This is a genomic window from Chryseosolibacter histidinae (assembly GCF_018598225.1).
In the GTDB taxonomy this organism is placed as follows: domain Bacteria; phylum Bacteroidota; class Bacteroidia; order Cytophagales; family Cyclobacteriaceae; genus Chryseosolibacter; species Chryseosolibacter histidini.
Genome location: NZ_JAHESF010000022.1, coordinates 1 through 57,671 on the forward strand (window position 1 = coordinate 1; position 57,671 = coordinate 57,671).

21 protein-coding genes (1 of these 21 running past the window's edge) are annotated in these 57,671 nt (G+C 52.1%); 3 read left to right on the top strand and 18 right to left on the bottom strand.

The window, feature by feature from the left end; genetic code table 11:
• Positions 1-720: ThuA domain-containing protein (locus tag KK083_RS19945; RefSeq protein WP_254166838.1), on the bottom strand; the 720-nt coding region annotated here is incomplete at its 3' end.
• Between the two features lie 337 nt (positions 721-1,057).
• On the opposite strand from KK083_RS19945, the gene KK083_RS19950 reads away from it, so the two are divergent.
• Entirely contained in the window at positions 1,058-1,936 is an 879-nt protein-coding gene (locus KK083_RS19950; protein WP_254166840.1) for an AraC family transcriptional regulator, read from the top strand.
• Between the two features lie 97 nt (positions 1,937-2,033).
• Here KK083_RS19950 and KK083_RS19955 read toward each other — a convergent pair whose 3' ends face one another.
• From KK083_RS19955 to KK083_RS20025, 15 genes are all read right to left on the bottom strand, one after another.
• Positions 2,034-2,504: an OmpH/Skp family outer membrane protein gene (locus KK083_RS19955; RefSeq protein WP_254166842.1), complete on the bottom strand. Its 471-nt coding sequence runs from the start codon at positions 2,502-2,504 to the stop codon at positions 2,034-2,036.
• Between the two features lie 174 nt (positions 2,505-2,678).
• Positions 2,679-3,461, bottom strand: coding sequence for a hypothetical protein (locus KK083_RS19960; RefSeq protein ID WP_254166844.1), 783 nt, complete (start codon positions 3,459-3,461; stop codon positions 2,679-2,681).
• A gap of 9 nt (positions 3,462-3,470) precedes the next feature.
• Entirely contained in the window at positions 3,471-5,270 is a 1,800-nt protein-coding gene (locus KK083_RS19965; RefSeq protein WP_254166846.1) for a hypothetical protein, read from the bottom strand.
• A 114-nt stretch (positions 5,271-5,384) separates the two neighbouring features.
• Positions 5,385-6,587, bottom strand: a complete 1,203-nt coding sequence (locus KK083_RS19970; protein WP_254166848.1) for a hypothetical protein — start codon at positions 6,585-6,587, stop codon at positions 5,385-5,387.
• A gap of 66 nt (positions 6,588-6,653) precedes the next feature.
• On the bottom strand, positions 6,654-6,977 hold the full coding sequence (locus tag KK083_RS19975) for a hypothetical protein (protein ID WP_254166850.1): 324 nt from the start codon (positions 6,975-6,977) through the stop codon (positions 6,654-6,656).
• The gene (locus KK083_RS19980) at positions 6,958-30,603 is read right to left on the bottom strand and encodes a leucine-rich repeat domain-containing protein (RefSeq protein WP_254166854.1); all 23,646 of its coding nucleotides are present in this window, start codon (positions 30,601-30,603) and stop codon (positions 6,958-6,960) included. The genes KK083_RS19975 and KK083_RS19980 overlap by 20 nt, the downstream gene beginning before the upstream one ends.
• A gap of 14 nt (positions 30,604-30,617) precedes the next feature.
• Entirely contained in the window at positions 30,618-31,385 is a 768-nt protein-coding gene (locus KK083_RS19985) for a LolA3 family protein (protein WP_254166855.1), read from the bottom strand.
• A gap of 25 nt (positions 31,386-31,410) precedes the next feature.
• A complete protein-coding gene (locus KK083_RS19990; protein ID WP_254166856.1) occupies positions 31,411-37,443 on the bottom strand; it encodes a PKD domain-containing protein in 6,033 nt (2,010 codons plus the stop codon).
• Positions 37,427-37,846, bottom strand: coding sequence for a hypothetical protein (locus tag KK083_RS19995; protein ID WP_254166857.1), 420 nt, complete (start codon positions 37,844-37,846; stop codon positions 37,427-37,429). Before KK083_RS19995 ends, KK083_RS19990 begins: the two co-directional genes overlap by 17 nt.
• 20 nt (positions 37,847-37,866) lie before the next feature.
• Positions 37,867-42,744, bottom strand: coding sequence for a hypothetical protein (locus KK083_RS20000; RefSeq protein WP_254166859.1), 4,878 nt, complete (start codon positions 42,742-42,744; stop codon positions 37,867-37,869).
• On the bottom strand, positions 42,741-43,388 hold the full coding sequence (locus KK083_RS20005; RefSeq protein WP_254166861.1) for a hypothetical protein: 648 nt from the start codon (positions 43,386-43,388) through the stop codon (positions 42,741-42,743). Before KK083_RS20005 ends, KK083_RS20000 begins: the two co-directional genes overlap by 4 nt.
• Positions 43,389-43,984: 596 nt before the next feature.
• Entirely contained in the window at positions 43,985-45,355 is a 1,371-nt protein-coding gene (locus KK083_RS20010; protein ID WP_254166863.1) for a T9SS type A sorting domain-containing protein, read from the bottom strand.
• Positions 45,356-45,659: 304 nt separating this feature from the next.
• A complete protein-coding gene (locus KK083_RS20015) occupies positions 45,660-45,971 on the bottom strand; it encodes a GNAT family N-acetyltransferase (RefSeq protein WP_254166871.1) in 312 nt (103 codons plus the stop codon).
• 189 nt (positions 45,972-46,160) lie between these two features.
• Entirely contained in the window at positions 46,161-51,536 is a 5,376-nt protein-coding gene (locus KK083_RS20020; protein WP_254166879.1) for a DUF6443 domain-containing protein, read from the bottom strand.
• 42 nt (positions 51,537-51,578) lie between these two features.
• Entirely contained in the window at positions 51,579-55,154 is a 3,576-nt protein-coding gene (locus KK083_RS20025; protein WP_254166881.1) for an RHS repeat domain-containing protein, read from the bottom strand.
• 274 nt (positions 55,155-55,428) lie between these two features.
• Between KK083_RS20025 and KK083_RS20030 the strand changes: the two genes are divergently transcribed.
• Together KK083_RS20030 and KK083_RS20035 are read left to right on the top strand one after the other, a co-directional pair.
• The gene (locus KK083_RS20030) at positions 55,429-55,854 is read left to right on the top strand and encodes an SRPBCC family protein (RefSeq protein ID WP_254166883.1); all 426 of its coding nucleotides are present in this window, start codon (positions 55,429-55,431) and stop codon (positions 55,852-55,854) included.
• Positions 55,855-55,937: 83 nt separating this feature from the next.
• Positions 55,938-56,921 carry a bile acid:sodium symporter family protein gene (locus KK083_RS20035; RefSeq protein ID WP_254166885.1) on the top strand — a complete coding sequence of 328 codons (984 nt, stop codon included), beginning with the start codon at positions 55,938-55,940 and terminating at the stop codon, positions 56,919-56,921.
• Between the two features lie 50 nt (positions 56,922-56,971).
• Here KK083_RS20035 and KK083_RS20040 read toward each other — a convergent pair whose 3' ends face one another.
• Both KK083_RS20040 and KK083_RS20045 read right to left on the bottom strand, forming a co-directional pair.
• On the bottom strand, positions 56,972-57,577 hold the full coding sequence (locus tag KK083_RS20040; protein WP_254166887.1) for a hypothetical protein: 606 nt from the start codon (positions 57,575-57,577) through the stop codon (positions 56,972-56,974).
• Between the two features lie 69 nt (positions 57,578-57,646).
• Positions 57,647-57,671: the 3' portion of a hypothetical protein gene (locus KK083_RS20045; RefSeq protein WP_254166889.1), read on the bottom strand. Its footprint extends 353 nt past the window's final position; 25 of the gene's 378 nt are visible here — the last part of the coding sequence; the start codon falls outside the window, past its right edge; it ends in the stop codon at positions 57,647-57,649.

The window sequence follows — 57,671 nt, forward strand, 5'->3', positions numbered from 1 at the left end:
AGAGGTGGATAAGAGACAGTCTTTCATCAGCTGGTGAAACCCGGGATTATTCCAGGTACGATCGTCGTGTCCGTAAGCCGTGTAGAACACTCTTCCCTTGCCATGTTCTTTTACCCACGTCCAGGGCTCGCGATGATCTCCTTCCACACGTTCCATCAGCACGGTCCTGTCGTCAGTGAGCTTGTCGTGCACATAGGTTTCATCCCATGTGGTGAACTCCCTGAGCGACTTAGCAAGCGGATGCTCCTTGTTGACTATCGGCACAGTGAATGTATCGGTCTTGTGCTTGAGGAATTGTCCGCCCACAAGCTTGATGTACTCCGGTGAATTCTGAAAACAGAAGCTGGCGCAATGCACAGGAATGAATCCCTTGCCTGCTGCCACATAATCCATCAATGCTTTTTCCTGCTCCGGCGTGATCTTCTCATGGTTGGCGTAGATCATCAGTCCGTCATATTTCGAGAGTGTTTCCGCGTTCAGCACGTCTGGCTGATCGCTGTACGTAAAGTTGATGCCTTCTTTCGACAGCACAGAAGCCAGCATGGGCAGGTTCATTGCTGAGTTGTGATGTTCACTGGCGTGTCCGAGGAACAGGATCTCGATCTTTCGCGGTCCCGTGCCCAGGCTGGTAGCGCGTGGATTCTCACAGGAATAAAACAGGCAACCTGCGATCATGATCAGCAGGGTGGCGCACGAAACGCTTGTAATCTTCGTCTTCATAAACCTTCGGCATTGATATCATGAAATTCGATCTAAAAAATTGCAATCGATTCCTGAATTTTATCAGCTTTTGACTGTATTTTAGCATGCAATGGGGATGGGGGTCGATTTTTAAGATAAATGAGTACCATATGATAGCCCCGGTTATGGAAGCCGGGCAGATTGGTCCACAGTCCACGGTCGACGGTCCACAACCCTTTGAGGGCTTTTCAAGAGGCAGTCTATTATTTAAGTTCATATGCACCTGCATAACCCTCAAAGGGTTGCTCCCCGACTATCGACTGTGACCGTGGACTCCAACACAATTTGACTTTGCCAAGACAACACTATATTATATATGAAAGCCGCGCTTCAGAAGTCGCCGATATCGCATGAGCATGCATTTGAGGTTAAATTCCTGCGGGCGCCGCATTTTGATCCTAACTGGCATTTTCATCCGGAGTATCAGCTCTTCATTGTGCTGAAGGGCACGGGTACGCGTTTCATCGGCGATCATGTGAGTCCATTTAAGAAAGGAGACCTTGTATTCACGGGGCCTGACCTGCCGCACCTGTGGCGAAGCGATCCGGAGTACTTTGAAGGCGATGAGCACCTGTGGACAGAAGGCATTGTGGTATACTTCCACGAACATTTTTTAGGAAATGAGTTTCTCCAGAAAAAAGAAGCATATCGCATCCGGCAACTTTTTACAAAAGCGCAACGTGGTATGGAGATCGTTGGAGACACGGCAGACAAAGCAGCGGCCCTGATGACGGAGCTGGTCACGGCCAGTGATTTTGAAAGTGTGCTCATGCTGCTCAACCTGTTGAACCTGCTGGCGAATGGCTCATCACACAACCTTTTATCCAGCGCGGGGTACACCAACTCATTGAAGGAGTCAGATACGGAAAGGATGAACAGGGTGCACGCCTATGTGATGAAAAATTTCAGGGAGAAGATCACGCTGGAAGAAGTGGCCGCCATCGCGAACATGACACCGACATCGTTCAGCCGGTATTTCAAAACACACGCCAACAAAACGTTCTCTGATTTTCTTACCGAGATCCGCATCGGGTATTCGTGCAAGCTGCTGATCGAGAAAAAAATGAATATCTCGCAGGTGTGCTACGACAGTGGGTTCAATACGCTTTCCAATTTCAACAGACAATTCAAAACGGTGACCCATTATAATCCGCTGGAATATCGGAAGAAGTATGCGGAGACGGAGTATCCTTAAAATCAGAAGCCAGGAGTCAGGAGTCAGAAGGGGGAGTAAGAATTAAGGAGTAAGAAGAATGAAAACTGTCATCCGGCAACTGGCAACCGGCAACTAATTACACGCCTTTCTTATACCGCTCGTTCAAATAAACAATCACTTCTTCCGTGATATTATTCCCCTCTTCAGCGTACATGAGGCTGCCATCGCCGGAGGCTCCGAGGATGAAGTCGTAGCCGTTCTCTTTGCCGTAGTCGGCTACGTGCTGGTTGATGCGTTTCCAGATGTCGGCGGTGTATTGTTCGGTGGTCTGCTCCTGCTCGATGCGGAAGTGTTGCGCGTATTGCTGATACAATAACAGTTTCGGATCGTCTTTGCTGTTGCCGATCAACGCCCCCACTGAATCCAGCACGTGCTGGTGGCGGGCTTTCACATCGTTAAGCTTCTTTTCAAGCTCCTTCTTTCCTTCAAAAGCGTTGAAGACCTGCTGGTTGAGGATGAAAGCGGTTTTCTTGCCGGGTTTGGCGATGACGTAGATGCCGAGACCGATGATCAGGAGGAAATTGAGCGTGAGGAGGATGTTTTTCAAGGGATAACGTTTTGGTTAACGGACTTCACCTGCAAATATGGGATTTATTTTGTTATGTTCAGCTCGGGGTGTGGGCATTGGGTGTGTGAGAGCTTGTTGGTGAAGAACACCAACAAGGGCGTGGGGCGGCGAGAGAGCGTGTTGGTGAAGAACACCAACACGGGCGTCAGGGCGTCAGTTGCCTGTTAGCGGTCGGGTGAGCGGTCTGCCGAGCTGCTCTACAAAGATGGTATTGATCTTCTTGCGCTTATCTTCACAGACAAGCTGAACGATGCTCTGCTCTTCGTTGCCACAAGCATCTTTCACATAGAGCACCACATAGTAGTCGGGTGTTTTGTCGACGGTGATGACGGGCGTTTTTCCGGAAGCTTCCAGGATCTGCTCCCGGGGCTGGTACAGGAAATCAGTGCGTTCGTTGTTCAGCACATACCAGTTCACCTGGTAAGGGGCCTTGCCGCCCTTGATATCGCCATAGAATTTTACAACGCTGAACGACAGCTCGTCACAGCTCATCTGCTCCGGGCTTACCACAATGCTCACCGCCGGGCCCGGTTTCTCAGGGGCCTCCACCAGCCTGAAGGGCAGCTCGTATATTTTACCCTGCTCATCTTTCAGCGTGCAGAAGTAAGTGTGATCGTTCTTCCAGTCACTGTAAATATCTTTTAGCGCCACCACAAAACTATTCAGTCCGTAAACCTTGCCGAGGCTTACCGTGGCAACCGGCTTGTCTTCTGCATCCGTGATCTTCAATGGGATCTCCGGCCAGCGCCCGTAAGCATCAGTGTATTGCAGGGCGAGGGTCTCGTCTGTGACCTCGTACGTTCTGGCGCCATCGGAGGCATTCAGGTTTATATAGTACGGTGTTTTTTTCAACCCCTGCCCTACTGCCGACAAACTGCTCAATACAACGATCAGGGCAACGGCAAATGCTGAATGGTTCATTATTTTATAGCTCATGATGCGTGGTTATTTTTTTGGCTTTTTCATTGAACTGAGGCCTATCCTGAAAACCCAGGGAGACTTGTCAGGATTACCGGCCAGCTTGTTGACCCGGTACAATATCTGGAAGTTAATACCGATCGATTTGCTGATGGGCAGCAATGCGCCACCCCCTGCCAGCACTTCGTGAACGATCTTATTCTTCGAGATCTCCCGGTCGAGCTTCGAAGGTTTTACGTTGTCCTCCACCTGGAGGTAAGCACGTTGCTTCCAGACCTCTCCTTTCACAAACGACCTGAACCCGGTCTCCACGTTCAGCTTCTTTTCCCGGAGCTGTACCAGGAAACTTGGGCCGAGGCCGGCAGAGAGAAAATCTGTAAAATGATAACCGAATGAAGGCGACACCTGGATGACGTTCACGGCAGTGTCGCCGTTGAAGAACCCGATGATGCCTTCAAAATAGCTCTTGTTCATAAAGGAAGGTTTCTTCTTCAGCGCAGACCGCTTCAGCTCTTCCGTGATCTTCTCATCTTCCATCAAATAACCTTTGGCTTTCAGCGTAACCTCACGCATGCTGTCTACCAGGGGCAGGTACTTCGAGTCGAGCGCCGTGCCCGAGAGTGGCGGCAACTCCGAAAGCACTGACTGTGGTAACTTCAGGTCGGAGATATTACCCTTCTTCAGCGATGAAAGGTCAGTGCCGGCAAAGTCTTTCTCGAGGGTGTTCAGCTTGTCCTCGTCCTTCATGCCGATACCCTTCTCTGGATCGTAGCTGGCTCCATCCACGGATTTGCCTGAGATGGAGCTGTTGATACGTTTCAGCAATTCGTCTTTGGGCGTTTCGGTCTTTGCAAAAGCAGAAGCTACTTTAAGAATACTGTCTGCCTTCGCCGCCCCCAGCGAATCATAGATCTTTTTAATGTACTTATCAGAATATACTCTTTTGGCGCCCAGCAGACTCTGCTTCAGGTTATCGGCGTCGATCTTATTGCCCAGGCCGGCGATGCTGTCCTGGAGATTGGACAATTTTGCCGGTCTCAGCTTTTTGCTCGCTGCCTCTTTTATATCGGGGGTTTTGCCATCGGGCGCACCGGGTACCTTCAGGTTCTTGAGCTTGTCTTCATAAACGTCGGCTTTCCCCTCTGCAGACGGTAGCTTGTCTTTCGACAGTGAGGGTGCCTCCAGGTCGCCGAGGTCTTTGAGGTCATCTTTGCTGAACATCTTTTTCTTCCACGGGGCATTCTCGGGATCGTCAGAGCTGTACTGCATCTGCGACATTTTTTCATCCAGCATTTTACGGTGCATGCCCTGCGAGAGCTTCTTAAGGTCCGTGCTGTCGGGTTTACTGTCTTTCAGCGCTTCTGCTTCGCGCCTGGCTTCGTCCTTCAGGTTTTCGCCTTCATCTCTTAAGCCATTCCCCTCGTTCTTCAGGTCATCGTCGATCTTCCTGACCTCACCGATGCCTGTGTCCGCCACGGATTCGTCAACCATCGCATCCACCTTCTTCTCCCCTTCGGCCTTCAACGCTTCGGGATCTTTCACTGCCGGCGGCTCCGGCTTTTTTGATAAGGTGCTCCTGTTCGATCTCACAATATCTTTCGTCTGCTGCACGGTGCCCGTCACTTTTTGCTTCAGGTCGTTGACATCCTTTTTGATTTCTTTTACGATACCATTCTGCTTTTTAACGGTGTCTGCTTTCGTGGTATCGCGTTTAACGATCTGCTGAACCCTCGCCGCGGTCTCCTTTCCCTGCTGCTCAATAGGCTGCTGGGCATGTGTTGTGAACACCGCCAGGCAGACCAGGAACAGGGGGATCAGGTTCTTCATTTCAGTTGTCGCCAGGTTTCCCGCGGATCACGCAGATTTACGCTGATGTGTCGATGATAGTATCTGCGCCTTTCTGCGATCCCGATAGGTATCGGGACTGCGGGAACTGTATTTTTATTTTTTCTCCAATTGTTGCTTCAACGCATCGATCTGTTTTTGTTGCTCGATGATGTAGAGGGTCAGCTCTTCCACTTTCTTCAGCAGCACCGCGTCCATGTCACCGAGGCTATGACCGTTCTTCTCAACCTCTTCTGCGGAAGGAACATCCTGCAGGTGATGGTTTGCCTGGATATATTTTTCCACTTCGCTGAGGGATGGCAGCCTGTACGATGTAGCGAACACGTAATCGGGCCAGGCAGCGCTGCTTCTTTCGATCTTCACGTCTTTTGCACCAATTTTACCGTTCACGGCAAGCTCATAGGTGTTGGTAAGCGGTGTGCCCACGGAGATCTTTCCTTTCACGATGAGATCGTTCTGGCCGGGAGCGGCGTAATCAAAGTTATCCGCGATCAGAATGCCGCCGGTTTTCAGTCCCGAAGGGTTGGCACGTTCGGTTGAGTTTGCAATACGAAGGTAATGGTGGTGGTCTGCATCACCGGCGCCGGTAAAGAGTGTAGGTGTGCCGTTGTCGAGAACAATATTACCGCCATTGATGTGCAGCATCTGTGCAGGGCTGGCGATGCCGATGCCCACAAAGCCGTTACTGTTCAGCACCGACAGGCGGGCGCTGCCATTGGTGGCGAGTGACAGGTTGCCACTGCTGTTGAAGAGTCCATTCGCAGCCGTGTACTGAGTCGACAACACATCTCCGTTTACATGCAGCATTGCTGATGGCGACGTTGCGCCCAGGCCAATACCCACAAAACCATTGGAGCCGAGCACCGAGAGCCGCGGCGTGCCGTTGGTGAGGAATGAAAAGTTGCCCGCGCTGCTGAAATTACCGGTGGATGCGGAAAAATCCGTTGCAGAGATCGTAGCTGCCGACGCGATGTTGCCGGAAGACGTAACACTACCGGAGGTCGAGAAGCTTCCTGTTGCCAGGATGTTGCCGTTCACGTGCAGCATCTCCGTGGGCGACGTTGCACCGAGGCCGATGCCCACGAAGCCTGTGGTGTTCAGGATGGTGAGACGTTGATTTGTACCGGTGAACAGCTTCAGATCGGAAGGTGCAACAGCGGTGAAGGTACCGTCTGTGGAGGGTACCTGCGCGAGGGCTGCTGTGGTGAGGAAGCTCGTGAGCAGAAGCAGTAATGAGGTTTTGTTGGTAAAGGTCTTGCTGGTGAAGAGCACCAACAAGGGCTTGAGCATTTTTTTCATATAGTAAGTTAATTCGTTCTTTAGTATATTCTGTTTCAGCAATATTACATGGAGTCGATGCGAACCTTAGTCCGGTTTAATGCTTTTATCATTTTCGGCTTCCAGGCGTTTTAAAATCTCCGCTATTTCTTTTTGACTCAGTTTATTAAATTCAAAAACAGTATCATGCTTTGTAAAAAGTCCTGTTATAACTCTACTACTATCATATCGCGCAAGCGTAGGCCATTTCGCTATTCCACTGATACTATCTCCTCTCAGTATATGACATTGGTTGCACTTACTGCTAACATTATATTGTTGCTCTTTATCTGCCTGACGCTTATTATCGGACAACGTGCAGGAGATCATGATAACATAGACGATAATAAAACTACCTTTTAAGGTTTTCATATTTGGTCTTATTAAATATGATCTTAGGCGAACCACTTTGGTGATCATCAATCGCCTTGATCAATTCATTCTTAGTATCAAGACTGGGTGTTACAAATGAAGTCTGATTGTTAAAGTAAACACCAGTATTTGGCAGCATTGTGTCAAAAAGCTGCGTTATCTGCTCATTGGTCAGGTTGGACCCGCTTTGTCCGTCCAGATGATACATCAGATTGTCTTTTAACTTAGGATCTTCAATGTCGCCCAATCCCATTTGATGAAATAATTCATGAGAGGGCGTGTTTCCTTTGAATTCACTTAAAGGTATAAATGATATCGGACCGCCTGTTTCGGTAGCGAAGCCTCCATAGCCATGCTGACCACCTTTTTCATCTTTCCACTTACCCTCAATGTCATCAACGACCACCATTACAATATCGTTAGGCTTAATCTGTGACATCGATGTAACCTGCTCAAAAACCACACTGCTGACATTGAATTGTCTTTCTATGGTAATTTTAGCGTTTTTCTGCGGGTTGAATTTTCCGGTTTTCGCATCAAATAAATAGAAGAACGCATCTTTTTGAACATCCGACTTTGACATCTGAGATTTAACAAAAGTCGCAACCTTTTGAACAGCCGCAGAACTCGTATTAATAAAACCGCTTGAAGTAAGGTCCAGCAATTTAATTTTAACGGTCACATCTCCGGTAAGCTTTACGGAAGTCGCCGAAGTGGCAGTTATTTTTAAATTACTTGCAACGACGGCTTCCAGGCCATCCAAATCAATGGCTAAGATAGGAGTATTTGAAGCAAACTGATATGGTGTAAGTTCAGGATACTCCTTGGTCAGCGGGTCCACACTCAAAAATCTTCCTACTCTTGGATTGTAAATTCTGAACCCATAGTCATAATGTGTACCGCCAAACTCACCATTCTGATCCTTCTCTTTTCCATTGAACCCATAACGATAGGTGGTATCACTAAAGGTCCTGCCATCCATCGCCAATCCAAATGGATAGTAATCACTGGCACTGATGATGTTTGTCCAGGCACTATCGGCATTCATGTAAATATTATCGGAAATAACAGTGAGTACGTTACCAAGATGATTGCTGAACTCGTAGCGCCGGGATCCCAACGTACGATGCCCTGCTGTCCTTCCTCCGTGATACAATCCCAACCTATCGCTGCCATAGATTGAGTGTTCAATCAGAACACTATCACGGTACACTGCCATTACGTCACCGTTGGCATCGCGAACGTATCGGGTTGTAGTAGTTCTATCAGGGCGCACAACCTGCTTCTCGATCCTGTTACCCAGGCCATCATAGCGAAAACGCACGATGGTGGTGTCACCTTTCATTATCGTGCGGATCTTACCATTTGCGTTCCAACTGATCTTCACGCCTTCCTCCTGGTCCCATACCAGGTTCCCAATGGCATCATACAAGAAAACACCTTCTTCTTCGGGAAGCACATAAGCATGGAAGTTAGCGTCATCGGCCACATCAAAATCATTGTGAACCATAATGCTGTCAGTTGCTTTTAATACTACATCGCTCCCTGCCGGCACATAAGCCGTTCCATTGATCGTTATATTCCTGTATACTTTATGATTGGAAGTAATGGCGCCTCCCTCATAGGTAGTATCTCTGAGAACCGGTATTAGCTGTCTTAGTTTATTGGTATTCCGATAGTAGCTGTAATTGAAATCGTCTTCCACAGAAGCCTGCTCATTCAATCGACGAAGGGTAAGCAAATTGCCATTAGCATCGTAGCTGTAATCTTCATCGTATGCTTGCGGATCAGCCGTGCGGGATGTAAACTCTCCTGTCACACCGTCACGCTGGGTCAAGCTCCGGCTCTGTATGATGCGATGAAGCTGGTCATATCTGTAAAGCATGGCCTGAGCACCGAATTGGCGATTGCCTTTGATATCACCGATTTTTTTCAAGTCTGTCGCCATCCATGAAATGTTACCATTATAGAGCCCTTGGTTGCCCATTAACTGCGTGTAGGCCTGCATCGGTTGGTGAAATACATTGCTGGCCGCACCCAATCCGATGGCTGTATAATCACCATGGTAATACCCAAGGTTATAGGCGAACACGTCGGCAGGCACGGGAACAGTTCCATTCTCTCCGGGATCATATCCTAATCCGTTTACACCCTTGATCCATCCCTGCAGCGTGTAATAATGATCAAGCCCCTGAAGGTGGTATTCACCAATTCTTGTGTGGGCTAGCATTCCATGGTGATAGTAACTATAACTTGCATCACTGTCCCAGATAAAGCCATCAGACGAAGTGCCTACTTCACGGATGCGATTATCTGCATCATAGGTATAATGGTGAATGAACTCGTCGGATTTTCCATATTGATACATTAGGTAGTTCACTTTACCATTGATGAGATCATACACATAGTCGGTACGCTTGAAACCAAGGCCCGGCAGCTGCTGCAGCAGTGATTTCACGTTGCCGTGCGGATCATAGCTGTAGTACGTGACAACTGTGTCCGTTATGTCTTTCGTGATTGCTTCAACACTGGTTATCCGGCCACGAAGGAAGGTTTGGGTAAATCCTGCATCCGCCATCAACACAGGGTCGGCAATGTCGTAGCGTGTGCGCGTAACATCATTGAGAGCATAGTCTTCAGCACGCGGAAAGCTAAGGGTCTCCAGTGAGTCATACAGCGCAACAACACTAGTTGTCGTGTGCATTTCCCCCACTTCCACGATACGACTGTGTTCGTCATATTTAATATAGGAATAGTTATTTTCCTTGCGCTGCTGGGCATTCTGCGAAAGCCTGGGCTGTGATTTTTCATTGTACCAGGATTGTGATACTCCGGCATCCGGTGTCTGTTTCCATACTACCTGATTAAGTGAATTGTACTTATACTGTGTGATCAGACTATGCGAATTATTAGCGACACCCCCACTCATGACAACGCTTATCTGATTCTGATCCAGTAACCTTACTCCCTGCGGCGGTACTGTCTGCACAAGGTTGCCAGCCTGGTCATAGTAGTGAAGCGTATAATGATGCTCGATATTCCTGTAAGAATACTTCAGGTTCTCGCTTGCACGTTCGAAACAATTTGTTCTGAATTTGTTGTAGAACGTGCTCATCTCCTCCTCGATCAGCTTTTCAACGGCATATTGCTGGAGGATCTCCTGCTCAAGCCGGGCGTTCTTGATACAGTTGGCCATCACCGAATCCCAGCTCACTTTGAATGTGAACAGGTCGATGGTCTTGTTGTTCTGATCGAATTCCGTACAGAGCGAGATCGTTTTGGGTTTGATGACGGTCAATCGCTGGAGGTCACTATACAAGGTAAGTCCGGGTGCTCCTGCAGGGTTGATGATCCTGTAGAAGTACGTGTTACCGTCGTCGGCCTCGGCAATGTTATTGATCGCCACCACGGGGCCTGGTGTTCCGACCGCCACTGCGCCATTATACCCACCGTTGACGGACTTGTACCACTGGAAGGTGCTTGGCGGATTGGTATTCCTGTCGACATCAGCAATAAGGGTCAGGCTTTGGGTCACTTTTGCCGTCAGGCTCTTCGGAACATCGACGGTATCCTGCGGCGAATAGTTGAGCTGCGAATGCCACTCCAGTGAATCATATGATCTCTTGATATCAATGATGTCCGAGAATGTAAACTTGTTGTTGTTAAAGTTGACATTCGGCGTATACTGATCGATACGACGATGCGGTATGTGACCACTGAGCTGGTTATCATCAAACCGTATCGAACCGAACCTGATGCGGTTCCAGGATGCCGGAACCCTGCCTTTTAACTTGTTATGATGAAGGTCAAGCTGCGTGAGACTGGGGGAAACATAACCCAGGCTGTCCGGAAGTTTTTCCAGCAGGTTATCATATCCAATAAAGTACTGAAGCGAGCCGAGCTTACCGAAAGATTCAGGAATTGCCCCCTTGATCTTATTCGTGTAAAAGTAGAAGAACGTCAGCGAAGTCATCTTTCCCAGCGACTTCGGAAGACGTCCGCCTAACTTGTTATTTTGGATATAGAAATACTGGAGTGACCTCAGGTTGCCGAACGTTTCCGGGATGCTATCCTTCAACCGGTTATCACTCAGATATAAAGTGTTAAGGCTGGTCGCATACCCCAACGAATCCGGAATGTCTGTGAAGCGGTTATTTTGAAGGTACAGGTACGTGAGCGATTTCAGTTTGCCTATGGATTCCGGGATCACCGTAAGGTTGTTACCCGACAGGAACAGGCGGCTAAGATACCTGATCTCTCCAATGCTTTTTGGAATTGGTCCCCTGATGCTGTCACCGCTCAAATCAAGCTCATAAAGATTCTTTAAGCCTTTTATGGCAGAAGGAATGGTGTCATTGACAAAAGGGTTATACGACAGGCTCAGGGTGCTGAGCATGTCGAGTCGCCACAACGAATCCGGAAGCGGTTTCACCAGCTTGCAATTGCTCATGTGAAGCTGGCGCAAGGTCTTCAACCTGCCAATGGTCATGGGGATGGTATCGTTGAAAGGATTGCCCGACAGGTTCAGGTACCATATGGACTTCAGCTTTCCAATCGAATGGGGTATTGTATCCTTCAGATTGTTATTATTCAAATACAAAAGTTGCAGGGCCGGCAAAGTCCACAACGACTCCGGTATTGGGTTTTGCAGCTGGGCGCTGGAAATGTACAGGGACTGAAGTTTCCTGAGCTTCGTTCCAATCACATAAGGGATCGAGTCATTGAAAGGATTATTGCTCAGATTCAGCGACCGCAGGTTCGTAAGCTTTCCAACGTCCCTGGGAATAGAGTCCCTCAGCTTATTGTTGTTCAGCGCCAGGTACTCCATTGTATTAATGGTCCACAGGCTGTCAGGTATCGGGTTCACGAGCTGGCAGGAGCCCAGGTTCAAATCATTGAGCAGCACCAGCTTTCCGATGGAATGGGGAATGGTGTCGCTGATCAGGGGATTGCTCTGCAACCACAAATGTGTCAGCTTATTGAAGTTGCCAATATCTCTGGTAAAAGGCCCCCTGACGCCGCAACCGGTCAGGTCCAGAAAATCCAGGTCTTTGCTTTTAGAGATCGCATCCGTGATATACTTCAACACTCCGTCGGTTGAACCGAGCGCCCCTGCTGAGTAAAGATCGAGCCTCTTGAGCTTGGTAAGCTTGTCAAGTACAGCGGGAAATCCCGTAATCCTGTTGTATGAATACGAGTTGCAATAAGAACGGCAATTGCTCAGGCTCAGCTCGTCGAGCTCTATAAGTTTGTTGAGCTCAGGGGGGATCGGCCCGTTCAAGCGATTGTCTGGTAGCCTGATCTTGGTGACGTGCCCGGTTGTCGGATCCACGGTAATGCCATACCAGGTATGTACGAACCGTGTTGTTTTATCCGGATCATTGGCGGCATCTTCCCACCCATAACGGTACGACCATTGTGGTCCCTGCGTCGAAGTATAAAATGCCAGCAGCGCGTTATACTCGTCCTGGGTTGGAGGTACTGTAGGCACCGCGAGCGTGCTCATCAGACTGGCGGCGACCCTCGCTTCCGACTTCGGAGCTTCCTCGCCAACCGATACGGTATCATCTTCCGGTTGCATCACCACGGTTTGCTCGCTGAAGAACGGTGCGCTTCCCTGATCATCGGGCGACGTTGCCGATGCCATGGTAAATGTATTTTCACCATCGTCAATAATGGGCTCAGGCACGTAGATCAATGTATCCTTCGCACATTCCATCGGATCATCCAGCGCAAGGCTGTCTATGTTGCAACCGTATTTGTTCAGCACCGACTGAATGGCATTCAGGTGCGGGTTGTTCGACAGCCGGTCGCGCTTCAGAATAAGCCTGAAGAAGTTCTTCTTACTGCTCTTGAAGTATAATTTCAAATGCGCTTTCAGCAACGCAGTGTCTGCCGGCGTGAATTCCGCTTTACAACCCATCTTCAGGCTGATAATGCTGGACTCGATCTGGTCAGGGGTAGCGTCATCGCCGATCACCGCATAATGCTTGTCTCCCCATTCGGGCATTTCCTCTTCTGTAGATGGCATGTCGGCCACCTGCTCGAGCTCTTTCTTCGCCGAATCGCATTCCAGGTAAGCCGTCAGGGTCAGCTTCAGCTGGCGTTTGGCTTCGGTGTAAAATCCGCGGTACAATGCCCAGCGCGCATGGCTGATCTCTGCCTGGTACACCGACTCGCTGATCATGCCCTGCTCCCTCTTGCCCATCAGGTCAAGGTACAGCACGTGCCTTCCGTCGGAGTCCTGGAAACCATTCGCGTCTACATAATAATCTGTATTGGCCGGGTCGGTGACTTCGCCGATCGGGCCGGAATACGTATGGCCACGGATATTGGCAACGTAAATATTATTCAGCAGCTCCTGCATATCGTTCTTCGGATCTCCATAGCCTGACAGGTTGGGATCGTTGAAGAAGGGATCCACTGCCAGCAGGTTGGCATAACCCAATGAATCAGCAGCCCTCCAGTTAGCAGCACGGGCGATCTGCTTTTCGAAAACAGCACTTGGCTTATCTTTCACGCATAGCTCATACTGGCAGTACATCGGATGTTTCCGGATGAGGCTGTCAGGAACGACATAGATCTCTTCACTGGTCGAATCCGGATAGGTTTGTGCAAACCAGTCTTCATAATCCTGCTGAAGCTCATTTTCGATCTGGCGCCAAATGTTATCGCAATCCTGCTCGGCAATCTCCTCGATCGCCTCGTTGATCACCTGCTCTGCCTCGGGGCAGGCCTGTGTGCAGATCTCGCAGTTACCTTCATCCACTACAACGCTGTTCTCGACCTGCTCGATCTTTTCCTGTACTGTTTCGTTCTGCCGCAGCAGCGTGTTCATCTCCTCGAAGCTGCGGTCGTACGCCGACAACGTTTTGGTGATGGTGTAATTGCCGATCTCCGTGAACAATACCGCAAACTGCACATCGTTGACCACTGTCGGGTCGCTGCAACTCGCGGCCGTGATGTTCCGGCGCAGATAATCCTTTGTGGTGTTAGAAGGATCGCTTCCTGCAAAATCTGAAAGATCAATCTGCTTTCCATCAGGATCTGTGAGCGAGATCTTCAGCTCGAATGTGCAGGTCTTGCAGCCGAAGCCAGTGGTATCTGAACCGAAAGCAGACAGATCATACCTAAAAGTATGCTGCGTATTCTGCTTCACATTCATGATCTTGTGACTGATGGTGCTTACGCCGTCACCCCTCTTGTTCTTAGCTCCCAGGCTTATGGTGATCGGCGTCGGATCGAGAGCTTTATAGCTGTCCAGCGATTCCACATTGGCGGGACTTTCTCCGGCCAGGGCTGTGGCGATCACACGGTCTTCCTGGTCGATATAAGAGATGCTTACCTGACCGTTTGCGTCAATCACTGCGTTCTTCTTATAGTGTTCGGCTTTGCCCACATTGCTACCAAACAGGCGGATCAGTTCTTCCGGCGCTGCCTCCGCATAGCCATAACGTGTGGTGTGAGGGCCATCCATCCTGAACTCCTCCCCTACACCTGATTGCCTCGCCGTGCGGCCCGTGCCATCGTTGAGGTATTCCGTTTGTGAATAAACATATCCCTTACCGTCCGGGATATAACTTTTATGAACACTGTCAACGGCGTTATTTGCCGAATAGTATTGTCCTGCTCCACTATCATCCGAGATCTTGCTGTTCTCAACCTTGTAGTTGTCATAGTGGAACTTGTGACGGAACATGCTTGTATTTGCTGTGATAACAGGGTCGGCATTCTCGAATACAGTGAACCCGGATTTATATACCAGGGAATTGTCGGTAGCCGGCACCGCGAGCACATTCACCGCGCTCCGTCCTTCGAAATCATATAACGTCTCCCCAACTAGCGTCACTTTCTCGGTGCTCAGATTGGTCTGCACCTGGCGCTGCCTCAGACTTCCGTCGAAGTAGTTCATCACTATCTTATTCTTACCTTCTTCGGCAAACACGGTCTGCTCCTGCCAGTTCATATCAGGTTGGTGGTTGTCAATCGGTGTAGGACCGCATGACGGGTAGAACCATTTGCCAGGAATACGGTGAGCAGGGTACTGGGGGTTATAACCCACTGCCCGAACACGGTACCAGATCTTTCCGTCAGGATAGTAAGCCTGGTGCAGATACTTCCGGTATGGGGTGGTAATGCGCACGGGCTCCTTGAACTTAAAGGGCGCGTCTGGCTGAGCAGGTTGCTCCGTAAAGTTTTCATGGGCTTCAATGAACACCCATTCAAGGTCATATTCTATGGTTCCCCTGCCGGAATGATCCCAACGGATCTCTTTTTCACGTCCTGCGGGAGGACAATACACAGTCATGGAACCATTCACATCGAATGGATCTGTATCGCCTCTAAAGAGCAGCGTTTTCAGGTAGATGTTATCATCGGGCACGTTGCCTTCGAGGTTCTTGAAGTCGATGTGATAGAAATAGTTGCCATCACAAGAGATGGTGGTATCGTAGAACGCCGTGGCGACAAAGGTCTGGTCGATCATCTTCAGGCGCAATGGCCTTGTCCACAGCGAGTCTTCGTTGTGGAACATGGTGATCTGTACAAAAGCAGACCAGTCTTCCGTAGTGTTCCGGTCTCCGAGATCATAGAGCAACTGGAAGCCTACATAATAATTTCCGGTAGGACAGCCGGGGAACACAGGTTTTGTTTCTCCCGCTGTGATCTCACTGAGGTAGCGGTCGGGTGGTCCTGCGGCGGCTACGGGCAACCTGCCGTCGCGGGTGATCTTCACACCTTTCGGGATCTTGTAGGTGACGGTTGTCTCGTCTATCGGTGTGACGGTACGCTCGTTGGAAGGGACGGATGTTTGTACCAGGCTGATCCTGCCACCGTAGATCGCCGTTTTGACGATCATCTCTTTGGAGGGGTCCGTTGCCACAGTATGCATGGCTGTTCCATTCCTGTAATAGGTTACCTGGTTACCCACGCGTGCGATCTTGTAAACATCGCCGATCTCCCAGCTGCCCATGCTGAAGCCGGTCCAGTTGCTTTCTGTGGCGATCACGGGCTCACCGGGTTTTACGGTGAGTGAATGATCGATGGCAGCCGTGTTGAACACACCACTGTATGTTGCAAAACCGATGCTCACGTGACTGATGCTGTTATCAACCGTGAACTGCACCCACCCGTCTTCGTTGGGCTTGAGCACGTTCACGCCGTTGGCGCCGGCGATGGATCCGTCCGTGGTTGTCTTGGACAACACAAAACCATTCTCTGCAGCATTAACAAGATCTGTCCACAGTATTTTATATCCCAGGGCATAAGGCCTGGTGATGGTACGCGCGTCTGCGTCGGTCACTGTTACAGTGTAAGTGCCAAGGCCTTTGTCTGTGATGGTCTGCGCGGTTTCGCCACTCGACCAGCTGTAGGTGAAAGGTGGTGTGCCTGTTACGGGAACAATGGAGATGCCACCCGCGAGGCCATAACTTTTCAACGGTGTAAAGTTCGCCTGGAGGATCAACGGAACATCGAACGACACGGTGGTCGATGGAGCCGTGCCACTGTAGACAAGTGCCTTTACGCGCAACGCCTTGCCGCCATCGGTAGCTACCGAGCGCAGCTCAATGCCATTGCGGTAATACTTCACGGTGTTGCCGGTACGCGCGATCTTGAGCACATCGCCGGGTTGCCAGCTGCTCAACGGAACGCCTATCGTACTTTTTTCATAGGCGGCGATCTTCTGCCCTGCCAGCACGGCCAAACCATGGTCCAAACGCTCCTGCTCGAATCCCACACCACCACTGGAGAAGCCGATGATGTAGTTGCCCGGCACGGTGCCGATCACAAACTCGACCCATCCATTCTCGCCTTCGTGAAGCACGTTGTAAGCATTGGCGCCGCCGTTCCAGGCTTCGCCCGTGGTTCTTGTGAGCGCACCGTTGTTGTTGGATGCGTTCGTCACGTCTGTCCATGAAGCCCTGAATCCCAGGGTATAAGGAACGGTGCGGGTAAGTCCTTTCGAGTCGTTGACGGTAACTGAGTACACACCTGTGCTCTTGCCGGAAATGCCGGGAGTAGTTTCACCGCTTGACCAACTGTAAGTATAAGGTGACTTGCCATGGATCGGCAGCACAGAAACGCCACCACCTGTACCATTTGCCTTCACCGGTGTAATGGTGCTGGCGGTTACAAGCAGGTAAGGATTGAACGAGGCGAACACCGCCGGGCTGTTGCCCGTATGGAGCACTGCGCGCACCCTCAGCTCGGTTGCCGCATCGGTGGCCACTGTTCTGATCGATTGTCCATTTTTGTAATAGGTGATCTGCGCGCCGACACGTTCTATTTTGAGCGTATCGCCAATGGCCCAGGGCATCAGTGCAACTCCCTGGCTGCTGTTCTCCCATACAGATAAAGAGTCGCCGGGAACAACTTCCAGTCCATAGTTAACGGTTGTCTCGTTGTAAGGTCCTGAATAGGTTGTGAACCCGATCAGGTACCGGCTCGTGTTGCTGAATGTGACATACTGAAGCCATCCGTCTTCGTTGGCATGCAACAGGTTGGCGGAGTTGGCGCCGTCTGTCCAGCCAGTGCTTCCCTGTTTGGTAAGGATGCCGTTTGCATCGGATACGCCTGACAGATCGACCCACTGCACTTTATTGCCACTCATCTGCGAAGACGAGCCTTCGAAAGATGCAAAGATACGTGGTGATCTGCCGGAGTGAATGGCCGACTTGACGCGGAGAGTCAATGAAGGATCGACCGTTATTGTCCTGAGTGATATGCCATTTCTGTAATAGCTCATCTGGTTGCCGGTACGCACCAAACGGAATACATCGCCAGGCATCTTCGAACCTATCTGCGTATAAGTATTCGATTCGATCACGTATACGAGATTCTCGCCTGTTACATGAAAACCATGCGTAACATGCTCGTAGCTGAAGTTCAATGTGTCGGTACTAAATCCCAATGAATAGTATCCGGCAGTAGTATCGGCTACGTAGGAAATCCATCCGTTCTCATTGGGCAGTAAAAGATTGGTTGAATTGGCACCGGCATTACCCCATCCCTCACCAGCGGTTTTTACCAATGCGCCGTTGATCTCGTTCACATTCTTGTGGTTCTTCCATCCTACCCTGTAGCCGATATCATAAGGGCGGATAACTGTTCTTCCAGACGCATCGGTGGCCGTTACCGGATAAGTGCCCATGAGCTGGTTCGAAAGCGTTGCACCCGTTGTGCCGCCAGACCATTGATACGTGTAAGGAGAATCTCCGCCCGAGGCTGCCACGGTAACAGCGCCTCCTGTACCGGTAGTACCGATCGGCGTGATGGTAGCGGCGAGCCATGGCTTCACATCAAAGGATGCAAACACCCGCGGGCTTGTGCCCAAATAGATCGAAGTTTTAACACTGAGGGAAAGTGCAGGGTCTGTGGTTGTAGTTCGTAACACCGCGCCGTTGCGATAGTATACTACCTGGTTGCCATTTCTGACGATCCTGTACACATCACCCGGTACTTTGGCACCTACCAGTGTAATGGCACCGGTCTCAGCCGTGTAGAGCAGGTTATCAGGCGCAATGTAAATACCATGCTTTACATGCTGATAGCCGAAGTGACGATCATCCGTGGCGAAGCCCACGACATAACTACCCACGGTTGTATCCGCGATAAAAGAGATCCAGCCATCTGTGTTATTAGCCAGGTAGTTGAATGAGCCTGCGCCGCCATTGTCCCATCCATCCACGGCCGTTTTTTTCACCACGCCATTGACCTCGCTGGCATTTCTCATATAGCTCCACCTTATTTTGTGGCCAAGATCATAAGGCTTCGTCAGTACCCTTCCGGCTCCGTCTGTAACGGTAGCCATATACGTTCCTACAGGCTGGTTTGCCAGGGTCGCTCCGGTTGCGCCTGTAGACCATTGATAGGTATATGGCGTTTGGGTCGCAGATGCGGTGATGGTGATGCCTCCCCCGGTTCCGCCCGCATTCACAGGTGTTATGGCTGCGGTCAGCAATGGCTTCGCATCGAACGATGCCAGTAGCCGGGGGGTCTGTCCTTTGTTGATAGACGCCTTCACGCCGAGCGTAACTACTGACTCAGTCGCTGAGGTCTTCACCACATTTCCATTGCGGTAGTATATCACCTGGTTGCCGATGCGGGCGATCCTGAAGACGTCACCCGCAGCTTTCGCTCCCGCCAGTGTGATGGCACCGGACTCGGCAATGTAAAACCGCCCGTCACGTGTCAGGTATATGCCATGCTTGATGTACTGGTAGCTGAAATGACGGTCATCGGTGTCAAACCCGAGAATGTATTCGTCAGGGGTGGCGCCGGCGATAAAAGAGATCCAGCCGTCTTCGTTGCTCTTCAGATAGTTCGATGACATGGCCCCGCCATTACCCCAGCCTTCTACTGCGGTCTTTAACAGCGCGCCGTTATCTTCACTGGCGTTTCTGATGTCAGCCCATCTTACCTGATAGCCCAGATCGTAAGGCCTCGAGATCACGTGACCAGAAGCATCTGTCACCGTTGCCGTATAAGTGCCAACGGGCTGGTTAGACAATGTGGCACCGTTGACGCCTGTAGACCACTGGTATGCATAAGGCACATCTCCTGCTGAGGCCTCCAGGGTTATGGCACCGCCCACACCACTGGCGGGCACCGGTGTGATCACCGCATGAAGCACAGGGTCAAGATCGAAGGACGCCAGCACCTGCGGGCTTCGTCCCTCACGGACGATTGATTTTATACCCAGTGTAAGTACCGAGTCTACTGTGATCGTTCTCAACACCTGTCCATTCCTGTAATAGGTGAGCTCATTTCCTGTACGTGCGATGCGGAACACGTCACCCGCTACCTTGGAACCCAGCGGCCCCACCGTACCTCCTCCCTCCATCATGTAGATGTAATTGTTGGCATCGATGTAAAAGGCATTGACCACATTCTGAAAACCGAAGCTCCTGTCATCGGTAGCCAGCCCGAGAATGTAAGCACTTGTTGTTGTATCTGCCACGAAAGACATCCATCCGTCTTCCTTGCCCTGCAGCACGTTCACCGAATTGGCTCCTGCCGTTCCCCATTCGCCGGCACCTGGTCTAACCAGCGCACCGCCCACGACATTGACATTGGTGATATCAGCCCACTTCACCGCGTGGCCCAGATCGTAGGGAGCGGTGGCAACTCTTCCGAGGTTATCCGTCACGGTAACACTATAGGTTCCCAGCGGTTTGCCCGATACGGTGGCATTGGTTGTACCGTCAGACCACGCATAAGTATAGGGCGTTTGTCCATACGCAGGGGTGACCGTGATAGCACCACCGGTACCGTTGGCTTGCACCGGTGTAAAGGCAGGCTGAAGCCACGGTTTAACATCGAAAGATGCAAAGACCTTCGGAACGCGGCCCGTATTGACTACCGCCTTGACCCTGAGACTCAATAACGAATCGACTTTCGCAGTTCGCAGCACGATGCCGTTTTTGAAATACCGGACCTTTCCTGCGGTACGGGATACGCGCAGGATGTCACCAGGCTGCAGCGTGCCCATGCTCGCGAATGAACCGTTCTCTCCAGCGTGGAGATTATTATTATCAACGTGGAAGCCGTAGCCCACTATGGGATGTGAGAATTTTTCTTCAGGTGATAATTCAAGGATATAAGTGCCCGTCAATGAGTCGACAACAAATTCGATCCATCCATCTTCCAGGGCCGACAACTGGTTAGAAGCATCCGCGCCAGCGTTCAACCACCCGCCCGGAATTGTCTTTTTCAGCACCCCGCCGTTATTAGTTACATTCTTGAGCTTCACCCACTCTGCGAGGTGGCCGCCCAGCCTCACGTTGATCGCTACACTCTCGAGTGTGACACCGGTTACCCTTGTGTTGGTGAGCGTGTAGCGGTACTGGCCTGCCTTGCTGTCGGTAAAATTGGAGATCTTGAGCGAACGTTGCGTGGCATCTTCGTTCTGCGTGTTGAAGCTTGTCCATGGCAAGGATGCGTTGGCGCGATACTCCCACGTAACGGTGCCGTACTGCCCGGGATTACGGGCGTCGATCTTCAGCAGGTGCCCTTCAGGGATGATGGCTTCGGTAACTTCGTTGAAAGGTTTTTGCTGCGCGAACAAAAGGCTCTGGAACACCGAAACTCCTGGTGCTGTGAAGTTCGGCTCCACGCTGCCGAAGTCGATCCGGTTGTTGCGGATGTCGAGGGTCAGGTTGGCCTTGTTAATGAACGCCGTGAAATTAGGGATGGCCGTGATCTCGTTGTTGTAGAGGTTCAGGTTGGCCAGCTTCACCATTCCATTGAGCGACGGCACGGCTCCGCTCAGCTTGTTATGCGCAAGCACGAGGTATGTGACGTTGGCAAGGTTGCTGAAGGTGGCTGGCACCTGGCCCGTGAGCTCGTTGCTATTCAGGAAGAGCTGCTCAAGATTGTTCAGGCTTCCCAGCGATGCGGGTATGCTGCCCGTTAACTTGTTGAATTCCAGCAAAAGATGACGGAGCGACGTCAGGGTGCCCAGTGATGCAGGAATGCTTCCGCTGAGCTCGTTATTGGACAAATACAGATATTGTACGCTGGTGAGGCCACTCAACTCACCGGGTATGGGGCCGCTGAGCTTGTTATTGTTCAGGTAAAAGTACTGGGCTTTGTTCAGCGCACCCAGCGAAGACGGAATGGCTCCCGTGAACTGGTTATCGTTGAGGGTAAAGGTGATAACGTCATGCAGGTTGCCCAGCGAAGGCGGTATGGTGCCGGTGATCTTGTTGTTGTTAAGCTTCAGCACCTTGAGCTTCGCAAGCTGACCCAGCTCGGCAGGAATACCGGTGACATCTGTGGATGCGATGCGGAGGTCTTCCAGGTTTGAAAGCTGCCCCAGCTCAGGCGGCACATTTCCGGCGACCTTATTGTTGGAAAGGTTGAGGTATTGCAGGCTCGTGAGTCCGCCAATGGAAGGCGGGATACTTCCTGTCAACTGGTTCTCTTCGAGGTAAAGCAGTGTCAGCGCCGGCAGGCTTCCAAAGGCAGGAATGTTGCCGGTAAGGTTATTGTCCTGGAGCTGCACCTGCTTCAGCTTGTTGAGCGATAAGATCTGCGCGGGAATGTTTCCGCTCAACTCGTTACCGAAAAGGTAGAGGTATTCGAGGTTGGCGAGGTTGCCGAGGGTGGCCGGAATGGTTCCCGATAAATCGTTTCCGTTCAGGTAGAGGTAAACAAGCGGGCTCAGGTTTCCAATCGATGACGGTATCACGCCGGTGAGCAGGTTGTCATTCAGCGTAAGCGTGGTAAGCTTGCCCAGGTTGCCGATGCTGGCCGGGATCCTTCCGTTGATATGGTTGTTTTGCAGTCGCAGCGCGGTGAGGCTGGCCAGGTTGCCAACGCTGGCAGGCAGTTTTCCGGTCAGGTTGTTTGCCGGCAGCGTGATGTTATCGATGTCGCCGTTCACAACGGTGACGCCGAACCACGTGCCGAACTCGGCGCTGGTGGCAGAAGCAGGCCAGGTAGCGGGCCAGTTGGTTTTATTGGTCCATGCGCTGCCACCAAGACTGTCGTAGAGCTGCTTGAGCGCCATAAATTCTGTCATGTCGGGCGTGTTGCCTTCGTTGGGGGCTACCCAGAATGAAGTGCTCACCCTTGGTATGCTTCCCCAATACAATGCAACTTTTGCTTTGAGCACCTGGTTAGCATTCACTGCCACGGTGCGCACTACAGTTCCGTTCCGGTAATACTTCACGTTGCTTCCTTCACGCGAGATCCTGAACACATCGCCAATCCTGTAGCTTCCCAGCGGCGTATTGGGCGAGCCCTCATAGGTATATAAATTCCTGTAAGCCTGATCCAGTCGCAGCCCGTTGGCAAAAGTGCCTGCACCGAAGGTTCCTGTGTTGGCGATGGTAGTAAAGCCTATCTCGAAGATGTATCCTGCAGGGCCGGCAGGGGCTACAAATTCGATCCATCCGTCTGTATTTGCCGGAAGCGAGTTTGAGCTGTTAGCTCCAGCGTTGCCCCAGCCTGCGGCAACGTTTTTGGTCAATATATTATCGTTCTCGGTCACGCCCAGCTGATCGGTCCAAACGGCATTGTAACCGATACCATAGGTGCGGCTTTGCACACGGCTCTCGGCATCTGTAACGGTAGCGGTATAGGCTCCAATGGCCTTACCCGTGATGGAAGCGGTTTGCTCTCCCCCGTTCCATGCATATGTATACGGCGATGTACCACCTGCCGGAGTCAGCGCTATGCTTCCGGCGCCACCGGTGCTCGCGAGGCTCCTTACATCTGCGTTGATCACCGGCTGCTCATCAAAAGAAGTGGCGATCAACGGCGTGCTCACGCCACTGTGAAGCGTGGTTTTCACCTGCAGCTCCAGCTTGGGATCGGTAGTCACCGTTCTCAGCAGGGTGCCATTCTGGTAGTACTTAATGTTGATACCTTCCCTAACGATCCTGAAAACATCACCCGCCTGCCATGAGCTCAGGTAGGTGCCATTGGTCTGCTCATAATAATAGACCAGGCTGGTGTTATGGTATATGGCAAGGCCATTCCTGTAGTCAGAATAGCTGAAGGTATTGGCAGCGCTGTTGGTGCCAATGGTCATACCGAAACCGATCTCGTAGGTGCTGGCATTCCCCGCTACAAACTCAAGCCATCCATCCGTGTTGGCCGGCAGCACGTTAAAGCTGTTGGCGCCCGCATTCCAGCCTGCCGCCACGGTCTTGGTCAGCACACCGTTTGTTTCTGTAACCTGATAATGATCGTTATGGTGTACCTTATAACCAATGTTGTATATGCGACTCAAAGTTCTGCCGTCTGCATCGGTCACGGTAACAGAATATGCTCCCCGCGACTTGTTGCCAACTGAATCGACCTGCTCGCCTCCGGACCATGAATAAGTGTATGGCGCCGTACCTCCCGTAACATCCAGCGCAATGCTTCCGGTACCATCTGCCCTGCCGGTGTTCCTGACCACGGCGTTCACGATCAGCTTCGAATCGAACGAGGTGGTGACCTTCGGCGTGCTGCCACTGTACAACGCTGTCTTAACCCAGAGCTCTATCTTGGGATCGACGGTCACATTTCTCAGCAACGTGCCGTTACGGTAATAATTGACATTGGATCCTTCGCGCGCAACCCTGAAAACATCACCCTGCTCCCATGAGCCCAGGTAAGTACCGGCCGTACCTTCGTAATAGTACACCAGTGAATTGCTCGAGTAGATGGCGAGGCCCTGCTTGAAATTTTCATAACCGAATGCCGAGGTGTTGCCCCCGAAGCCGATCTCGTACATGCTTCCGCGGCCAGCTACAAACTCAACCCAGCCATCGGTATTGGCGGGCAGTATGTTGGCGCCGTTAGCACCGGCATTCCATCCCGCGGCGATACTTTTGGTGAGCACACCGTCGCCATTCACATCCGTTACCTGGCTGTGACCTATATAGTTGATCTTGTAGCCGATGCCATAGCTGCGGCTCCGGGTGCGCCCTTCCGCATCCGTCACTGTCAGCGTGTAGGTACCCCGTGACTTGCCCGCAATGGTGCCCGACTGCTCGCCACTGGACCAGCTATAGGTGTAGGGCGCTGTGCCACCTTTCGCATCTGCAAGGATGCTGCCGGTGCCGTCGGTAATACCCGGGCTGGTCACGACTGCATTCACCACCACGCTGGCATCGGAAGAGACTGTTGTTACGGGAGTCTCGCCGTTGTTCAGCAGGGTCTTCACCCAGAGCTCAACCTTCGGATCAATTGTCAGCGTGCGCAACACGGTCTCGTTGCGATAATACTTCATGGACGTGCCCTCGCGCGAGATCCTGAAAACATCGCCCGGGAACGCGCTTCCTAGCGAGGTAGTGGCCGTAGATTCGTAACTGGTGGCGACGTTGTTATTTTCGTCTATGACCAGGGCATTCCTATAATCGCTAACGCCAAAACCTGCCAGGTTACTTCCGAAACCGATCTCATACACATTTCCACGGCCTACCACAAATTCCATCCAGCCATCGGTGTTGGCCGGTATCGTGTTGGTGCTGTTCGCCCCCGCGTTCCATCCGGCTGCTGCGGTCTTGGTCAGCGTACCTTTGGCAGTTTCTGTTGCCTGCTGATGTTCTTCGTGATCGATCTTGTACCCTACATTGTATCGGCGGTTGACGGTGCGGCCCTCGGCATCGGTGATCGTCACCGTATAGGCACCCCGTAGTTTGTTGCCGATCGAGTCGGCTTGCTCACCACCCGACCACAGATAGGTATAAGGAGCTGTGCCGCCCTTCGTATCGAGCGCTATGGAACCGGTGCCGTCTGCATGGCCTGTTCCCGTAACAGAAGCGGTGGTGATCAGCTTCGAATCAAACGATGCCGTTACCGTGGGCGTGTCGCCGCTGTACAGCAGGGTTTTTACATAAAGGTCCAGCCCCGGGTTTGCGGCCACGGTCCGGAGCAGCGTGCCATTCTTATAATATTTGATGGAGGAGCCTTCGCGTGCTATTCGGAAGACATCTCCCGGAAGCCAGGTGGTGATGGCTACGCCGGTAGAGCCTTCATAATATGATACCTGGTGCAGCAGGTTGAGCAACAATCCGTTCCTGAAATGGGTATACCAGAGTCCGTCAAGGTTAGCCCCAAACCCGATCTCATACGCACTGATGCTGCCGGCAACAAACTCAATCCATCCATCGGTATTGGCGGGAAGCATGTTGGCACTGTTCGCACCCGCATTCCAACCTGCCACCGCTGACTTCGTGAGCACGCCGTTCGTGTCTGTGGTCTGGTAGAGATCGGCATAATAGAGCTTATATCCGAGGCTGACGGTCTTGTTCTGAGTCCTTCCTTCCGCATCGGTAACTGTAACCGTATAGGTGCCGCGTTGTTTGTTGCTGATGGTACCGGTCTGCTCGCCGCCTGACCAGCTGTAAGTGTACGGTGCTGTACCTCCTGTCACCTGCAGCGAGATACTTCCCGATCCATTGGTAATACCCGTGCCCATCACCGAGGCATTGATCACCAATCGCGAATCGAAAGAAGTAGTCACCGGTGGTGTGGTACCGGTATACAAAGCGGTCTTCACCCACTGCTCCAGCGACGCATCCGTTGTCACTGTTCGCAGCAACGTTCCGTTCTGGTAATATTTGATAGAGGATCCTTCCCTGGCGATGCGGAAAACATCTCCCGCCGTCCAGGTGCCAAGTAGTGTGTTGGTTGAGCCTTCGTAAGAAAAGACCTGGCCAACGCTGTTGATCACGAAGGCGTTGTTGAAGTCTGTTTGTAAAAACCTTCCGAAGTTGTTTCCAAATCCGATGGCGTAGCCGCTGGCACTGCCCGCCACAAACTCAAGCCATCCATCCGTATTCGGCGCAAGGAAATTGGCCGTATTGGCACCTGCATTCCAACCTGCCGCCGCTGTTTTGGAAAGTACACCGTTTGTTTCCGTCACCTGGGTGTGGAAAATGTAAGCGGTCTTGTAACCGATGCGATAAGTACGCGTCAGTGGCTGACCTGCACCCGTGATGGTGACGGTATACGTGCCGCGTGCCTTATTGCTGATCGTACCAACCTGCTCTCCACTTGACCACTGATAGGTATAAGGCACTGCGCCCTCTGTGGTGAGCGAAATGCTACCGGTACCATCGGCACGCCCGGTGCCGGTGACCACGGTTTGCAAGATGGCGGCAGGCGCGGCAAATGATGCGGTCATCGCCGGGGAGCCTCCGATATACTGGTTGGTCTTGATCCAATAATCCACGTTCGGGTCTGTTGCTACCGTACGCAGCAACAAGCCATTTACATAATATTTGAAGGATGTGCCTTCACGGGCCAGGCGGAGAATATCTCCCTTGCGGAGGTAGCCAAACTGGGCTTCGTTCCTGCCATCTTCATACGCAAGGAATGTACCGCTGGCGGCAATGTTGAACGCATATCGCATGGTGCTGTACGATACGTTTGTATTGGTACCGGATAATCCCAGCATGAAGTGGTTCCCAATATCCTGTATGACAAACTCCACCCAGCCGTCTTGCCCGGCGGCAAGCTTGTTATAGGAAATGGAGCCCCCATCCCAGTTGCTGTTCACGCCACCATTTTTAATCAGCGACTGATCTGTGTTCTGCACCATATTCTGCAGCGAAGCCCAGCTCACCCTGTAACCAAAATGATAATCTTTGGTCTTCGTCGCCCCGGAAGCATCTGTCACGGTAAGGCTATAGGTTCCGGAAGCTTTACCACTCAATGCCGGCGTATTCTCACCGCTGCTCCAGCTATAGGTATGCGGCAACACCCCTCCCTGCGCCACCGTTGCGATAGAACCGTTGGCCACGCCTGAGGCCGGTGGTGCGATGGTCGCCTCGATGTGGAGCGATCCGAACGAGCTGGTCACTACCGGTACATAACCTGACTCCAATGAAACATCAATGAGCAACGGTTCAGATATACCTGCTACGGTACGCATGAGCCTGCCGTTCTGATAATAGTTGATGGTTGTGCCTTCGCGGCTGATGCGGAAGATGTCTCCCTTGCGGGCACTGCCGAACTGTCCACGACTGGTACCGCCCTCGTATATGAGCACGGCGCCTGTGACGGTCATGTAAAGCCCATACCCGACTGTTACAAGAGAAAGATTGGTATTGATACGCGACAATCCGACGATGAAAGGTGTACCGGCATCATTCATCACAAATTCTACCCATCCGTCTTCACTTGTGTTCAGCATGTTATAAGAGCCTGCGCCCGAATTCCAGCCAGCGCCTTCCACTTCAGAGAGGGAGTTGTCTGCATTCACGGTCATATCGAACAGATCGGTCCATGCGATCTTATGTCCCAGGGAATAGGTCTTTGTACGCGCTTCGCCCAATGCATCGGTCACGGTCAGGCTATAGGTTCCTACCGACTTTCCAGAGATAGCGGGTGTGGTTTCCCCGCTGGTCCAGGCGTAGGTATAGGGCGGCACACCACCTGCTACCACGGCTGCGATAGAACCATCGCTTGCGCCGGGTGACACTGCATGAACACTGGCGGAATCGATGTGCAGTGAGCCGAACGAGCTGGTCATCACCGGTATGCTTCCGGTATACACTTCCATGTCTATGAGAAGTGATTCAGCCGATGATCCCGTTACGCTGCGCATAAGGCGGCCGTTCTGATAATAGCTTATGTTGTCACCCTGGCGGCTGATGCGGAAAACATCGTCTTTCCGCGCTATTGCGAATTGGCCGCGGCTAACGCCGTTCTCATAAATGATCACTGCTTTTGCCGACGTAAAGTAAAAAGCATATTGAACCTTGGTCAGGTTTAGGTCTATGTTAGCATTGGATAATCCGACCATCCAGGGGTTGCCCGGCTCTCCTATTACAAACTCAACCCAGCCATCCTTGCCGGCTTCGAGCATGTTGTGCGATGCAGCGCCCGCATCCCAGTTACTGGCTGTCCCGGTTTTGGTGACCGAGTTATCTGCATTTACCCCCACATTGGCGAGATCTGTCCAGGCGATGGGCTGGCCCAGCCTGTATTGGAGTGTCCTCGTTGCCCCCAGCGCATCCGTGATGGTGAGCGTATAGGTGCCGGCGGGTTTTCCACTGACAGACGGCGTTGTTTCTCCGCTGCTCCAGCTATAGGTATACGGCGGCGCGCCACCAGCAGCGGTCAGCGAGATCGATCCGCTCTGGGGTTGTACGGTGACATTTTCCGCGTGCAACGAACTGAAAGAGCTCGTCACGGCTGGCACTGTACCCGAATAGAGTGTAGCATCGATCAGCAACGCATCGGCCGGCGACGTGGTCACGGTCCTCAATACAGTGCCGTTCCTCGTATATATAATCGAGTTTCCTTCGCGCCGGATCCTGTAAACATCTCCGGCACTGGCGGTGGCCACCGATCCGACCAATGAGCCGCTCTCGAAGATCCTGATGTCGCCGTTGCCCAGCACATAGATCGCGTAAGCGATCTGCGTATAACCCATATCAACATTTCCCCTGGAAAGTCCGGCCATAAAACGACTGGTGGGCTCATTAAGCACAAACTCCATCCAGCCATCCTTACCGCTCTCCAGCACATTATAGGAGGCTGCACCTGAGTTCCAGTCTGTGGCAGGCGTAACCTTGCTCAGCGAATTGTCTGCATTCACTGCCATGTTCACAAGGTCTGTCCAGGCAACACCCTGCGATAAAACTTTTACGTTGAAAGTTCCCGAATACAACGTCAGCGCTGTGGCACGCTGGTTGGTGACCTTCAGGCGATACCGCCCGCTGTCGGAAGCCGCTACAACGGCACGCTGCAGCTGCGATGTGTTTTCACCGGAAAGGTTCTGCCATATACCTGCATTCAGCTTCTGCCATTGATAAACATTATAGGTCCCCGGAGTCTGCACCTGCAGGGAATGTGCAGCGCCAAAATTCCAGCTCACGGTTTGTGGTGCTCCCAGGTCGGCCTGCGGCGCATACGTGAAGGTCTTATAAGGATGTGTTCCCGCGCCTGTAAAGTGCGGCTCGAGATCTGCAAAATCCAGCTTGTTGTTCTCAACATTGTAGATCAGGTTAGCCTTGTTCACGTGGGTAGTGAAGCTCAGGATCGAGGTAAGGTCATTATTGTTGGCGACCACTGACGCCATTTTGGTGAAACCGGTTAAAAGAGAAGGCAGGCTGGTAAGGTGCATGCCTTTGATATCCGCATAGTTCAGGTTGGTTGCCCTTGACAGATCTGCAGGAAGGTTACCATCAATAGCCGAATTCTGGATGTAAAGCTGCAGGAGCCCGGTCATGTTGCCGATGTTGGACGGCAGCGGTCCCGTGAGGCCCGTATCACCGATGGACAACACCTGCATCTTGGTCCAGTTGCTGATAAAGGCGGGCACAGCGCCGGTGATCGCAGGGTTGAAGTGGATCCAGAAATGTGTGAGGTTCACAAGGTTGCCCAGTGATGCCGGCAATTGCCCCGTGTGGTTATTGCCATACAGGTAACACTGCTGCAGTTGTGTAAGGTTACCCAACGTTGAAGGAATGGGGCATTGCAACGTGGGATTGCTGTAGATCCACAGTTGTAACGCACTGCTCAGTCCTCCTACCCAATCAAGGTTACCGGTAAGGTTATTCTGGTGAAGGGCCAGGATCTGAACTTTGTTAAGATTACCCAGTGACGCCGGGATAGCGCCCGTCATGTTGTTACGGTAAATGTAAAGGTGAGTCAGGTTTACCAGGTTGCCGATGCTGGAAGGAATGCTTCCGCCAAGCGGATTGTCATACAGCATCAGTTGCGTGAGCGCCGTCAGGTTCCCTATGCTGGAGGGAATGCCCCCGCTGAGGTTGTTGAGATAAAGGTGAAGCCAGTTGAGCGCTGTCAGGTTGCCGATGGATGCAGGGATCGTTCCCGTCATGTTGTTGCCGTTCAGCACCACCCTTGTAACGCGGTTGCCACTCACGGTGATGCCCTGCCAGGTGCTCACTCTTCCTGTAAGCCAGTTGGTTTTCCTGGTCCACTGCGGTCCATTGGTGGCATTGTAGAGATCCACCAGGGCCAGCGAGTCAGATGTGAGCTCCGGGCTTGCCAGTGCCGACACACTGAGCGCCGATAGCTGCATCGCCATCTTTGGCTGCGCCGTTTCAACAGGCAGCTGCGGATCGCGATCCTGAAGGGTAAGCTGCGCCTGGGCCAGTGAACTCGTCAGGAGAAAGAGTGCGAGGAGCCAGGAACTGAGGGGGGATTTTTTCATATCGGGGCCAGGTTTCAGTTAGCGGTTTCGTTGTCGGTTTCAATGTTCACCACCTGATAGTTCAGGAAGTTCTTTGAAGGTTTGATATCGGTTTTGGATGCGGTCACGTAAAACTGTTCGTCGAACGTGCCGGGTTCAAACTGCGGATGTACATCAAAGACCTGGAAGGCGATCACTGCGTGCTGTCCATCCCGGTATTTGTAGTCGATCTTGCGGAACACGTTAGCGTCTGCATCGATGAACAGGTTGACCTCGTTGACCACCGCATCTTTCAGGGCCACTTTGTAGTGGTGGGCCTGATCCTTTTTACCCATGTACTGGGGCTTACCATAAAAAGAGAACAGGCTGTCCATGTTGAAACCGGGCGGCTGAAAGTTGTCGAGGTTCTCCGCCTTCGGGTTTCTTTTAGAGCAGACGATCTCACGTGCGGTACGGTCTACCATGATCAGGTATTTTTCATTCATGAGCATGTCCTGGTCGGCATAACGGTAACGGTACCGCTGTGCGTCTTTCCGGATCTCCACCTTTTCATTATAGAACGGAACGCTCGCGCCGGCATCTTCAAACACCTGCACCTGCATCACGATGTGAACGCTTTCCATCTGCTGGTACTTCTCTTTCATGCCGAGCAGCACCTGGGCGAAGTCTTGCTGTGCATACGCTGCCTGCATGCCCATCACCAGCATGAGCAACAGGCTTAGCCGGATGCGCATCGCCGTAAGGCAGAAAACATTCCTGTTCATATCGTTCTTCAGTTTCTTTATTTTTAAAAACGCGTTCATGTTCTTTGTTTCAGCAGAACGTCTTTTACCGGTTGGCGGGACGTTCGTAGAGGCTGTTCACATTCTCGGAGATGGTTTTCACTCCTTTTTCTGTTTCTTTTTTCACCAGGTAGAGATTGCCTTCGGCGTCGTAGAAATAGAACGATGCAAAGTTCTCTTCGTCGAGTATGGCCTGCAGCCTGTAATCTTTGAGGTTGTACACGTAGCTCTTCATGTTCCCTTTCTCGGGGTGCAGTCGCAGGTCGTCATACCATGCGGTGCGCGCTACGCCTCCCGTGGTTGCGGGCCTGAACATCAGCTCGAGCGTGGCGCCTTTTTCACCCGAATAAGTGAAGGTACCTTTGAGCTGCTGCCAGCCTTCGATAACAGGCCCGGAGGGCTCGAAAGGGAACCGCGACTTCTCGAGGCCCTGCTTGTTGCGTACCACCACGTCTATCCCGATGATGTCGGCGAGCTCGGGCTTGGGAACGCTCGGATTGCCTACGGAAACCCATGCGCTGATCAGGTAGTTCTTTCCGGAATCGAGCTGCAGCAGGTTCTGCTTGAATGTTTTCTCCGTACTGATCTTCAGGCTGTGGGTACCTGAGTGAGCAAACGCAGGGTCGATGTCAGGGCTGATAACGGGAAGGATCTCATTGGTAACTTTCATACGGCCCTTCCACAAGCCGCGGTGGGGCGCTTCTTTCAGCACCACCACAGACCAATCAGGATTAGGTCCATAGGCGAGCTTGCACACGATCTCGTTGTTCTGCGTATAGTTGTAGCGGAACGGGAAGAACGGGAAGTGCAGGAAGCCATAAGCCGACACATCCACCTGCACAACCTGGTCAAGATCCTTCAGGCTCGCTTCCACCACGGCGATGTTGCCATGGGCGCTCCGGATGTTGTAGAGGTAGTAGCTGGGAAGAGGCTGGTTACCAAAGATCCAGTTGCCGGAAGATTTGTCGTCCAGGTACTCGAAGCTGGTGAACGCCATTTCCGCATTGCGCATGTTGACACCGTTGGCTGACGGCAGGTGACCACCATAGTCATACAAGGCTGAGGAGTATATGCCGAGCACGTCACGGTTCTCCAGCTCGTAGCTGTAAGGACTGTACTGGGTCATGGAATTGGCCTTGACCCATCCGGGGATGGCTTCGAGGTCAGCATATTGCCAGTTGAACTGATCCATGGTGAACGTACCGTCAGTGGCCACGTTCACCGGCTCCGATGCTTTGCGCGCCGTCTCGTATACAAATGCGCCGTCGTTGCGCCAGACGCCCAGTGTTCCGTTCAGGAAGCTGTGCTTCTCATCCACGGTGGGATCGATGTGCTGCGTAGGCCACGAATCAGAGAACGTGGAAGCGCTCACCTGAAGCACCTGCTTCTTGATATCCGTGAGCACCTCTATGGTAGTGTCTTTCCAGATGGCATCTTCAGGGGTCACTACCAACTGGATCTGCCTCGACTGGGAGCCGCTGCAACCGCCGCAGTTGAAGTTTACGTTAACGGAGATGTTATACGTTCCTGCCGCGCCAAACGAATGGAAAGGCATCGCTTCTCTCGAGGTTCCGCCATCGCCAAAGCTCCATGCGTAAGAGGTGATCATACAGTCGCCCACCTGGCCTGTGGAAGCGGTGAACTGGTAAGCGCAGATATAACGCTTGTGTGTAATGGCCAGGGTTGTCAGGCCCGTGACGGGAACTGACAGCTCATCCAGCGCCGAAGTGACCTGCATGTTACAGGCCGCATTCGCATCCGCACAATGACCGTCTGCCGTGATATAGGTTCTGGCCGTAAACATAACGCTGGTGGTGCCGGACGGTGTCTGGCTGAGGAAGGTGCGGAAGGTGAGCACATCTGACGAATCGGGCGCGAGATAACCCGCGGGCAATGTCCAGCGAAGCCTCACGCGGTTGTTCTCCGTGGTTACTACAGGTGCCGGCAGATCACCTGACTCCACCATCTCTTTGAACTGGGTGCCGGGCGGAAGTGTTACCTCCAGCTGATTGAGTCGTGTATTGATGCTACCGATGTTCCTGATGCGCAGCTGCATATCGTTATCGCTGTTGCAGGTCAGGGCCTGGGGCGCGGTGAGCTTCAATTCAAGGGAATCGAGATCTTCGGCAGAGATCCCGTTGAGCTTGATCTTGCGCTGGTCAACCGTCTCCATGTAGTCGCCGCAGTTGGTGTAACCATTCACGGTGTATTTGATGGGCAATCCGGGATCAAAACCGCAGCTGGTGGTGAGGCTGAAAGAAAGCCTGATCTTGTTGTCGTTGGTGTAAATGCCCGGGAGGTTACCGCCAACGATGCGGGAGATATCGATGCCTGTTCTGCCATCCTGCTGACGGATCGCATCGGCAGGGATAGGCGCAGCGTTGGCGTTGAAGGGATAATTGAACTGCGGAACGGTGGCGGCATCGAATGATACGGAAGGCGGAAGCTGCACCCATACCATCAGCTGTTTCATATCGCCGAACTTGGTGCTGGCCAGGTCGATCTCGAAAGGTGTGGCCACGCAGAGGTCAACTTCTTCGGGACCATTCTTGCGCACCTGCCACTGCAGGTCTGCTGTCTTGTACTTGATGCTCATGGTCTCGGCCATCACAAACCCTTCGCACGACGCCTTGCGGTCAACGATGGAGCCCGTGTAACCAGACACGTCAGGGTACGTATTGTAGTCCCAGCTGGTAAACACGTTCACATCCTGGAGGCGATCGTCTTCACAGTTCTGGTAAGTGGCCACCACTTTCAACGTGACACACGAGGTAAGATCGATGGTTCCAAGCCTCACCATCATATACCTGCCTTTGGGGTGAGCGGCATCGCGCGGACCGTAGTAGGAAATATCCGTTTCAGGGATCGCGTTGTTGTTATGGTCCAGTACCTGCTGAAGCACCGTGCTGTTGTCATCGCCCTTCAGCTCGAAGGCTACCCATGTGTTGAGCGAATTCCGGCGGTCCACGCTGTTGGGGTTACAAAGCTGCACGGGCCAGGTGACCTTGTCGCTGTATCCCTCCTGAACGCTGTTCGCGGTAAGCTGCAGGTTTGGGCGCCGGTAATTATAGATATCTGCATCGAGGCGCGTTACCCCACTCATCTGGTGATTGGCAGCAACCGGCAGGTGAGCATTGCTGGCCAGTATATAGTCGTTGCTATGTCCCAGCCGGCGATCATAGAAGGTAGTGACAGGAACAAAAAGATTGTTTGGATTTGTACAGTCTATCTTGACCGATGCCAGGAAATACGTGTAGTTATAATTGATCACCGGCAGATCATTATTGCGCGCTATGATAATGGTACGCTTGTCTGGCGAGAAAGTGGCGCCCGTAAAGGTGAAGACGTTGCCATTGCCCGGCGTGCCGATGCTGAACTGCACCGGTTTGGTGTCATCGAAGATGTAACCTTTCGGCAGCGTGATGGTTTGTCTCTCAGGATAGAACATGGGTCTGAACTCATTGGGGAAATCCTGGATCCCATAGTTGTAGTTATCGTTACCTCCTTCAAACCTGAAATAGCTGATGGCCATCTGGTCTTTTTCGGTGAGCGTAAAGCTTACGTTCTGGCTTGTATACGAAGGGCGCAGCAGCAAAAAGTCGTCGCCGAAACCAAGACAGTTGGTAGGGTTACCATTGATGCGGGTGTAGAATTGTCCCCTGAAATCCACCAATGGATATTCACCACGTACAACGCCATCCAGCGCATCTACGTTGTATTTGACCTTCAGCTCGAACACTCCGCCTGAGGTCAGCTGTGCAGGCAGGCCGCCCGTACCCAGCGGCACGTTGAACGTATATTTGAAAGTTGAATCCACAATGACTTTCGACATTTCGCTGGCAGGAATATTGTAAGCCGTGTTGCCCAGCACGAACGAAGCAGATACAAAGTGCAGCACTTCCCTGTTGATAGGCGCGGTATATTTGATCTCCGCCGAGAGATTGTTTGCTGTTCCACCAGCCACCCGTCCCTGCACAGTTACTTCCATATCGTCTTTCGGATAGGCTGCGTCGAGGCGTTGCTGCGCAGGATCGCGTTTTACGATCGGTGGATTGGCTCCGTAAAGCGTGCCGTAGCGATGGAAGTAGAACGAGGGTTGTACCCAGCCCAGCGTTGTACGTTCTGCTGTGAAGAGCGTGGTCTCAACAGAAGAACAGGTGCCGCAATGCAGGTACATTTCTTTCGACGCTGAAGCTACTTTGAAGAAGCTAGCGCAATTTTTATCGAAATAATACAACATGTCCACCGTGATGTCATCCACCAGCACACCGGGGGCAGCCTCCGCACAATTCAGCTCGAATTCGAAATCGATATTTAAGAATTGGGGCTGCTGGTAAAACGGATCCACGATGGTGTACGTATTGCCGGCCTTCGTAAAGGACAGGTCCTTGTTGTTCCACCGGGCTGCTCTCAGTGCCACGCCCTGGGGCACCCCTACATTGACTTTGAACACAGCATCCTGGGTTTTGAGAAGACTCGAGTAATTGTACTCCTTCAGTTCAAAACGAACTGTTTCACGTTTGCCGTTGGTGAGGTCAGAAGCATTCAACAGCTTCTGCGACAGTGTGCGAAAACCTATACCATACGAAGGGATACCAATACCGGTCTGTTGCCCCGACCATTTCTGGTAGTAGAGGTTGGCATTGAAGCCATAGTTCAGATTGTATTCATTGGGCAGATCAAGTGATGAAAGCAATACTCCTGTATATGTTACCGTGCTGCCTACCGGGAAGTCGTCATAAAATCCATCTTCATCAACATCGTCCAACCCGCCCGCGCCGTCCGGGTCGTAGGTGAAACGATCCTTGAAATTAAAACTAAACCGTTTCTGGTAGGTTGTTGGCCAGCCGGGATTGTCGTAAACAAACTCCGAATAGCTCAACAGACTTCCGATGGGTACCAGCGTGCCATTGGAATGATTGATGTAAAAGTTATGGTTGTCGGTAGTTTTCGGTGAACTCTGATAGATGAAGAATTCAACGTTGAAACCTGCGTCTTTAGAAGCGGGTGTATTACCGGATCCGTCGTTTGCAAAGCTCCAGCGGACAGTACCCGGATCGTTGCAAAAATCAGTACGGGTAAGCACTTGTGTGTTGATCCTCGGTAGGGACGGCTCTCCGCCAATCGCCTCGATGTAGGCCGTGAACTGGGCCTGGCGGTCGTCAGCATTACACACCGCTGCAAGGCATCCCCATTGTGCCGTATAAATGGTCTCGATAGCACCTTTGCTGGTGTTGGCTTTCACATAGTCTACCAGTTGCAGCACTTCATTCTCGTCCAGGAAGGCATCACCGTTGCCGGTGCCTGAAAAATTGGTGATCGTATATTTTTTACCCAGCGTGGGGTGATTGATGGTGGATGTGATCACCTGGTTACCCGAAGCAGTGACCAGCTCAAGCTTGTCTACTGTCAGCTCGATATCAGACTTCAGGTAAAAATCGAGGCTGCTCAGTCTTCCCAGTCCCGAGTTCTTGACACCGATATGCCGGCTCACCGTCTTGGTGATGAAGGGCACAGCCTGGTTCTTTTCGTTCTCGGGAATGAACAGCTCCAGCTCAGGATAAAGCACGCTGTAAGATTCAGATCCATTAGGCTCCGGAAGCTCTTTCTCTCCGCCCAAATTATACTTCACCAGTGTCTCATTGTTCACCAGGTTTGATGTTGAACCGGTAGCCCGCAAAGTTTCGATCAGACCGCAGTTGGCTTTGGCCTGAAAGCGTACTGTTTTAGGCTCTGCATCCGGGAGGCTGCCCACCGTGAAGTAAAGGTTTGCATGATCGATCGGCAAAACCTCGCTCATATTCTGTGCCGATCCGGCCACGTATACCATACCCTCGGGCATGCGCGGATAGAGTCTCACGTTTGTTATGGGACTGCCCGATGTATTGCGGATGATCACCGTGAACTCGAGCGCGTTGCCGCAGACCACCACAGAACCCGCCGACCGTGTATCGATCTCGAGATCAGGTGTTGTCTGTGCGTTGGCAACCCCTGCTATAAGCGCAAATGCCAGCAAGAAGGCGGATTTGATATTTTTCAATACCATCATGGGTGCAGAGAGGTTATTTGGACTGATCATACACTAATGAATTAGTGGTCTTGTTTGACTTGTCGTAGGCCTTGATCGTGAGCGTATAGTAGAGCGCTTTCATCTGATCGTGCGCGGGCTGAAAAAAACTGATGCGTTGCCCTTCGAACGGCACTGCATACTTGTCGAAGACCAGCTCTACCTTGTTCTGTTTCTGCACCACAGGATACAGGTTCACAACCACACCCCCCGTGCTGCCATCCTGCACAGCGACCTCCAGCCGGCTCAGGCTCGCGGGATCACTGACCGTCATCTCTATCATGAAGCTGTTCTTTTCTGCTGCGGCGTCGATCACCGGCGTTGCTCTCAGATCCGACAAAATAACCGGGGAGTTTTGAGCGAGGGCCGCTGCCGAAATAAACAACAGGAGGGCCGCAAGGTGTATCTTCTTCATGGGGGTCTGAGGTTTCTTTTTTATTGAGGGATGGTGATCGTTTTAGGGTGTGTAACAGGATCTCCTGGCTTCGAAGGATCTTCCAGCGCTGTGACGGTGCCTGCCATCACGCTGAGCTGGTTCCTGTAACCGGAACGCACGATCATGCAGCGGTATTCGGTTTCCGTCAGGGCCACTTCACTGTACAACACATGGCGTCCATTGAGCTCGCCGGTATATACGACGCTGGCGATCGGTTTTGCCATTTTACCATCTTTGCCGTAGACCAGCAGCTCGTCACCCGGGATCAGCTTAGGCGCCGCAGCCGAGTTGAACTGATATAACGTATTCTTATAAGTGTCTTTCTGAACGCCGCTCACCGAGAACCTGAAGCCGATGTTCTGATAGGCCGCGCCCATTCCCTGGTACTGGGTATACGCCGGGATGGAGTAGCTGTAGACGGCTTTGTTAAAGTTGTTGTTCACCGACGTAAGCACCGGCGCGCCCGTGAGCTTATCCCACTTGATGTTATCGGTCTTCACCAACGAGCCGCCATCGTAAGCTTCTGTGCTTTCGAGAATGCCGGTCTTGAAGATCACCTTGTTGGTAGCGGCCGAACGCAAGTGACTTGTGCTCTTGGTAATGGACGGCCATGGCACCGGCACCACGATCATCCCGATGAACACGAAGAGGAACTCGTTGTTGTAACGCACGCCGCCCGTCCATGCCTTGTCTTCGTACTCACGCATATCGGCAAAGAACTCGTTCTCCTGCCCTACTGTGAATTTCGGCATCGATGCCGACCGCTCCTGCGGCTTGAGCAGGCTCAGCGTTCCGTCTGGATTCTGCTTGAACTGGTTGAGCAGTGTGAACACCTTTTCCTTTTCATAGATCTTTGGTTCGCAGGCATAATTGTATTTCACCCATGAGATCGGCTCCGGCTCGATCTGGCCCTGCCGGTCCTGGCGATAGTTGCTCACCTTCTTCGGCTTGCCGTGCATGTCGTTGGTCACGATGCTATATCCCTGGCTTGTGGTGAGCTTCATGATGTTGATGCTTCCGATGAACGGGATCATCAGCGGCAGCTTGTAAGCTTTGTTGGCCTTTTCGGTTTCATCGGTTATCACCGGAAAATCTTTGGCAGTGTAGAACTCGTGCACGGTCATGCCCGAAGTACCGTAGGTGATGCCGGGCCCTTTCGGGAACAGCGTGGCGTTCTCTCCTTCCAGCTCGATGTTCTTTACTTTTTTGCCTGCAAGGCTCGCCGCCGCGAGGCTGGTCACGGTAACTTTCGAATAGCCAACCTGCGGGCCGGGATAATAAGTTTCGTTGATCGGGTATTCAAAGAAGAGGTTGTTATCGGTACGCAGCGGCACCGACTGGGTATACTTCTTGGCATAGCGCAGCGGGTTTTCGTCGCCACCCACCAAGGGCTCATAGGCAGCCACACCACTGCTGATCTCCTTGCCCTGTTCTACCGTGCGGTATTCATAGACCTGGCCATAGATGCCTTCCTTGTCTTTGCTCCACTGATCTTTCATGGTGATCTGCCGCACCCGGAGGCCGCCGCCATACTTGATCTTGTCTACCGAGTTGAGACGGATCCATGATCTGCCCGCGGTCACTTCCCTGCCCCATTTCCTGCCTTCACAGAAATTGTAATAGCCACCGAACATCTTCCTGATATCGGCGATGATGCCGCTCATGCCCTGGATCTGCCTCACACGGTCTTTGGCATTGTCGGTCTGCCGCAGCTTGTTACCGGCATTGGCGATCTCAGGCTGATTGGTGCGCAGGTGCTGCCATACACGCATGGAGAACGGGTGGTAGTTCTTTTCTTTCTGCACGAAGAATGAACCATAATGGAACCTCGTGGAGTCAGGGTGCTTCTTCTCAAGGCGCATGGGACTGCCCGTGGGGTCGTCAAATTTGATATCCGCATATCCGCAGATGTACTCATGGAAATCCTCGCTCGGACTGCGTAGATTGATGTTGAGCTTGAAGTAAACCTGCCCGCGCTGCTGATCCAGATATTTCAGTACTTCAGCCCTTTGATCAAGGCCGGGCACATCCTTGATCGGCTTCTCCAGCTTGAACCTGATCTTTGTGTTGTCGGTAAGCTCGTAGTCATACACTGCCGTTGCGCCGGGGTCGCCTGACATATAGGGGTTCACCAGCTCCGTCATCTGCATCGCCTGCTTGTGCTGCACATAGGCGTAATCGTCGCTTTCGTAGTCTACGATGATCTTTCCTCCCGAAGGCAGCTCGATCTCCGTGAGACTCCAGGCTGCCGCATTTCGGTGGATCTCTTCTTCCTTCTCTGCACGCTGCTCGGAATACGGAGCGTCATGGTTGTAAAGACGGTCCGTGCCCGGATAAGGTTTATAACCTCCCCACCGGTCGTAGGCATCGATATCGTAATTCGGATTGTTGTCGTGATACTTGAAAACATACGGGTTAAGCGAACCCCGCGCGCTGGTACCATATTCGAACCAGAGTCGCTTCAGGGTGAGCTTGCCAGCATTCTGCACGATGCTGTTCTCAACGTTTTTGCAAAGCGATGAGTCGTAATCGAAACGTACGGTCTTGATCGGGTTGCCGATGCCGGCAGAACGTGTGTGCAGTTTGATCCGCGTAAGCTTATGCTGTGCCTTGCCTATATGATCGTTAAGATTGTCATCTTGCAGCTTCATACCCGCACCGCGGGCATCGTCTCTTTCTTCGGTCTCAAAAACCGCGATGTGCGATTTGGTCTCAGCCTGCGCTAGGTACCAGATCTCTTTCTCACCGTAAACGAAGCTGCCCCTGTCGTCGCGCGGGTCGGTCTTCCAACCTTCCTGGTAGTGTGCTTTTGTAAAAGGGTCGCGCCACTTATAACTATCGCCGCTCTGTGCGATCCTTTTGTAAGTGAACTTTACCCAGTAACCGAGATCTTTTTCACTGACGCCGTTTCCATCCACATCCACATAGTCGGGCCCGATGATGGAAGTGAGCAGGTACGAATGCGCATAGGCAGGCATTTCCACACGCTTGAGGAACTTGTCGGTATAATCGTACCGGCCAAAATCCGGGTCGCCCTCATTGCCCTCCGTATGAACACGTGTACGGTTCCCTTCGGGGTCGCCTGCGCTGAATGTAACTTCTTCCTGTTTCAGGTTATAAGCAGGAATGCCATACACATAACGAAGGCCCTCAGGGGTAAGCGCTGTGAATCCCGCGGTATGGTGCAACGGCCAGGCGGTACGTTTATAATCATGCTCGACGCCATTCTTATCCTTGTACTTCACGGCAAACTGGGTCAGCTGTTCCACATCACCGTTCAGCAACTGTTCATTGGTGATGGGCTGGATCACCTGGTTGCGGGGTCTGCGTTCCAGGTTGGGTGCCGGAAGCTGCTTCGGCGCGAGGCCTCTGGCTTCTAACTTTGTTGTAGCCCTGGCGTTGACCTTGGGATCTATGATCTCGACCCTTACGGCGCGCTCTCCGCCCAGGTCATCGAGCATGCTGGTAGATTGGGCCGAAGGTTCACCGTGCACCTTGAAGTACCAGGGTTGATCGAGGTTGTCGAGGCTGTCTTTCCGGAAGGCCATGGCGCCTGCCATATCGTTGTTGTCAGTCCATGCGCCCGAAGTTGACTTCGAGTGATTCACACTGAGGTTGATGCCGACGTGGGCTGCGGGTCCGATGTCCACACCGGCAGAGCCGCCCTTCGATTGCGAAGTGACCTGCTGATCGCGCACATACCCGTAGTCATTGCGCATGGGGCGGTACATGGCGGAAATGCCCTGCCCTACAACGGAGTAGATATCGTACGACAGGGAAGGAATACCGAGGTTGGGAGACTCTTTGGATACGATCCCATCTTTTTCGCGGTTGAAATCAAGCAGGGCCGTTGGTTTGGTGGCGGCATGCTGATAGTGCAGGTACCCATAGGCTTCTGCCGGCACCCGTTTCTTATCGTGCTTCAGGCGCTGATCATTATAAAAACCATTGATGTAAGGAGACGCAAATACGCCCCACCACGCACCCCCCGCCTTGAATGTGGCAGAGATGTTGGTGCTGGTCATGGGCATGGTGATCTGCGGCGTATAGCCGGGATGTGCCAGTGAAAGCGACGAAGACTGGCTTACAGCAGAGCTTATATTGTACTCTTTTGTTTTGCCGTTCTTCTTGTTCGTCATGGTCTCGCTCGTCTTTGCCAATGAATAGCTGTGGCTGAACGAGATGCTGGACAGACCGGTCTTGGAATTGTAACCGACACCGAGCCCGAACTCACCGATCTCCGTGCCCAGGCTCAGCGACGGACTCACGGTAGCGCCTTCCTTTGAATCGAGGGAGACATCAAGGCCTACGCCGGCGCTGGCCATGCCTCCCTCCGACTTGGAATAACCGATGGAGCCATCGATGCTGTACCCGATGCCTTTGTAGTTGTTGTTATAAACGCTGAAACCTACCGAGAGGGATGCGCCAGAGCTCGCACCGAAAACTTCCAATCCGACACCGGCGCCTATCCCTACCGTGATGTTGGGCTTGATCGACATTTTTGTATAGATCTTGTCGCCCTTGAACTCATCCGGCAAGCCGCGCATCTGGCGGTTGATCGCACCCGGGTTCAGGCTCCAGCCGAGTCCTACCCAGCTTGCTTCCTGGTCCATGCTGATGCCCGATTGGTAAGCGAGGTTGAATGGATAGCCGCCGTTGGGTCCCGGCAGCTCGAACAGCGGAATGTTGTATGAAAAGTCACCCGAGAAAAGGTCTACCATGTCTGTGGTGCCGGCGGGCTGAAAGGCCTGCGTTTCAGGTTGCGCAGGTCCGCTGGTGAGCGCATACACCGCTGTTGGGGCCACGAGCTCAGACACGAATAACGAAACGAAAAATAAGGCGATTATTCTTCTTCGCTGCTGAAATGCTTTCATCATATGGCTAAAGAGGGAATATTGTCTTTTGAGATCCTGATACGAACGGGCAGGGCGCTGAAGTGACCGGAGCTGATCACCAGCGTGGCCTCTTTCGATTCCATGTCCGAAGTCTCGAATGCCAGCACAAACGTGCTGATGTTGGTGATGCCGTTGCTTCTCTGGTAGTGGAAAAGTGCGCAAGGCAACTTCCTGCCATTCTCTTCGAGGGAGATATCCTGCTGAAATTCGTATGAAAAATAGTAGAGCTTCTGCTGATGCTCCGTGTGACTAGCCACACCGTGGCTGACCAGGTCTGCAGCGCTGCCCGAGGGACTGATGGAAAGTACATAGTGCTGCAGTGCGCTTCCGCTCTCCAGGCCCGGTGCTATACCGGCGCGTTGAAGCGTGATGTACTGAGGCGGTTGGTATTGAAGGTCGAACTCGTATCCGGCCTCCTGTTTTTTCACATGAAGACCGTTGTCATAATCCCTGACCCATTTCACGTAAGCATCGCCGGACAATGGCGAATTGCAGGCAGTGAAAAATACGGTGGAGGAAAAACAAAGCAGTACAGCGAACGATTTGATCAAACGACCGATGTATATCGATCCAAGGGAAAATCTTTGCGTAGTATGCGCAAGGATATGACGATAGACGTCTGACATCCAGGGTGGGGGTTAGGGTCTCAGGTAAAAACTACGTGCGACAAAGGAAATTCTTTTAGCGGCAATTCTGCAAAGGTTTACTCCTATTATTTTTTTGTTTACCGGTGTGAAATTATTGCATACCGAAAAAGGAGTACAAAAAAAGATGTAAGAAACCCGAACAACTGAATACGTTTTTACAGGAAAATTGGCCTGCCTGAAAGAATACGTTTAAACACATGCTCGCCACAAAACGGTGCAACGTTGCACCTACACGTCCTGTCGTTCAGCGCAAGAATAAAATTTCGCCGCCTGCCAAAATGTATTATTTATTATGAGATTCCGGAGATGACAGTGAGCGGTTGCGGAGCCTGTAAAGAAACTGTTACCGGTAAAAACGACTGAAGTTTCCGGATCTTCACGCGCCGGTATAAAAAGAACCATCAAATAAGTGTGAACACGACACCAACGGAGACACGGGAATCGCTCAACTTCTGTTTTGAAGTGTTAAGGTTAAAAGTTTGAAGTTTAAAGTTAGGTTGTGTATTCTCGAATTCTTCACGGCACCCTAACTTTAAACTTTGAACTTTAAACTTTTAATTTTAAATATAAATCCTCTATTGCTTCACAATATGATAGCGCGATGTTCCTACCGCCGAAGTAAAAGTCAGAACATAATTACCAGCAGGATGGCCTGCGAGGTCAACAGCCAGGGGCACATCGGAAGGTGAAAGTTTTTTTCTGAGGATCACTTTTCCGTTCCGGTCACTGAGCGAAACATAACCTGCTGTACTTTCACCACTGATCCACAGCGTTCCATTTACCGGGTTGGGATAATACGAGAGCTCCTGGCTACCACTGTCCGTTCTCGCGGCGCTCATGAGGCTTTGCTGACACTCATCCAGCACTTCCTGGTTTACCCAGAGCACACATCCGGTGGTCTTATGCGTGATCACAACGGTATAAGTACCGGCTGGCAATGATCCAACCCAGTGGCTGACGGAAAGTATGGGACTTATATAAGGCGTAACACCAGCGTACCACTCATAGGTGTAGTCTGCCACCAAACCCTGCGGCACTGCCCTCAGCTGGCCGTTTGGCACCGTGCAGGAAGTATTGTTCGATAGCACTTCAACATAGGCTATTACAGGCGTGATCTGATCCTGCACCATGGCACTTATAACGGCCTGGCACTGGGATGTTTTGTGCGTGGCCACAACGGTGTACATACCTGCTGATAAAGAGCCGAGCGCAGGGCTGGTGCCGAGCACAGGGCCCCAGGTACCTGCTCCCTGATACCATACGAATGTATAATCGGAATATGATCCTGCCACTACTGCCTGTAATGAACCGTTTGGCAGACCACAGGAGGTCTGATCAGACACGATCGTTACAGAAAGGTTTATCAATATCTGTTCATACTGTACGATGGCGCTGACCTGCGACTCACATTGCGTAAAATTATTCACCGCCACCACCGTATATATACCTGCAGACAACCCACTGATGGTTGCACTTGTCGACAATACAGGTCCACCGGTTGTTGTGCCGGCAAACCAGGAGTAGCTGTAATCTGTAGCAAGGCCCGGCGCAACCACGGCCTGCAGCGATCCAAAAGCACACGAAGTTTCGTTCGAGAGCACGTTAACGGAGACGGACGGGATCACGCGTTCATCCTGCACAATGACAGACATCGGCCCCACCACCGCGGATGTGGAATTGTTGGTAGCCGTCACGGTATAAAAACCGGGCTGCAGATTCACAGCCGTGGGTTGTACCGCCAGCAGTGGTCCCGTGGTATCGAAGCCCTGATACCACCTGAAAGTGTAGTTAAGTGTACTGCCATCAACGGAAGCCGATGCGGAACCATTCGGTGCGGCACAACTCGTGTTTCCTTGTGAACTGATGATCAGACTCTGGGCAAATGATAAGACGCTGCAAAAAACGAAAAAAGTTACTGCAAAGAGATTTCTCAGAAGGGTTTTCATAACTGGATTGGGTTAGTTTTTTATCTAAGTTGCTCCAATCCTCCGGCCCTGAAAAAGCCACCGGGCGGCTTTTAATACACTTGTAATAAACCCCGAATCACACAACGGCCAGCGTGCCTGAAAACGCTGTTTCTGACTAGAATTTCGTCCGAAAGGACTATCGAATTAGATGTGAGAATGGTTTGCCAGTTGCCGGTTTCCGGTTGCCAGTTTGCGCGAAGGACCAGTCACTGCAGACATTTCGGAAGCTTACTCAGGTTTATTGGGGCTATACGCAACTTGCCAGCTGGCAACCGGTAACCAATTACGGCTTCGCCGTATGCCACTCTTTATTCCAGATGTCGGTGTATTGTTCGGGGTGGCGTTTGAACTGGGCGTGAACATAGGGGCACAGGGGAACCACTTTGAGGTTGTGCTTACGAACATACGCGACCATGGTTTCCAGGAGCTTGCCTGCCACCCCCTGCCCTTTGAGCTTTTCGGCCACTTCGGTGTGATACACGATCAGGTTGCCGCCAGCGATGCTGATCTCCATTTCAGCGATCCTTACGCCATTTTCTTCTATAACAAAGGCACCCCTGCCTGCGTCATTGAGTTTTAACTGGATCTCGTTCATTGTCGGGACATTAATCATTTTTGGATCGAATGCAATCTAGGGGTCTGATGTTTTTCAAACAAGATTGGGGCGCTGACGGTTCACACGAGCGGAAAATACCTCATCGCAATCGAAACAGTACCGCATAAAACAAAACCCATCACCCTGTTTTACCAGCGTGATGGGCCTGATATGACTATTGTTTATCGTTTACGGTTTCTTGATCTTCTCATCATCGGGTGGGTTTGGCTGGGTTCCAGGATGAGCGCCCTCTGCCTGGCTTTTTTTAATGTCTTCAAGTGTTTTTTCCCTGTCATTCAAAAGAGATTTTCCGTTTCCATCTCTGGTCCTGATTCCATAGGCTTCCTCCAAAAAAGCTTCGGCTTCCTTTTCTCGCTCTTGTTCATACGTATTCAGAATTATCGTCTGATGCATACCCAGAACCGCATTCAAAAGCGGATCATTGGTCTTCTTAAAATAACCAGCGTCTCCATTCGACCACTTTTTCAAGATCCCATATTTCACTGCCTGTGCAAATAAGATCGCTTCATAAAACAGCCTGTTCGCACCCACATCTTTTGAGGCAACGTTTTTTTCACTTAAAACTTCGCTCACACTCATCACAATAGACGGTTTGGCGTCTGCGCTCGGAAGACCACTGAACCTCGCATAAGTTGACTGCCCCCGGCTCCAGGAATTCTCTCCCGACGACTCGATCCTCGGCCCTTGTCCGGGTTCAAGTATTGCAAGTGTTTGCTTTTCATTCAAACCGCTGTGTTTTTGCAGTATCGCTTTAAATTCCGATGACTTGTTTTTGTAGATATGCGGGAGGTTCGTTATCGTGTTCGATATACTATATCTGTTATAGATTGTCGTACTCATTTCAAAGTTTCCGTCCGGGTCGCCGTAACGCACCGGGTTGTTGAACGCAAACCTGAACGGTGTCCACGCCGGGGCCTTGTCTGCCTGTGGGTCTAAAACATTCCACCGCGCCATTTCCGGATCATACATCCGCGCGCCAAAGTCATCCCAGTTCAGCCCAAGCTCCGTCTGCCTTTCCTTTCCATTGAATCTGTAATGCTGATCAACACTGTTCTCGCGTGAAAATGAATTGAAAGCCTGACCAAAAGGATAGTACTCATCACTGCTCACGATCATTGAATTGATGTTCTCTACGGTGAAGTCGTCAAAGTACACCTCCACCGGTGTATCGTTCTCGTTACTCAGGTAGATGTATACATAACCCGGCTCGGTGATGGCAAGCTCCTTTGAGAGTCTCTCGTGAGCCACGCCACTTCCATTCTCCTTCGCATTGGTGGAAAGCTTCACAAATCCGGCGTTTCTGTAGTTGAACGACCGGTCGAAGACAATATAGTTCAGGTAGGCCCTGGGACCTGCGCCCGTGCTGCCACTTTTATCCATCAGTCCATCGAAAGGAAATACAACGTCACCAATGCTTCCAGCGGCGCCACCGTCAACCACCGTTCCGGCCGGCGCTGTACCTGCGGCAACAGTAGCCATGAAGTTATTCAAAGCAGTAGTCCAGTTTGCCTGTTCCGGGTCGAGGTATTTGGCAAATACCTGCATACGGATCACATCACCCGTCATTACGCTCAACGACTTTGCCAGCCCGATACGCTCCTGCTGTGTTCCATTCAACCTTGCAGCATAGTGTGAAGCACCTTGCTGCGTATGATCAAAGAGCGCGTAGTTCACCTTAACAGCTTCGTCCAGGTGCAGGAACTTTCCCTGCTCCTGTTTGGCGTTGAGCTTCTCCAGCGTTGCCGTAGCGCTAAACGTTTCCGGTGCCGATGTGAAAGTAACACGGATGTTGCCAAGGTGGTCTTTCAGGTAATACTGATACTCCGGCACGGACGTCTTCATCACCACCCTGCCCTCTTCCGTGGAAAAGTGCTCGATCTGCCCGTTCTCATTATACTCGATACCTTTAACATAGTGTCGTGTAGTGATCGCGCCTGTGGAATCAACCACCGTCTTGCTCAGCCGCGTGCCCAGCGCATCGTAGCTATAATGGACCTCTCCCTTGTCTGTGACCACCACTGCATCTGTCAGGTTCAGGTGATTGTAGGTAATGGACTCGATATCCTTGTTGCTGTTGGCGATCATGTTACCATTGGCATCATAGGTAAATTCCGCTTCCCCGGCATCATTATCCGTAACAAGATCATGCCTCATCAGGCTATTGCCAGCATAAGTATAGTCAAAGCTCTCCGCCCTCCCGGCAACATTCCTGGTCAGCGACAGCATATTACCATTCAGGTCATACCTGATGCCGTTTTCGCTATAGGCACCTGAAATAAAATTTCCCGCACTGTTCACACCATTGTGCGTGGCTGTGTGCATTCTGCCGAGCCTGTCATATTCGAAGGCATATCCACTGAACCGGTTCAGTACCCTGTCATTGAAAATGAGCTCTGCTATGTTACCATTGTACTGCCGTGTGGAAGCGCTGATCACCGGAGGTTCGTTATAGACGAGCTCCATGCCGAACAGGTCCGAAGGTTCGCTCAGGGTGCGGTCATTGATCGATCTCAGCCAGCCGCGAATGTTGTAACGATAGTCAACCTTCTGAAGATGGTTATTCCCGCTGACGCTGTGCAGTTTCTTCTCCACCTGCTGGCCCAGCGCATTATAAACATAGCTTGCCAGTGTAACCGGCACACCTGTGTTCACCTGATGCTTCAGTGCCGTGAGCCTGCCGGCGTGATCGTACTCATAAAATCTGTTCTGCGCAAGCGAGGTACCATCGCCCTGGTGCACGTGTCTCGACTGAAGGCGCTGGCCCGCGAAGTCGTACAGGTCGGTAATGATATCGATTCCCTGCAAGTGGTTATCCTGCTGTTGCTGGATCAAATTTCCCTTCCTGTCATAGAAGTAGACGTTGAGCAGCATCTGGCCTGTAGCCGGCACCGCCACTTTCATACCTGTGGCCTTACCGGTGACGCGGTAATCAGGAACAGGATCAACGGCCAGGCCGGACGTCACGAACCTGGGCTCTGTCGTTGCCGGATCATTATCGAAGTTGTAATCGTCATAATACTGCACGGTATGGATCACACTGTTGCCCGCATTCAACACGGGAAAGCCAGTGGTCGTGTAGCCATGCTGCGCCGGATAATTCGCGGCGGTACGTGTTTCATACTGCACCGCATGGTCATCGGCCGCCTGCTGCATTTGTTGTTGTGTTACAGCCGACGCATGTGTGTATATGCCCGACATGATGGGTCGATTGAGGGCATCAAACCTGGTGAATGCCCACTCATTCCGGAGACGCTGGTTACCATCCTGGCTCAGGATCACCTGGTCACGTTTGTTGTAGACCACGTGAACCGGCTCAGCACCAGGCACTTTTTTCGTGCTCACCCTTCCATAACGGTCATATTGATAGGTAAAGCACCACTTCGAAATAAAGGCTGCATCGGGTGTCCAGGCGCCTGATGTCGGCAATGCTTTCACACCTTCAGGTTGAATGACCATCCGCAATTGCGAAAAGAGATCGTACACGTAATAGGTGAATGTTTGTTCTCCTGCATTGACCTCCTTTTTTACGAGCACCGTGCGCTGCTGCCGGTCGCTGAAGTTCCAGGTTTTAAATCCGTTCTCGTCGGTGATCTCCTCCACTGTGAGTTCTCCAGCGCCGTAATAACCTGGCGATGCGCACTGGCCTGTGGAAAGGTTGTAGCTCCACGATCTCACCTGATTGGCTTCGTTGGTTTGAACCTTGTTCTTCACTGTAGCACTGCCGACCTGCCATGATTCTCCAGGCGCGCCCTGCTCGGTCACGCGGTTGAGCGGCGACGTTTCAAACACGGTTTCAGCCCAGGGCACAGCGGTGCCGGCGCGACGGTCAGCGGTTGCAACGGTGGAACTATAAAAGGACAGTTGCTCGCTCGGGCCGTTCGTTTTGAATTTTCCATCATCGCTAACGGCAACGTACGGGAGGTACCTCCTGCTTTCGCGCCCGAAACGGTCATAGGCATGGATCTGAACCACATCCTTTTTTGCAGGTGATGCCTGCGGCGTTAACAGTTGCATGGTGCGTCCAAAGCCATCGGTATACGCAATGGTCTGGGCGTTCTCTCCTGCAGCCAGCATCGGTACTTCCGACTCCAACCGCACACCTTTCTTCCGGATGTTATTGGTAACAACATAGTTCATGTTCTGGCTGCCCAGGCAGCTGACTGGCTGGGGAATGCTGGTCACGACATAAGCAGCGCTTCCGGTGCTCCAGCATCCGTCGCTGCTCCTGGCACGAAGGTAGTATGTTCCCGGAGCGGTCACCTCGATCCAGCGCGCCTTTACCATATCGGTGCCATCAGCGGAACTTTGCCAGTAGTATTCGGTTCCAAAGGTGGGAAGGTCACGCGAAACGGCCAGCATGACCCACTTGCAGTAAAGATACTCTTCCACGTCGAATACAGAAGGCGTGGGCGGAGCGGGTCTCACACTCACCTGTACCGTGGTTGCAGGGCTCCAGCAGCCCGTGGTGCCATCCCTTCGCCGCACATAATACGCATCACTGTAATCGGCCCTGTAATACGAAGTCTCCTGGCTAGTCGACCTGCCATCGGGCGAGCTTTGCCAGTAATACGGACCGCCTATGGGCCAGTAGTTCAGCATGGTGTAACCACATTCCTGAACGATGGTTGGCTGTGGTGCGGGCGTAACATCCGGGTGCATCGTTGCCGTCACCGCCACACGCGGGCCCTCACAGCCCTTTACAGCGCTTACCCAGTACGTGATATTCCCGGACAGCGCCGGTGTTGTTACGGATTCCGTATAAGCAAAGGGACTGCCCCCTGACGGCGATGTATACCAACGGTAACCCTCGGCGTTGGAATAGGATGCCCGCAATATGACCTGATCACCCCGGCAACCGCTTGCTGAAGTAACGGATACAACCGGTGGCGGTGTGATGTAGATCGCCGCGGAAGTGGAGTACAGCTCACAATAGACATTGCCGATAACAGCACGGAAATAGGTTGTCTGTGTCGCGGAGAACTGGTATGTGCTTGACGTGTTGCTGATGGATTGCCAACTCACCTGGTCATAACTTTTCTCCCAGCGTACGATCGGCCCGGAAAAATAACTGAGCGTGACCATTCCTGAATAACTACCGCAGGCACTCAGCACCGTCATGGCTGCCACGCCTTCACTGCTTTCAGCCTGCTGCAACGATTGCTCCTGCTGCCCGCCGGTAAGGCTGCTGCTGGGACCGATGGACGTTGTTCCGCCCGACATCTTGTATACGGACATGGTGGCAAAATTTTTCGTCGGCGGTGGCGCTGCCGTATTAAGATCTTTCGCGAGTACTTCTACAGAACCGCTTGCGGTCAGTTTTCCCGACGAGTTCCAGATCACAGTGACCCTTGATCCTATCGGCTCATCCACAAAGGTGCCGCCCTGGGCGCTCCAGATGATGTCACCCGTGATACCGGTGGCCGTGTACGTATAGGCACGCCCTGCGCAAACCTGCCCGGCCCCGCTGATGTGCTGTGCCATGACAACCTGCGTCATCGCTAACATCAGCACGGCCATAACTTTGATAACCTTTGAACTGTTCATAAAGTATCTTTGAATTGTAATGCGAATAGTTTTGTAAACCGTCTAGTTCTTGTATTGGTACTGATTGTGCTTCACGATATTGCCCTCTTCGTCTTTGACGGTGACCAGTCTTCCCAGGCCATCGTACTGATAAAAGGCAGTGATGTGGTTCTCGTCCGTGGCCGAGGTCATGCTGCCAGACGCATCGTATGTGTAGGTCTTCATGTGCGCTTCCGCGGGATGAAGCCGTACATCGTCGATGAGGTTACCATTGGCCTCTATGGTGAGCTCTCGGGGGCCTGAGAGGGTCCACTGATAACGTGTCCAGGTGGCGCTCACTGCCTGCCATGAGCCATTCACTTTAATGCTGCCTGAGCCCCTGGCCCACAGGGACACCACATAACTGCCCGACTGCAGCGAAGCCGAAACAATACCTTTGAAGGAACGTTTTCCCGTGCGGGCGTCAGTTGAATAATTGTCAGGAGCATCGATGTAAGACCAGTTACCCTTGTTCGCGCTTTCAAATCCTGCATAGGCGCATCGATCGATAGCGGCGTTAAAGATCTTCGCAACGGGCAGGCTGTTGTCATATCCCCAGAGATAAGCTGTTACCACATCACCCGGCGTGGTGACCTGCTCCGGCTTGCCGGCATTGTTATACCGGTCATATTTGATTGTCTCACGATAGTACCGGTCATCGAAGGCGCCATTGTTACTGACGGAGGCACGGAAATCTGTTACCGCCGAGGTAGCACCGAATGTCAGCTGCCGGGAAGGAAGAATGTTGTTTCCGAAGGTGTCGAACTGGTAATACTTTGCCGCGACCACACGCTGGCTTCCATCCTGTGACGTTTCCCTCGTTACAGATTCTATCACCGGTGAAAGAATGTGGCGTTGCACGAGCTGCTGGATGAATGGCGCCGCACCCGGTGTGTATTGCCAGGGGTACCGGTATTCCGTAACAAGCGATTTGCCCTCACTGGTCCGCTCCGTCTCGGAGATCACGAACTGGCGGGCTGCATCGAAAGCCAGTGCTTTCCTGGTGACAAAAGTATGGCCATTCTCATCAAAAAGCGTTTCACGCGAAGACACCATCGGTCTGAATGCAAGGTTGTACGTATATCCTCCAATGGCATAACGCTCTATAAATCCCTCGCCGAAAGGGCCACCTCCGGTGATGGCAAGGCCTATCTTATAAGCCGGGATCTTTTTTATCACCGGTACCGAGTCGTATTTGTTCTCGATCATTCTTACCGCTTTGAAAACGCCCGCGGTCTCATATTTGTAGTCGATCTGTTTCACCAGCAGTCCGCGCGAATGATCATAGGAGCTGGCCGGCGGAAAGGGCACCTGCGTGACGATGTTGTCGGGTGATGTATCAAAGGAGGTAAAAAATGACTCGGTCTTCCCTCCTTCACCGTTGATACCATGGAACACGTTGACCTGCCTGTAGCCGATGTGACTTCCCTGGGTGTTCCCTAAAGCAACGACGCTGTTCGAGATCCGGGATATATAATCTTTCGGATTCAGCACGGGACTGTTGTCATCACCTTCGTGGACCCGCGTTTCAAACTCATACTGTGGTATAGCGGCAATCACACCGCTGGAAACAACTTCCTGGCCATCCAGCATGGTGTAGTCAAACCGTCTCACAATGTCGTTGGCGGTGCTGATCCCGTCATGGTCGGTGATCTTGCTGATCCTGAGCCCGCCCGCGATCTTCGAATTGCTGAGAACGTTCTCGGTCTTTTCAAGCCAGGTGACGGAGGCTGTGGAGCCATCTCTTCCTCCATTCGTACAGGGGTTTCCCAACGTGGACGCTACCAGGTAATATTGCTGACCGGGCCTCAGATCGGTGAAGCTGAGCTCAGCGCTTTTCGTTTGAGCGCTCGAAGAATAGGAAAAATGCCGGATGACATTGCCTGACAGGTCTTCGATCCACGCAGATGGTCCGAGACCCGCTTCATTGATACCGGGAGGAAAGGAGCAGTAGCTTCCCGTGAAAGTGAAGGTAAACGGTTTGTGGCCCGCTTCGGCAATAGCCTCTTGCGGAACCGTAAAGAGCTTCTGCGTAAACTGTCGTACAGATGCCTCGGATGAGGTTGTGGATTGATGGGACACGGAAACCCCTTTCGTAACGGTCTCATAGGTCTTTTCAATCCTGGTGCTGCCAACATAGCTATAAACGTGCGGCTCATAGTCGAACGTTGTACTGCCTCCGGCAGGATAAATGATCTTTGTCAGGATACCGCCGCCCACCGCACCGGAAGGCTCACGGCTCGCGCCGGCATAATTTACCGGAGTGCCATCCCAACGTGTGAAGCGATAGGTAGGAAGCAGTGTTGGCTCCGTGTTATTGTTGGCAAAACCCCAGTGGTCCTGGTTGTTGATCTTCACAGTCGGAAGACCGCCAAGAGAAGGAAGTGTACCTGTGTAAACAAAACGGTGCGGAGGTTTTACCGTGAGTGTACCTGCGGAACCGAGCTCCTGGATGCTTTCCAATGTAAGTCTTCCCGTTGAATTCGTGTAGCTGTTCGCGAAAGCCCTGATCCGTTTGCCGTCGCGGTCCAGCACTTCTATCTCCCCCAGGCTGTAGAGCGTGTTGTAGCCGGGAAGATCGGTGCGGGGCTGGCTGCTGTTTTTCAGCAGAATGCTGGCGCCCGACCCGGTCACAATACGGCTGAGATATTTTCCGCTGGTGGCCATCGTCTCGTATGAAATATCCGTGTTCGCGGGCTCCCACCCTTCCCGGTGACTCGCCGTCTCCGATGACCTCAACATGTATTGAAGGTCATAAGGCGTGTATTCGAACATCACCACATGGCCCAGCGGCGAAGTGATCCGCGTAAGATACCAACCCGTTACCCGTGGCCGATCATACCGGCATGGATAAAACATGCCCGACTGCGACGTAATGCGAACGCTCTCCTGTGCCTCAAACAGGTATTTCATTCCATCGTCCGTTGTGATCTCCCATGCCTGGATAAACGACGTGGACATTGGGTCGGTATTCAGTCCAACAGGCCTGACGGTAATCCTGCGCTCTGAGCTGACGTCGATCTTCTGCGCCATGTCGAGCGTTTGGTTCCAGTTGAAGGCAAACTTTCCTGTGTACCCGCCGAAATTGAAAGAGAACTGGTCGGGCTGAGCGTCGGCTTCACAGTCTTCCAGGCCATGCAACACCGGAAAACGTTCGGCAGCAGTTCCGGCAAGGATATCCATGGGGGCATGGTGCATGGAAAAATTGATAAAGCCACTGTATCCATACTCGTCGGCCTCTCCCATGATGGTGCGGGTAACAATACCCCCTGCGTTGAGCGTCCATCCGAGCCCTGTCCGCGATGCGATCTCCTCCACTTTATTACCGGCAGCGTGGTAAGACAGTGAGACAGGAACGGTAATGTCACCTTCCTTTAATTCCCAGAGGGGAATACTCACCTGGGGTGTGCCTGTATATAGCCCTACCGGTACAGCAGCGTACCGGGCGAGCGCAGCAGCTTCGGGGGAAGGAGGAATGATATTATCCGAGGCTGTATTCACTGGCTTTACCCCAAGTTGGGCGAGCGCCGTGCCCCAGTCCAGAACAAAAAATGTAATCAGGACGATCCAGGGTCCCTTTCCTTTAAATACATGTGTCATAGAATCAGTAGCGATTTTTTGCGGCAAATTGAGTCATGAGCAGCTCCGTGGCATCACCCACGGGTCTCAAACAGCGTGATCGGGTGTGGAAATGGAGGTATTGGGAGCTGAAATGCAGGCCTCAACCGCCCCTCCCGGGAAGAGACGGGGGCGTTTGCGTAACTGAACGGTTTCATTATATTTGTAACCTAACGGTTACCTATCTCGCCTTGATCGCGAGGTCGGGCCGGTACAGCAATTGAAAAACTTATATCCTATAACAAAAACTCAAAACATGATGAAACCTATTGTTATTGAAAAGCTCCTGGATGCTCCCGTAGAGCGGGTTTGGAAAGCTATCACAGATAAGGACGACATGAAGCAATGGTATTTTGATATTGCTGAATTCAAGCCGGAAGTAGGTTTCGAATTCCAGTTTGAAGGTCAGAATGAAGGCAGGGTTTTCGTGCACCTGTGCAAGGTTACGGAAGTGATCGCCAGGAAAAAGCTCACGTACAGCTGGCGCTACAAAGGCCATGAGGGTAACTCATTTGTGACTTTCGAATTGTCTGAAGAAAGCGGGAAAACCAAAATAAAGCTCACCCATACCGGGCTCGAGACCTTCCCTCCGCTTGCCGATTTTGCAAAAGAGAACTTTGTTGCCGGATGGACAGCGCTTATTGGCTCGCTCCTGCCTGCGTTTGTTGAAAAGAAAGCCTGACCAATTAGTCGTCGGACCAACTGCCTGGCGCAAGGCCCGTGCGCAGTGGTCTGACGACTTTTGCGTATTGTTGTAGCCACGATATGAACAAGCTGCTTCTCCATTTCCAAAAGGCCGGCCTGAATGGCTTTTTTCTTTTTATGCTCGTTGCCGTGGGGCTGAGCTGGCTGTTTCCGTTTTATGGCACGGCGCAAAGTCCACTTCCGCTGGGGCTCATCACTCAATACGGCATTCCGATTATCTTTTTCTTTTATGGTGTGCGGTTAAGTCCTGAACAGCTCAGGGCGGGACTCAGCAACTGGAAACTGCACCTGATCGTGCAAAGCACCACGTTCGTGCTCTTTCCGCTGATTGTATTGTTGTTTTCCTTTCTGCGGAACGATCCGGAGTACCAACTGCTGTGGCTCGGTACATTCTACCTGGCGGCATTGCCTTCCACTGTTTCTTCGTCGGTGGTGATGGTCTCCATTGCACACGGCAACCTGCCCGCAGCGATCTTCAACGCGAGCCTCTCCAGCATGCTTGGAATTTTTATCACACCGCTGTGGATGAGCTTCTTTATCAAAGAGTCCGCCAGCGCTGCGGAGTTTACCGACGTGATTGTCAAGCTCTGCTTCCAGGTGCTGGTGCCGGTGATCGCCGGTTTTCTCATGCACCGATGGCTGGGACGGTTCTCCGAAAGGCATAAAACGAAACTGCGTTACTTTGATCAGGCGGTCATCCTGCTCATCATCTATACGGCTTTCTGCGAATCGTTCTACGGAAATGTTTTCAGCACCCACTCCCTTACCGAGATCGCCCTGCTGGCAGCCGTCATGCTGGCATTCTTCCTGGTCATGTTCGGCCTCATGCAGGTGAGCGCATCCTACCTCGGTTTTTCGAGGGAAGACCGCATCACCATTCTTTTCTGTGGCTCCAAAAAATCGCTGGTACAGGGAGCGCTGATGGGAAGGCTGCTGTTCCCGAATCCTGTTACCCTGGGCGTGATCCTGTTGCCATTGGTTCTTTACCACGCACTACAGCTGCTGGTGGGGAGCGCCATGGCTGAAAAAATGGCGAGGGAATAGAAGCCAGGAGCCAGGAGGAGGAGTCATGAGTAAGAAGTAACAGGTACGCATCAGGAATTGGGATCTTTGAGATCAGCGTATTCGTCTACTCCATCTTTTTGAACAGGCTGTCCGGAATCTACAGGGCGTTCGATGATGCGACTGTGAAGGCGAAGGCTTTCACGTTGCTGTGGCTGAATGGTGGTGGATCTTTCCAACGTTGAGTCTGCAGGCTGCTCGTGCTCTGCAACACCGGGATACGTCCGTACCGCTGGTGCATCTTCGCCTGCGGATCTTCTGGTGCGGTCGTCGCGGGTCCAGCTATCTTCCAGCAACCGAGCCCGTTCATCAACATTAATGGCGCCACACCGGTCGAGAATGTCAGCGATCTTTTCTGCATCGGGCCAGGTGTCTGACTGCACTGCCACCACGGCACCCTGCTGGGCCACAGCCGCATACTTCATCGCCAGATCGGTATCGGCAAAAATGCGCTGAAAGTAACGGCCCATGCTGCTATCGAGCGTATTCTTTTCATCGGTTACATCTCCCCTGCCCCGCGTTGCATCCGGAGTTGAAACATCAATTTTTTCCCTGCTAAGGCCATTCGCTGTCAGCATCTCTGCCGCCGCTTCTGCCTGGCTGTTTGATTCGAAAATACCAATTACTGTTTGAGACATAGTTTTCGTGTTTAGTTGAGTGTCACTCGAACAAAACCATTCCAAGGGGAGCGGGGTAAATTCTATATTCTAAATTCTTTTCAAAGCATGGGGA

What these genes read in the sequence shown, in the direction of transcription:
- KK083_RS19950 (WP_254166840.1), top strand. Translation starts at nt 1,058, where the DNA reads ATGAAAGCCGCGCTTCAGAAGTCGCCGATATCGCATGAGCATGCATTT.
- KK083_RS19960 (WP_254166844.1), bottom strand. Translation starts at nt 3,461, where the DNA reads ATGAGCTATAAAATAATGAACCATTCAGCATTTGCCGTTGCCCTGATC.
- KK083_RS19965 (WP_254166846.1), bottom strand. Translation starts at nt 5,270, where the DNA reads ATGAAGAACCTGATCCCCCTGTTCCTGGTCTGCCTGGCGGTGTTCACA.
- KK083_RS19970 (WP_254166848.1), bottom strand. Translation starts at nt 6,587, where the DNA reads ATGAAAAAAATGCTCAAGCCCTTGTTGGTGCTCTTCACCAGCAAGACC.
- KK083_RS19975 (WP_254166850.1), bottom strand. Translation starts at nt 6,977, where the DNA reads ATGAAAACCTTAAAAGGTAGTTTTATTATCGTCTATGTTATCATGATC.
- KK083_RS19980 (WP_254166854.1), bottom strand. Translation starts at nt 30,603, where the DNA reads ATGAAAAAATCCCCCCTCAGTTCCTGGCTCCTCGCACTCTTTCTCCTG.
- KK083_RS19985 (WP_254166855.1), bottom strand. Translation starts at nt 31,385, where the DNA reads ATGAACGCGTTTTTAAAAATAAAGAAACTGAAGAACGATATGAACAGG.
- KK083_RS19990 (WP_254166856.1), bottom strand. Translation starts at nt 37,443, where the DNA reads ATGATCAGTCCAAATAACCTCTCTGCACCCATGATGGTATTGAAAAAT.
- KK083_RS19995 (WP_254166857.1), bottom strand. Translation starts at nt 37,846, where the DNA reads ATGAAGAAGATACACCTTGCGGCCCTCCTGTTGTTTATTTCGGCAGCG.
- KK083_RS20000 (WP_254166859.1), bottom strand. Translation starts at nt 42,744, where the DNA reads ATGATGAAAGCATTTCAGCAGCGAAGAAGAATAATCGCCTTATTTTTC.
- KK083_RS20005 (WP_254166861.1), bottom strand. Translation starts at nt 43,388, where the DNA reads ATGTCAGACGTCTATCGTCATATCCTTGCGCATACTACGCAAAGATTT.
- KK083_RS20010 (WP_254166863.1), bottom strand. Translation starts at nt 45,355, where the DNA reads ATGAAAACCCTTCTGAGAAATCTCTTTGCAGTAACTTTTTTCGTTTTT.
- KK083_RS20015 (WP_254166871.1), bottom strand. Translation starts at nt 45,971, where the DNA reads ATGAACGAGATCCAGTTAAAACTCAATGACGCAGGCAGGGGTGCCTTT.
- KK083_RS20020 (WP_254166879.1), bottom strand. Translation starts at nt 51,536, where the DNA reads ATGAACAGTTCAAAGGTTATCAAAGTTATGGCCGTGCTGATGTTAGCG.
- KK083_RS20025 (WP_254166881.1), bottom strand. Translation starts at nt 55,154, where the DNA reads ATGACACATGTATTTAAAGGAAAGGGACCCTGGATCGTCCTGATTACA.
- KK083_RS20030 (WP_254166883.1), top strand. Translation starts at nt 55,429, where the DNA reads ATGATGAAACCTATTGTTATTGAAAAGCTCCTGGATGCTCCCGTAGAG.
- KK083_RS20035 (WP_254166885.1), top strand. Translation starts at nt 55,938, where the DNA reads ATGAACAAGCTGCTTCTCCATTTCCAAAAGGCCGGCCTGAATGGCTTT.
- KK083_RS20040 (WP_254166887.1), bottom strand. Translation starts at nt 57,577, where the DNA reads ATGTCTCAAACAGTAATTGGTATTTTCGAATCAAACAGCCAGGCAGAA.